At 64.2% G+C, this 41,006-nt stretch carries 38 protein-coding genes (1 of these 38 cut by a window edge); 25 read left to right on the plus strand and 13 right to left on the minus strand.

The genetic code is table 11. From position 1 onward, the window contains the following. Window positions 1-727, plus strand: partial view of a biotin synthase BioB gene (gene bioB, locus BG57_RS19095; RefSeq protein WP_035967164.1) — the 3' portion only. It extends 281 nt beyond the left edge of the window; the window shows 727 of its 1,008 coding nt (coding positions 282-1,008); its start codon lies off the left edge, out of view; the stop codon is at window positions 725-727. Between the two features lie 43 nt (window positions 728-770). Here bioB and BG57_RS19100 read toward each other — a convergent pair whose 3' ends face one another. Both BG57_RS19100 and BG57_RS19105 read right to left on the minus strand, forming a co-directional pair. After that, complete coding sequence (locus BG57_RS19100) at window positions 771-1,778, minus strand: sulfate ABC transporter substrate-binding protein (protein WP_035967165.1); 1,008 nt, start codon at window positions 1,776-1,778, stop codon at window positions 771-773. Between the two features lie 88 nt (window positions 1,779-1,866). Further along, window positions 1,867-2,469: an RBBP9/YdeN family alpha/beta hydrolase gene (locus BG57_RS19105; protein WP_035967235.1), complete on the minus strand. Its 603-nt coding sequence runs from the start codon at window positions 2,467-2,469 to the stop codon at window positions 1,867-1,869. A 149-nt stretch (window positions 2,470-2,618) separates the two neighbouring features. On the opposite strand from BG57_RS19105, the gene BG57_RS19110 reads away from it, so the two are divergent. From BG57_RS19110 to BG57_RS19135, 6 genes are read left to right on the plus strand one after another with little or no spacing between them, the layout of a single operon-like run. Next, on the plus strand, window positions 2,619-3,101 hold the full coding sequence (locus BG57_RS19110; RefSeq protein ID WP_052005889.1) for a VOC family protein: 483 nt from the start codon (window positions 2,619-2,621) through the stop codon (window positions 3,099-3,101). Window positions 3,102-3,106: 5 nt separating this feature from the next. Further along, window positions 3,107-4,048, plus strand: a complete 942-nt coding sequence (locus tag BG57_RS19115) for a 2-hydroxyacid dehydrogenase (protein ID WP_035967237.1) — start codon at window positions 3,107-3,109, stop codon at window positions 4,046-4,048. A gap of 32 nt (window positions 4,049-4,080) precedes the next feature. Continuing rightward, on the plus strand, window positions 4,081-5,001 hold the full coding sequence (locus BG57_RS19120) for a hydroxymethylglutaryl-CoA lyase (protein WP_035967168.1): 921 nt from the start codon (window positions 4,081-4,083) through the stop codon (window positions 4,999-5,001). 13 nt (window positions 5,002-5,014) lie between these two features. Further along, entirely contained in the window at window positions 5,015-5,527 is a 513-nt protein-coding gene (locus BG57_RS19125; protein WP_035967170.1) for a YbaK/EbsC family protein, read from the plus strand. Between the two features lie 35 nt (window positions 5,528-5,562). Beyond that, window positions 5,563-6,108: a DUF1289 domain-containing protein gene (locus BG57_RS19130; protein WP_229753846.1), complete on the plus strand. Its 546-nt coding sequence runs from the start codon at window positions 5,563-5,565 to the stop codon at window positions 6,106-6,108. Continuing rightward, window positions 6,105-7,016, plus strand: a complete 912-nt coding sequence (locus BG57_RS19135; RefSeq protein ID WP_035967171.1) for an MBL fold metallo-hydrolase — start codon at window positions 6,105-6,107, stop codon at window positions 7,014-7,016. Before BG57_RS19130 ends, BG57_RS19135 begins: the two co-directional genes overlap by 4 nt. Before the next feature lie 173 nt (window positions 7,017-7,189). Here the strand turns inward: BG57_RS19135 and BG57_RS19140 are convergent, their stop codons facing one another. Further along, complete coding sequence (locus BG57_RS19140; RefSeq protein WP_035967177.1) at window positions 7,190-8,086, minus strand: alpha/beta fold hydrolase; 897 nt, start codon at window positions 8,084-8,086, stop codon at window positions 7,190-7,192. 224 nt (window positions 8,087-8,310) lie between these two features. Between BG57_RS19140 and BG57_RS19145 the strand changes: the two genes are divergently transcribed. Further along, window positions 8,311-9,273 carry an NAD(P)H-dependent flavin oxidoreductase gene (locus tag BG57_RS19145; protein ID WP_035967178.1) on the plus strand — a complete coding sequence of 321 codons (963 nt, stop codon included), beginning with the start codon at window positions 8,311-8,313 and terminating at the stop codon, window positions 9,271-9,273. 69 nt (window positions 9,274-9,342) lie between these two features. Here BG57_RS19145 and BG57_RS19150 read toward each other — a convergent pair whose 3' ends face one another. Both BG57_RS19150 and BG57_RS19155 read right to left on the minus strand, forming a co-directional pair. Beyond that, window positions 9,343-10,449, minus strand: a complete 1,107-nt coding sequence (locus tag BG57_RS19150) for a porin (protein ID WP_035967179.1) — start codon at window positions 10,447-10,449, stop codon at window positions 9,343-9,345. 507 nt (window positions 10,450-10,956) lie between these two features. Beyond that, window positions 10,957-11,325, minus strand: coding sequence for a hypothetical protein (locus tag BG57_RS19155; protein WP_035967181.1), 369 nt, complete (start codon window positions 11,323-11,325; stop codon window positions 10,957-10,959). 489 nt (window positions 11,326-11,814) lie between these two features. On the opposite strand from BG57_RS19155, the gene BG57_RS19160 reads away from it, so the two are divergent. The 7 genes from BG57_RS19160 to BG57_RS19190 all read left to right on the plus strand — a co-directional run bounded on the left by BG57_RS19160 (window position 11,815) and on the right by BG57_RS19190 (window position 18,095). Then, the gene (locus tag BG57_RS19160) at window positions 11,815-12,834 is read left to right on the plus strand and encodes a bile acid:sodium symporter family protein (RefSeq protein ID WP_035967182.1); all 1,020 of its coding nucleotides are present in this window, start codon (window positions 11,815-11,817) and stop codon (window positions 12,832-12,834) included. A gap of 466 nt (window positions 12,835-13,300) precedes the next feature. Then, complete coding sequence (locus tag BG57_RS19165; RefSeq protein WP_035967185.1) at window positions 13,301-14,104, plus strand: PIG-L deacetylase family protein; 804 nt, start codon at window positions 13,301-13,303, stop codon at window positions 14,102-14,104. Between the two features lie 198 nt (window positions 14,105-14,302). Next, window positions 14,303-15,322 (plus strand): LacI family DNA-binding transcriptional regulator, encoded by a 1,020-nt coding sequence (locus tag BG57_RS19170; protein WP_035967186.1) that lies wholly within the window; start codon window positions 14,303-14,305, stop codon window positions 15,320-15,322. Then, on the plus strand, window positions 15,319-16,578 hold the full coding sequence (locus tag BG57_RS19175; protein ID WP_035967188.1) for an AGE family epimerase/isomerase: 1,260 nt from the start codon (window positions 15,319-15,321) through the stop codon (window positions 16,576-16,578). The genes BG57_RS19170 and BG57_RS19175 overlap by 4 nt, the downstream gene beginning before the upstream one ends. Window positions 16,579-16,583: 5 nt before the next feature. Next, complete coding sequence (locus tag BG57_RS19180; RefSeq protein ID WP_035967189.1) at window positions 16,584-17,498, plus strand: carbohydrate kinase family protein; 915 nt, start codon at window positions 16,584-16,586, stop codon at window positions 17,496-17,498. Between the two features lie 84 nt (window positions 17,499-17,582). Next, a complete protein-coding gene (locus BG57_RS19185; RefSeq protein ID WP_035967191.1) occupies window positions 17,583-17,804 on the plus strand; it encodes a hypothetical protein in 222 nt (73 codons plus the stop codon). A 45-nt stretch (window positions 17,805-17,849) separates the two neighbouring features. Next, the gene (locus BG57_RS19190) at window positions 17,850-18,095 is read left to right on the plus strand and encodes a hypothetical protein (RefSeq protein WP_035967193.1); all 246 of its coding nucleotides are present in this window, start codon (window positions 17,850-17,852) and stop codon (window positions 18,093-18,095) included. Here BG57_RS19190 and BG57_RS19195 read toward each other — a convergent pair. Beyond that, window positions 18,092-18,727 carry a glutathione S-transferase family protein gene (locus tag BG57_RS19195; protein ID WP_035967194.1) on the minus strand — a complete coding sequence of 212 codons (636 nt, stop codon included), beginning with the start codon at window positions 18,725-18,727 and terminating at the stop codon, window positions 18,092-18,094. The genes BG57_RS19190 and BG57_RS19195 overlap by 4 nt on opposite strands. A 243-nt stretch (window positions 18,728-18,970) precedes the next feature. Between BG57_RS19195 and BG57_RS19200 the strand changes: the two genes are divergently transcribed. After that, a complete protein-coding gene (locus BG57_RS19200; RefSeq protein WP_035967195.1) occupies window positions 18,971-22,549 on the plus strand; it encodes an indolepyruvate ferredoxin oxidoreductase family protein in 3,579 nt (1,192 codons plus the stop codon). Here the strand turns inward: BG57_RS19200 and BG57_RS19205 are convergent, their stop codons facing one another. Beyond that, window positions 22,550-23,863: an EAL domain-containing protein gene (locus tag BG57_RS19205; protein ID WP_035967239.1), complete on the minus strand. Its 1,314-nt coding sequence runs from the start codon at window positions 23,861-23,863 to the stop codon at window positions 22,550-22,552. Between the two features lie 352 nt (window positions 23,864-24,215). Here BG57_RS19205 and BG57_RS19210 point away from each other — a divergent pair, with 352 nt between their 5' ends. After that, window positions 24,216-25,883, plus strand: a complete 1,668-nt coding sequence (locus BG57_RS19210) for a Na+/H+ antiporter (protein WP_035967196.1) — start codon at window positions 24,216-24,218, stop codon at window positions 25,881-25,883. Window positions 25,884-25,928: 45 nt separating this feature from the next. On the opposite strand, the gene BG57_RS19215 is transcribed toward BG57_RS19210, so the two are convergent. The 4 genes from BG57_RS19215 to BG57_RS19230 all read right to left on the minus strand — a co-directional run bounded on the left by BG57_RS19215 (window position 25,929) and on the right by BG57_RS19230 (window position 29,883). After that, complete coding sequence (locus tag BG57_RS19215) at window positions 25,929-27,230, minus strand: solute carrier family 23 protein (protein ID WP_035967198.1); 1,302 nt, start codon at window positions 27,228-27,230, stop codon at window positions 25,929-25,931. A gap of 373 nt (window positions 27,231-27,603) precedes the next feature. Further along, window positions 27,604-28,146 carry a response regulator transcription factor gene (locus tag BG57_RS19220; RefSeq protein WP_035967201.1) on the minus strand — a complete coding sequence of 181 codons (543 nt, stop codon included), beginning with the start codon at window positions 28,144-28,146 and terminating at the stop codon, window positions 27,604-27,606. Window positions 28,147-28,226: 80 nt separating this feature from the next. Further along, window positions 28,227-29,525 (minus strand): ATP-binding protein, encoded by a 1,299-nt coding sequence (locus tag BG57_RS19225; RefSeq protein WP_035967202.1) that lies wholly within the window; start codon window positions 29,523-29,525, stop codon window positions 28,227-28,229. 133 nt (window positions 29,526-29,658) lie between these two features. Then, the gene (locus BG57_RS19230; protein ID WP_035967204.1) at window positions 29,659-29,883 is read right to left on the minus strand and encodes a cysteine-rich CWC family protein; all 225 of its coding nucleotides are present in this window, start codon (window positions 29,881-29,883) and stop codon (window positions 29,659-29,661) included. A 156-nt stretch (window positions 29,884-30,039) separates the two neighbouring features. Here BG57_RS19230 and argB point away from each other — a divergent pair, with 156 nt between their 5' ends. The 6 genes from argB (at window position 30,040) to BG57_RS19260 (ending at window position 36,060) form a co-directional block, all read left to right on the plus strand. Continuing rightward, complete coding sequence (gene argB, locus BG57_RS19235; protein WP_035967206.1) at window positions 30,040-30,939, plus strand: acetylglutamate kinase; 900 nt, start codon at window positions 30,040-30,042, stop codon at window positions 30,937-30,939. 70 nt (window positions 30,940-31,009) lie between these two features. Continuing rightward, a complete protein-coding gene (locus BG57_RS19240; RefSeq protein ID WP_035967208.1) occupies window positions 31,010-31,783 on the plus strand; it encodes a pyrimidine 5'-nucleotidase in 774 nt (257 codons plus the stop codon). A 262-nt stretch (window positions 31,784-32,045) separates the two neighbouring features. Then, a complete protein-coding gene (metX, locus tag BG57_RS19245) occupies window positions 32,046-33,191 on the plus strand; it encodes a homoserine O-succinyltransferase MetX (RefSeq protein ID WP_035967210.1) in 1,146 nt (381 codons plus the stop codon). After that, window positions 33,188-33,796 (plus strand): methionine biosynthesis protein MetW, encoded by a 609-nt coding sequence (gene metW, locus BG57_RS19250; RefSeq protein WP_035967212.1) that lies wholly within the window; start codon window positions 33,188-33,190, stop codon window positions 33,794-33,796. The genes metX and metW overlap by 4 nt, the downstream gene beginning before the upstream one ends. Window positions 33,797-33,841: 45 nt before the next feature. Next, the gene (locus BG57_RS19255; protein WP_035967213.1) at window positions 33,842-35,128 is read left to right on the plus strand and encodes an AmpG family muropeptide MFS transporter; all 1,287 of its coding nucleotides are present in this window, start codon (window positions 33,842-33,844) and stop codon (window positions 35,126-35,128) included. Continuing rightward, the gene (locus BG57_RS19260; RefSeq protein ID WP_035967215.1) at window positions 35,125-36,060 is read left to right on the plus strand and encodes a M48 family metallopeptidase; all 936 of its coding nucleotides are present in this window, start codon (window positions 35,125-35,127) and stop codon (window positions 36,058-36,060) included. Before BG57_RS19255 ends, BG57_RS19260 begins: the two co-directional genes overlap by 4 nt. Window positions 36,061-36,065: 5 nt before the next feature. On the opposite strand, the gene BG57_RS19265 is transcribed toward BG57_RS19260, so the two are convergent. Continuing rightward, window positions 36,066-36,848 (minus strand): exodeoxyribonuclease III, encoded by a 783-nt coding sequence (locus tag BG57_RS19265; RefSeq protein ID WP_035967216.1) that lies wholly within the window; start codon window positions 36,846-36,848, stop codon window positions 36,066-36,068. A 26-nt stretch (window positions 36,849-36,874) separates the two neighbouring features. Beyond that, window positions 36,875-37,714: a PPK2 family polyphosphate kinase gene (locus tag BG57_RS19270; RefSeq protein WP_035967217.1), complete on the minus strand. Its 840-nt coding sequence runs from the start codon at window positions 37,712-37,714 to the stop codon at window positions 36,875-36,877. A gap of 224 nt (window positions 37,715-37,938) precedes the next feature. Between BG57_RS19270 and BG57_RS19275 the strand changes: the two genes are divergently transcribed. Both BG57_RS19275 and BG57_RS19280 read left to right on the plus strand, forming a co-directional pair. After that, a complete protein-coding gene (locus BG57_RS19275; protein WP_035967219.1) occupies window positions 37,939-38,190 on the plus strand; it encodes a PAAR domain-containing protein in 252 nt (83 codons plus the stop codon). A 10-nt stretch (window positions 38,191-38,200) separates the two neighbouring features. Next, window positions 38,201-40,981: a type VI secretion system Vgr family protein gene (locus BG57_RS19280; protein ID WP_052005890.1), complete on the plus strand. Its 2,781-nt coding sequence runs from the start codon at window positions 38,201-38,203 to the stop codon at window positions 40,979-40,981. The last annotated feature ends 25 nt before the right edge of the window (window positions 40,982-41,006 follow it).

Here is a 41,006-nt window from a genome sequence, read left to right on the forward strand (position 1 = left end):
GGTGCTGAAGGCCGCCGAGACCGCGAAGGCCAACGGCGCGACGCGCTTTTGCATGGGCGCGGCATGGCGCAATCCGAAGGATCGGCATCTCGAGCCGATCAAGCAAATGATTCGCGGCGTCAAGGCGATGGGCATGGAAACGTGCGTGACGCTTGGCATGCTGGAGGCGCATCAGGCGCACAGCCTGCGCGATGCGGGGCTGGACTACTACAACCATAACCTCGATACGTCGCCGGAGTTTTACGGCCAGATCATTTCGACGCGCACGTATCAGGATCGGCTCGATACGCTCGAGCATGTGCGCGATGCGGGCATCAACGTGTGTTGCGGGGGGATCGTCGGGATGGGCGAATCGCGTCGCGAGCGCGCGGGGCTGATCTCGCAACTGGCGAACATGGAGCCGTATCCGGAGTCGGTGCCGATCAACAATCTCGTGCAGGTGGCGGGCACGCCGCTGACCGGCACGGAGGCGCTCGATCCGTTCGAATTCGTGCGGACGATCGCGGTCGCGCGTATCACGATGCCGAAGGCGATGGTGCGGCTGTCTGCAGGGCGCGAGCAGATGGACGAGGCGTTGCAGGCGCTTTGTTTTGCGGCGGGCGCGAATTCGATTTTCTATGGCGATCAGTTGCTCACGACCAGTAACCCGCAGGCAGAAGCGGACAGGAAGCTGATCGAGCGGCTCGGGATGCGGGCCGAGGCGGCGGGGAATGTGAGCGCCGGATAAGTGGTGTGCGGGGCTCGCATATCGGATGCGAGCCCCGCAAGGATCACTTCCGGTCCACCACCACCTGATCGAACGTCCCGCCATCGGCGAAATGCGTCTGCTGTGCCTTCTGCCAGCTCCCGAACATCTCATCGACGGTAAAGGTTTTCAGCGGCTTGAACTCGCTCGCATGCTTCGCGAGCACTTCCGCATTACGCGGACGCAAGTGATGCTGCGCGATGATCTCCTGAGCCTGCGGCGTATAGAGGAAGTCGAGGTAAGCCTGCGCCTCCTTGCGCGTGCCGCGCTTGTCCACCACCTTGTCGACGATGGAGACCGGCGGCTCCGCCAGCAAACTCGCCGACGGATACACCGCATCGAAATCCTTCGCGCCCGCGCCGCTTTCAATCAACCCGACTTCGTTCTCGAACGTCACCAGCACGTCGCCGATGCCGCGCTGTGTGAACGTCGTCGTCGCGCCGCGTCCGCCGGTATCGAGCACGGGCACGTTTCTGAAAACGGCCTTCTCGAAGTCCTGCGCCTGTGCATCGGTCGCGCCCTGCCGCTTCTTGTATCCCCACGCGGCGAGATACGTATAGCGGCCATTGCCCGATGTCTTCGGATTCGCGATGATCGCCTGCACGCCGGGCCGCGCCAGATCGCTCCAGTCCTTGATGTTCTTCGGGTTGCCCTTGCGCACGAGGAAGACCATCGTCGTCGTGTAGGGCGAGCTGCCGTTCGGCAGGCGCGTGCGCCAGTTCGCGGGCACGAGCTGGCCGCGCTCGGCGAGCAGATCGATATCGTTCGGCTGGTTCATCGTGACGACATCGGCCTGAAGGCCCTGCATCACCGATAACGCCTGCGCGCTCGATGCCCCGTGCGACTGCCGCACCGACACCGTCTCGCCCGTGCGCTTCTGGTAATCGGCGACGAAGGCCGCGTCGATATCCTTGTACAGCTCGCGCGTCACGTCGTAGGACACGTTGAGCAAGGTGGTCTCCGCATGCGCGATGCCCGCCGCCATGCACCATGCCGCGCCCGCCGCGAGCGCGAGCTTCCTGAATGCCGCCATGTGACTCCCCGAAAGAACGGTTGCAATAAAGACGCGAAAGGCCGCGCGAAGGCGGCCATCGAGTGTATCGGACGGTGGGCGGCGCACGTCATCCATACGCGTGTTCGCGCAGGAACAGGTCTTCTGCGCCGAATTCCGCAGGCGGCGCCCAGTGCGCGAGCGTATCGACGAGATACTTCGCGTGCGGCCACGGCCCATAGCCCGCCGACGTGTTGATATGCCCGGCATCGCCCAGATTGACGAACGCGCTGCCCAGCTGACGGGCGAGATCGCGTGCGTCGTCGAGCGGCATCCACGGATCGGTTTCGCTGCCGACGAGAATCGACGGCACCGCAAGCCGCATCGGCTCGAAGCGCCCGGCGAGGCGAAACTTCGCCGGGCTCGCGGGCGCGACAAACAGCACGCCGACGACCTTCGTCCCCAGGCTTCCACGCAGCAGCGCATGCGCCGTCGCGAGACAGCCGAAGCTGTGCGCGGCCAGCACGACAGGCCGGCGCATTTCATCGAGCCGCGCTTCGACGGCGCTCGCCCACGTGTCGAGATGCGGCGCGTCCCAATCCGCCTGCTCGACGCGCGCCGCCTCCACGTACTGCCGCTCCAGCCAGCTCTGCCAATGCGCGCCCTCGCTGCCATGCAGCCCCGGCACGGTGACGAGCATCGGCCGCCTGAAGGGTTCGTCGATCGTGTTCATGCGTGTTCCGCCCGCAGCGTTCTGTCCATGCGCCATTGTCCCGTGATGCATCCCATGCGCGAACGATTCAATCGTCATTTCCATATGCGCGATGCGAACGCCGCCTGTATCCGCACGTAGAATGTCCCAAAACATCACACGGAGGCCGTATGTCCGATCTGCCCGACGAATCCGCCGACCGCTTCGAGCACGCGGATCATTCGCGAACGCAGCGCACGCTGCAACCGTTCCATCTCGCCTTTCCCGTCACGAGTCTCGATAACGCGCGCGCGTTCTATGGCGAACTGCTCGGCTGCCCGGAAGGCCGCAGTTCGCCCGACTGGGTCGACTTCGACTTCTTCGGTCATCAACTGGTCGCGCATCTTTCGCCGGACGAGGCGCGGCCAGCCGCGCGGAACGCCGTCGATGGCGACGACGTTCCCGTGCGCCATTTCGGCGTCGTGCTCGCGATGAGCGACTGGCACGCGCTCGCCGAGCGTCTGAAGGGCGTGGGGACGAAGTTCATCATCGAGCCGCATGTCCGCTTCAAGGGCCAACCCGGCGAGCAGGCGACCATGTTCTTCCTGGACCCATGCGGCAACGCGCTGGAGTTCAAGGCATTCAACGACATCGGCCAGCTCTTCGCCAAATGAGCCGCATGAAAATCATCTTCTACGAACAGAACACCGACATCGACGCCTGGCTTCGCGGCTTCGCCCGCGAGTTGCCGGACGCCGACCTTCGCGCATGGGAACCGGGCGATACCGCGCCCGCCGACTACGCGATCGTCTGGCGCGCGCCGCGCGAGTTGTTCGCGAACCGGCCGGATCTCAAGGCCGTGTTCAATCTCGGCGCGGGCGTCGACGCGATCCTCGATGTCGAGCGCAAGGAACCCGGCACGCTGCCGCCCAACGCGATGCTCGTGCGTCTCGAAGACACGGGAATGGCGCAACAGATGGTGGAATACGCGACGTATACGGTGCTGCGCTACATGCGCCGCTTCGACGAGTACGAAGCGCTGCAACGCGAAGGCCGCTGGGAAAAGCTCAGGCAACATGCGCGCAAGGATTTCACGGTCGGCGTGCTAGGCCTCGGCGTGCTCGGCGCGGAAGTGGCGCAGGGTCTACGGCGGCTTGGCGTGCCCGTGCGAGGCTATAGCCGCACGCCGAAGGACATCGAAGGCGTCTCGGTGTACGCGGGCCGCGATCAGCTCGACGCGTTCCTCGACGGCACGCGCGTCATCATCAATCTGCTGCCGCATACGCCGGACACCGAAGGCATCCTGAACGCGCGCGCGTTCGGCAAGCTCGCGCGCGGCGCCTATCTGGTGAACGTGGCGCGCGGCCCGCATCTCGTCGATGCCGATCTCATCGATGCACTCGACAGCGGCCAGCTCGCCGGCGCGATGCTCGATGTGTTCCATGTCGAACCGCTGCCGAAGGAGCATCCGTTCTGGCGGCATCCGCGCATCGGCGTGACGCCGCACATAGCGGCGGAAACGCTGCGCGAAGAGAGCATCGTGCAGATTGCCGCGAAGATTCGAGCACTTGCACGTGGCGAGACGATTAGCGGCGTGGTGGATTTCAAGCGCGGCTATTGAGCGCGAGCCAGAAACATTCGAAGGAGACAAGCATGATTCCATCCAGAGTAAAAATCGTCGAAGTCGGGCCGCGCGATGGCCTGCAAAACGAGAAGACGTTCGTGCCCACCGAAACGAAAATCGAACTGGTGAACCGCCTCGCGCGCGCGGGCATCGTCAACGTGGAGTCGACCTCGTTCGTATCGCCCAAATGGGTGCCGCAAATGGCCGACGCGGCCGCGCTTCTCGCCGGCATCGAGCGCCGGCCGGGCACGATCTACTCCGTGCTCACGCCGAACATGCGCGGCTTCGAAGGCGCGCTCGAAGCGAAGGCCGACGAGATCGTGATCTTCGGCGCGGCGAGCGAAGCGTTCTCGCAGAAGAACATCAATTGCAGCATCGCGGAAAGCATCGCGCGGTTCGAGCCGGTCGCCAAAGCGGCGAAAGACGCGGGCATGCGCCTGCGGGCCAGCATTTCGTGCGCGCTCGGCTGCCCGTATCAGGGCGAAGTGAGCGTCGAATCCGTGGTCGATGTCGTCGAGCGCATGAAGGCGCTCGGCTGCGATGAAATCGACATCGCCGATACCATCGGCGTCGCCACGCCCACGCGCACGCGCGAAGTGATCGCGGCGGCGTCGAAGGTGTTTCCGCGCGAACGGCTCTCCGGGCATTTTCACGATACCTACGGCCAGGCCATCGGCAACATCTATGCGGCACTGCTGGAAGGCATCGAGATTTTTCATGCGTCGGTCGCGGGACTCGGCGGCTGTCCGTATGCAAAAGGCGCGACCGGCAATGTCGCGACCGAGGACGTCGTGTATCTGATGAACGGACTCGGGATCGAAACCGGCGTGAATCTGGACGAACTCGTGGACATCGGCGACTTCATTTCGCGAGCGATCGGCAAGCCGAGCGCTTCGCGTGCGGGCAAGGCGCTGCTCGCGAAGAAGGGCGGCGTGGAAGCATGTGCATGAAAGGACAACAACGATGATCGAACCGACAGAACTCGACGCCCTGCCCGATTCCGCGCGCCGCGTGGCGCTGCTGCTGAAGGAACGCGGCCATCCGCATCCGGTCGTGATGCTGCCGGAGACCGGCAAGACATCGGCGGAAGCGGCGGCCGGCCTCGGCTGCGCCATCGCGCAGATCGCCAAGTCCATTCTCTTTCGTCGCCGCGAGGACGACGCGCCCGTGCTGGTGATCGCGAGCGGCGCGAATCGTGTGGATGAGAAGAAGGTCGCCGCGCGCGTGGGCGCACTGGCCCGCGCGGACGCGAAGTTCGTGCGCGACAAAACGGGCTATGCAATCGGCGGCGTTTGCCCGATCGGTCACGCGGTCGAGCCGGTCACGCTGATCGACGAAGACCTTCTCGCGCTCGACAGTCTGTGGGCCGCAGCCGGCCATCCGCATGCGGTGTTCAATCTGTCGCCGCGCGAGCTGGTTGAACTGACGGGCGCGCCGGTCGTCGACGTCGCATTGCGCGAGACGGCGTCGTCATGAACGGCGTAGCGTCGCCTTGCGTCGATGTCTGCCGCATGAACGCGGAGACCGGCTTCTGCGATGGCTGCTTTCGCACCCTCGACGAGATAGCCGCGTGGTCCGCGTATGACGACGACGCAAAGCGCGCTGTGCTCGATCGCGTCGAAAGCCGCCGGCAGGGTGCGCGTGTCGTGATGATCGGCGAATCGTTCGAAGCGACGCTTTCGCTGCCGCCCGATTCGATCCGCCATTTCGCAACGCTCGTCGACGATCGTAACCCGTTGCATCACGACGAAGCCTACGCGCGGGCGAGTCGCTTCGGCGCGCTGATCGCATCGGGCACGCAGCCGACCGCGCATCTGATGGCGATGATCGCCACGCATTTCTCCCGATACGCGCAGCCGTTGGGGCTGGAATTCGGCATCAGGCTGACGCGCGCAGTGCAAGCGAACGATGTCATCACGATGCGCTGGCAGGTCATCGAAGCGAAGTGGAAAGCGAGCCTGCGCGGCGATCTCGTGAAGCTCGCGGGCGGTGCGACGAATCAGGCGGGCGACACGGTAATGAAGGCGACGGCGACCATCGTCGTGATGCCGGCATGAAAACGCTGCCCGACTCGATGACCGTTTTCGAGCGCGGCTGGCTCTCGTCGAACAACGTGCTGTTCATGAGCGACGACAGCACCGCGCTCGTCGATACGGGCTACGGCTCGCACGCGCCGCAAACCCTCGCGCTGGTGCAACGGAAGCTGGGCGCGCGCAAGCTCGATCTGATCGTGAACACGCATCTGCATTCGGATCACTGTGGCGGCAACGCGCTGCTTCAGGCGGCCTATAGCTGCGGCACGCTGATCCCATCGGGCGAAGCCGAAGCGGTTCGCGACTGGAACCGGGACGCGCTGACTTTCGACGCGACGGGGCAGAACTGCGAGCGCTTTGGCTTCACGGGCGTCATCGAAAACGGCGCGACGCTCGTGCTCGGCGGCCTGCCGTGGTCCGTGCTCGGCGCGCCCGGCCACGATCCGCATTCGCTGATGCTCTACTGCGCCGATGCGCGCGTGCTCATCAGCGCCGACGCATTGTGGGAAAACGGCTTCGGCGTGATCTTTCCGGAACTGGAAGGCGAAAGCGGCTTCGCGGAAGAACGCGCGGTGCTCGATCTGATCGCGCGGCTCGATATCGATGTCGTGATTCCCGGCCACGGCGCCCCGTTCAGCGATGTCGCGCGTGCGCTCGATGTCGCGTCGTCGCGGCTCGACTACCTGCAGGCCGATCCCGCGCGCAACGCAAAGAACGCGCTGAAGGTGCTGATCGTCTTCAAGCTGATGGAAGTGCGCGCGATGAGCTTCAACGCGCTTCTCGCGATGACCTCGAACGCCCGCGTCATGCGCGCCGCCGCGGATGCGCTCGCCGCGCCCAGCGAGCGGCGTGCGTTGATCGAGAAAGTCGTCGGGGAACTGGCGAAGGCGGGCGCGGTGACGGTCAGCGCCGGTATCGTATCGGCGAGTTGAAGCACAAAAAAAGAAAGCCGCTTGTCAGCTACGGCAAGCGGCGAACATAGACGTGATCAACGTCGAGACCATGCTAACCCGACGCTATTACACGTGCATCGGTGCTTTCCCTACAGAAGTTTAACGGTCAGCTAAAGACCGGATGACTGCCCGTCTTCTTTACCGGTTTCACCTCACGACGCGTCCGCTTTGAAGAACGCGAGCATCTCGTCGATCAGCATGTTGGGCTGTTCCTCGGGGATGTAATGGCCGCACGGCAACGCCTCGCCGCTCACATCGCGGGCGACGCGCCGCCATTCTTCGAGCGCGTCGAAGCATCGTTCGATCACGCCTTCCTTGCCCCACAAGACGCGCAGCGGACACGCGACCCTCGCGCCGCGTTCGAGGTCGGCGCGATCGTGCTCCAGGTCGATGCTCGCCGACGCACGATAGTCCTCGCACATCGCGTAGATGGCGCCGGGCTGCGCCAAGGCATCGCGATACGCCTGCAACGCATGCGGTGCGAACGGGGCGAGGCCGGCGTGACGATTGCCCATCACGCGATCGATATACGCGTTCGGATTGCCGCCGATCAGCAACTCCGGCAGCGGCGACGGCTGGATCAGCAAGAACCAGTGAAAGTAGGCGGTTGCGAACTCACGGTCGGTCGCTTCGTACATGGCGAGCGTCGGCGCGATGTCGAGCAGCATCAGGCGATCGACGGCATCGGGAAAGTCCATCGCCATGCGATGCGCGACTCTTGCGCCGCGATCGTGCGCGCAGACGAGAAATCGCTCGAAGCCGAAGTGACGCATCACCGCGATCTGATCGGCGGCCATTGCGCGCTTCGAATACGGCGTGTGATGCTCGTCGCTCTCGGGCTTTCCCGATGCGCCATAACCGCGCAGATCCGTCGCGATGACGGTGAAGTGGCGCGCGAGAACATCGGCGCACTTGTGCCAGATCTCGTGCGTTTGCGGGTGGCCGTGCAGCAGCAGAAGCGGCGGACCGTCGCCGCCCTTCACGCCTGCAATGACGACGCCCGCATCGGCGCCTTCGATCCGGAACGGCTCGTAATCGGCGAAAGGCATGGTGTGTTCTTGTTGTGAGGTTCGACTCATTGTAGGCGTGGCGTCAGAACTGCTTCACGTCGATCGTCGCCTTTGCCCCGAAACCGAAGAAGTCCTCGGAATTTGCGGATCGCTCCGAGACGTGTCGTGCCTATAATCGAACGATTGTTCTCAGGCGGCGTCCCGGTGCATGCTTATAAGCGCCGCTTCGAAGGCCGCAAGAACATCAATCTGGAGACTCGCGCATGGCACTTCCAGCCGTCCTGCAAAACCTCGCGTTGCCGGTCATCGGCTCGCCGATGTTCATCGTCAGTTATCCCGAACTCGTGCTTGCGCAATGCAAGGCGGGCATCGTCGGATCGTTTCCCGCGTTGAACGCGCGGCCGGCCGAATTGCTCGACGAATGGCTCACGCAGATTCAGGCGTCGCTCGCGGAATACCGGGCGGCGAATCCCGATGCCGTCATCGGGCCGGTCGCGGTGAATCAGATCGTGCATCAGTCGAACGCGCGGCTCGAACACGACATGCGCGTGTGCGTCGAACATAAGGTGCCGATCTTCATCACGAGCCTGCGTGCGCCCGTCAAGGAGATGATCGACGCGGTGCATTCCTACGGCGGGATCGTGCTGCACGACGTCATCAATCTGCGTCACGCGCAGAAGGCGCTGGAAGCCGGCGTCGACGGACTGATTCTCGTCGCGGCGGGCGCGGGCGGGCACGCGGGCACGACTTCGCCGTTTGCGCTCGTCGGCGAAGTGCGGCGCATGTTCGACGGGCCGATCGTGCTGTCGGGTTCCATCGCCAATGGCGGATCGATTCTCGCGGCTCAGGCGATGGGCGCGGACCTCGCCTATATGGGCACGCGCTTCATCGCGACCCGCGAGGCGCACGCACTCGAAAGCTACAAGCAGGCGATCGTCGATGCGAACGCGTCCGATATTGTCTATACGAACCTGTTCACGGGCGTGCACGGCAACTACATCCGCCAGAGCATCGTGAATGCGGGGCTGGACCCGGACGCGCTTCCCGAATCCGATAAAACCGCGATGAACTTCGGCGACGGTTCGAGCAAGACAAAAGCGTGGAAGGACATCTGGGGCGCGGGCCAGGGCGTCGGCCTGATGAACGACGTGCCGAGCGTGGCCGAACTGGTCGCGCGGCTCAAGCGCGAATACGACGACACGAAGGCGCGCCTCGCGATTCGCTGACGCGTTCGTCGTCCGGACAAAAAAACACCGCGTACTCGACGCGGTGTTTTCGTTTGTGCCCGGCGTGCTTCAGAACTTCGCGCGGACGCCGACGCCGAAGGTATCGCCCGACGAGATGCCCGAGTATTTGTCGTTCAGGTAGGCCGCATAGACATCGGTGCGCTTCGAGAGCGGATAGTCGTAACCGACGGCCCAGCTCTTGTGCGTCTGGTCGAGGCCGCCGTTGCTGCGCGAGTACGCGTACGACGCCATCACCGTACCCGGGCCGACCGGCACCGTCACACCGCCCTGCCCCGTGTTGACGTGGAACGAAGTCGGCTCGATGTCGTTCTTCGTGTACATGTACTGGGCGAAGAACTTGACGTACTTCATGTCGTACGACGCGCCCAGTTGCGCGACGCTCTGGCTCTTGAAGCCCGGCGTGACGAACGCATTCGACGTGGGCAGGTCGCCCGGCGTCGCATTGAAGTTGACGTACTGGTACACGCCGGTCGCCGCAAACGGGCCGTGGAAGTACAGGAACTGTGCGCTCCACTTCTTCGAGCGGCCATCGCCCGCGTTGTTGCCGAACGCGTACATCGCGCTGCCCGACAGGCCGTTGAAGTCCGGCGTCGTGTACTGGACGGCGTTGTTCCAGCCGGAATCGCCCGTCACGCCCTGATCCGTCGTGTAGGTCGGGAACGTGCCCTGGCCGAGGAACACGTGCGACACCATCGGCGAGAAGACGTACGAGTCGACGAACGGGTTGAAGAGAATCGTCGAGACGAAGAGCTGCGTAGTCAGGCGGCCCGCGGTGAACGTGCCGATCGGACCTTGAATGCCGACGTACGAGTTGCGGGCGAAGAACGTGTCGCCGTCGAAGCGGCCATAACGGCCGTTCTGCGCGCGGAAGAAGCTCTCGAGGGTGAAGATCGCCTTGTAGCCGCCGCCCAGGTCTTCCGCACCCTTCATGCCCCAGTACGACGTCGACATGCCGCCGCCGCTCACGTTCCAGGCGCGGTCGCTGCCCGGAAACTTCGTTGCGCCGACCCATTCGTCGACCTGGCCGTAGAGCGATACGCTCGACTGCGCGTGAGCGGCGCCTGCCGCGAAAAAGCCGATCATCGCTGCGACGACGGTCGCCTTGACCGTTGCTTTCACCGTTTTCTGCGTCGCACGGTTGACGGTTGGCTTCATGAACTCTCCTGTCTTTGTCAAAAATTAAAAGCGGGGCGAGCGAGGGACGTTAATCGCCATCGTCTGACCGGCGTGATGGGCTTCTGAGCGAGGGCGTCGCGTGGGGAGCGGCACCATCTTTACGGACCATTTATCCGGTCAAAAATGTTTCTGGTTATCGCGGGTATAGCGGTTTCATTACTCCGTGGCGCATTCGTCGATGACGCCGCCGGCTCGCATTCACAGTCACGCGTTACAGCGACGTGTTTTGCCGCACCGGAGCATTGAACCGGCGGGCCCGAGAACGCGATGAAAGGAGTTTGGAAACTACTGGATGCACGCAATCAGCCGAAGGCCGCATTGTCCGTGCGCGCAAAAAGGAGGGGAATGTCTGGGAGGAATTGTGACGCGTCACTGTGGCGAGATTACGTCACCGTGACACGCGCGCTGGACGCGCCAATAATTTTTGGATAACTGCGCTTGAGCCGTAATCGACGCATGGCGGCCATCGCCGCTATGCCGCCGCGATCAGTTACGGAAGTTGGAAGTGGCCGGGGCACGGCCATCGTCGGATGGGCGGCCCTGCGAGCGCGGCACGCTGCGCTCCTGGTTGTAGCGCGTGATGTCCGCGCGTATCGACCCTGCGGCGCGGAACGGCGCGGCCTGCTCGGCTTGAGGAACCGGGCGCACTTCGGCGCTGACTGGCGTGAGCCCGTCCTTCGCGGACACCGGTGTGTAGCGAAGCGACTGACGGTTGGCGGGCGTATCGGCATAGGTGGCCGGCGACACCCACTCGACGCGCGGTCCGGCGAGCGCGAACGAACCCGCAACCGCCAGCGCAGCGAGCGCGGAGGAAGCCAGAAGCCGAGTGGTTTTGCGAATGCCAGTGAGCGCCATGTCGAAACTGCCTGCATCCAACACGAGTCTTCGACCGCGCATCGGCCATGAAACACGATCCGATCACGCGGGACGCCGGCCGCCGTTGGAGCACGCGAGACACGCATCGAGCGATGCACGGTCTCGTCGACCGGAGTATCCACAATTTATTTCGCCCGGCCGTAGCCGTCGAGCCAAAAAGTGTTAGGCCGTCTCGATGGTTGTAACACCATGTTACGTCAGAGTTTTTTCACTTCGCCGTACTGAACGCTTTGCTTCTTTCTTAGGATGATACGACGCGACATCCGCGCCTCGACGGCCCGAATGTTGCTGACCACCGTTCGCACTGAATCTACGTCCAGGCGTTTCATGCGAAAACAGAATCAATCGATCGATGAAATGAATTTGCCAATTCAATCGACTGCGGGCCAAAATCATGGTTTTCCCGGACGCGACGCGGGTTACGGCTGCATGCGCCGCCCGGCGATCGCCCGAGTGTGAGAATTCCTGATGGCACGGCCAAAATATCTTCCTGACAATTTCACGCTGGCGCTGATCGGCACCGTCACGATCGCAAGCCTGCTGCCGTGCCGCGGCAGCGCCGCCGTTGCGTTCAACTGGATCACGAACGTCGCCATCGGGCTGCTGTTCTTCCTGCATGGCGCCAAGCTGTCGCGTGAAGCCATCGTCGCCGGCGCAATGCATTGGCGGCTTCACCTGATCGTGCTGCTCAGCACCTTCGTGATGTTCCCGCTGCTCGGTCTTGCGCTGCGGCCCGTGCTGAGTCCGCTCGTCACGCCCGCGCTGTATGGCGGCATCCTGTTCCTGTGCACCTTGCCGTCGACGGTGCAGTCGTCGATCGCTTTTACGTCGATGGCCAAGGGCAACGTGCCGGCCGCCGTGTGCAGCGCATCGGCGTCGAGCCTGCTCGGCATCTTCATCACGCCCGCGCTGGTCGGCCTGCTGGTGACCGATCACGGCGGGGCGACCGGTTCGCCGTGGCACACGGTGGGCAATATCGTGCTGCAACTGCTGGTGCCGTTCGTTGCCGGTCAATTGCTGCGCCCGGCCATCGGCAAATGGGTGGACCGCAACAAGGCCATGCTCAAGTTCGTCGATCAAGGATCGATTCTGCTCGTCGTCTATGTCGCGTTCAGCGAAGCGGTCAACGAAGGCATCTGGCATTCGATCCCGTTATCGGCGCTGGGCGGTCTCGTCGTGGTGAACATCGTGCTGCTCGCGGTCGCGCTGCTGATCACCGCGTTCGCCGCGAAGCGCCTGGGATTCAGCCGCGCCGATCAGATCACCATCATCTTCTGCGGCTCGAAAAAGAGCCTTGCCTCGGGCATTCCGATGGCGAAGGTCATCTTCGCCACGCACGCGGTCGGCGCCGTGGTCCTGCCGCTGATGCTGTTCCATCAGATTCAGTTGATGGTCTGCGCGGTGCTCGCGCAACGCTGGGGTTCCCGTAAAACAATGGCCGAACCGGGGCGCAACAGCAAGCAAGTCGGCGCGCCCGCGCGCCGCTGAACCAGGCAGCATTTCCCTTTCCTCCGCTCCAACGAGGCCGCCGTGTGCGGCCTTTTCTCATTTGAGCGCTTCGGTATTGCGCCGTCGATTCGGCCAAACGGCATAGGCAAAAAAACCTGCTTATCGGCAGCGGTCTGAGCGATCGCCTGACGCCGTCCGACGCTTTGGCTTATGTCTTCCGGCCGAATGTCGCTCGGGAACAACCCTTGCCACACTTGACTTCATCCACGCGGACGACCGCGCTCAATCGAACATAGCTCTGGAGGATGCCTCGCATCATGCCGATTGCCTCGTCGACCGAACATCGCGCGACATCATTCGCGCGGCGCGCCTTTGCCTGCGATCGCCCCGACCGGCGTCATCCAGGCAGGGACGCGGGCGATCGATCGTACTCGACGCTCATTGCGGCATCCCGCCTGGATTTGCCCGCCCCCACGCGTTCCGCCACCGCAGTCGGGAGGGCGCCATGCCACGCGTAACGACACGCCATTCGATCACGCGCCGCGCGGACGGCAGCGAAACGGAGCGCATCCTGTCCGGCAGCGGCACGCCCGAAGCGACGTGGCAAGGCTGGCCGCGTCTTGCCGCGCTGCCCGAAGTCGCGCCTGCGGAACTGGTGCCGTCCGGAGGACGAGCCGTGGTCATCGCACCGCACCCGGACTACGAAGTGCTCGGCATCGGCGGACTGCTTGCGCTTCTGTCCAAGCTCAGCCGAAGCGTGCTGATCGTCGCGGTCACGGACGGCACCGCGAGTCATCCGCATTCCACTCAATGGTCGCCGGAAAGGCTCGCCGCCGCGCGTCCGCTCGAAACGCGGGAGGCGCTGCAGCGGCTCAAGCTGCGGCAGGTTCAGGTCGCGCGGCTTGGCCTGCAAGACGGCGCCGCGGAACAGATCGAGCCGGGCTTGCTAGGCGGTCTCTCGAAGTGTCTTCAGTCCGATGACATCGTGTTCGCGCCCTGGCGCTGCGACGGCCATCCCGACCACGAAGCGGTGGGGCGCGCGGCCTGTCTCGCGGCGGATGCGCTCGGCCTGCCGTTCGTCGAAGTGCCGCTGTGCGCATGGCACTGGGCGTCGCCCGACGACGCGCGCGTGCCGTGGAGCCGCGCCCGCCGTATCGTGCTGGACGATGCGACGCACGCCCGCAAGCTGCTGGCGGTGCAGGCGTTCAGGAGCCAGCTCGAACCCGACGCGACGGCGGGGCGCGCGCCGGTACTCGAAGCGCATACATTGGCGCGCCTGACGCGACCGTTCGAAGTCGTGCTTATCTAGACCGCACGGCGCTGTTTCCCGCGTTTTACTAAACAAGACAGATTCTTTCAAAGCCAATTAGGACGGGCTTTTACTGGTTTTCTCTAGTCCACGGATAGCACGTTTTCGCGATCTTTTACTATACAATCCGGCGAATCGAGCGAATAGTTTTGCGTGCGATAAACAGCGCGCTTCGGCTCCAGGACAGAGAACACCACGATGGCCACTACCATCCGCGACGTCGCCCGCGCGGCAAGCGTTTCGATCGGGACGGTTTCGCGCGCGCTCAAGAATCAGCCGGGCTTGTCGGAGGCCACGCGCGTGCGCGTCGTCGAAGTGGCGCAGCGGCTCGGTTACGACTCCGCGCAACTGCGCACCCGCATTCGGCGCGTCATGTTTCTGCTGCATCGTCAGCACAATAATTTCGCGGTCAGCCCGTTCTTCTCGCAAGTGCTGCACGGCTTCGAGGAGGCGTGCCGCGAGCGTCGCCTCGTGCCGTCCGTGCTCACGGCCGGACCGACGCAGGATCTCGCGCAGCAAATGCGGCTGCACGCGCCCGACGCCATCGCGGTGGCGGGCTTCGTCGAGCCTGAACTGCTCGGGCATTTGCAGACGCTTGCGCGTCCCATCGTGCTGATCGACCTGTGCGCGCCGGGCTTCCGCTCGGTGAACATCGACAACGCGAAAGGCGCGTCGCTGGCGATGGCGCATCTCTTCGCGACGGGCCGCAGGCGCATCGCGTTCATCGGCGGATCGCTCGCCCATCACAGCATCGCGCAGCGCGCGCTCGGCTATCGCAAGGCGTATTTCGATGCCGGCCTGCTATTCGACCCGACGCTCGAAATCAACGCGCAAGCCGGGCTGCCCGCCGATCTCGCCGCCGCCGACGCCATGGAGCGCCTCATCGCCGACGCGCGCGCGCGATCGAATCCGTTGCCCGACGCCGTTTTCGCCTATAACGATGCAGCGGCCCTCGCCGCGATGCGCGTCTGTCTCGCGCACGGTCTGCGCGTGCCGGAAGACATCGCGTTCGTCGGTTTCGACGACATTCCCGCCGCCGCGCACAGCACGCCGCCGCTCTCGACGGTGGCCGTCGACAAGGAAGCGCTGGGGCGACGGGGCGTGGAGTTGCTGCTCGAAGATCATCCGAACCCGCTGGCCCAGACCGATTCGCTGATGAGCGTCGAATTCATCGCTCGCGCCAGTTCGCGCCAGAAAGAGGACATCCGCACGCCATGAACCTGACCGCCTCCCCCGCCATCGCCGCTGCAAGCGAGCCGGCAGCCGATCAGCGCATCGACTTCCGCAGCCGCGACTTCCTGCGCTCGCACGTGCGCGACACGCTCGCGTTCTACGCGCCCGTCGCCCGCGATCCGTCCGGCGGCTTCTTTCACTTCTTCAAGGACGACGGCACGGTCTACGACCGCACGACGCGCCACCTCGTCAGCAGCACGCGCTTCGTCTTCAACTACGCGATGGCGTACCGGCATTTCGGCGACGCCGCTTATCTGGACGACGCGCGCCACGCCTTGCGCTTCCTGCGCGACGCGCACTGGGACGCCGAACACGAAGGCTACGACTGGGAGATCGAGTGGCGCGACGGCCAGAAGCGCACGCTCGACGGCACGCGCCATTGCTACGGCCTGGCCTTCGTGCTGCTCGCGTGCGCGCATGCGGCAATGGCGGGCATCGACGAAGCCAGGCCGATGATCGACGAGACTTTCGCGCTGATGGAGCGCCGCTTCTGGGACGCGAGCGCGGGCCTCTACGCCGACGAAGCCACGCCCGACTGGCGGCTTTCGGACTATCGCGGTCAGAACGCGAACATGCACGCAACCGAAGCGCTGCTCGCCGCTTTCGAAGCGACCGGCCACGTGCTGTATCTGGATCGCGCGGAGAAGATCGCGGGCAACATCACGCTGCGGCAGGCGCGGCTGTCGAACGGGCTCGTGTGGGAGCATTTCCATCGCGACTGGTCCGTGGACTGGCATTACAACGAATCGGACAGTCCGAACATCTTTCGTCCGTGGGGTTTTCAGCCGGGGCACCAAACGGAGTGGGCCAAGCTGCTGCTGATCCTCGAGCGGCATCGCGCGCTGCCGTGGCTTGGCTCCCGCGCCATCGAACTGTTCGACGCGGGTTTTTCGCGCGCGTGGGACGACCGTCACGGCGGCCTTTACTACGGCTTCGGCCCCGACGACAGCATCTGCGATCACGACAAGTACTTCTGGGTCCAGGCCGAAAGTTTCGCGGCCGCCGCGCTGCTCGGCGCGCGCACCGGCAGCGAACGCTTCTGGGACTGTTACGACGAACTGTGGCGCTATAGCTGGGCGCACTTCGTCGATCATCGGTACGGCGCGTGGTATCGCATTCTCACGTGCGACAACCGCAAGTACAGCGACGAGAAAAGTCCCGCCGGCAAGACCGACTACCACACGATGGGCGCGTGCTACGAAGTGCTGAACGCGCTCGGCTCCCCGAACAACGCACGGTGACAACGATGCCGACCGATCAAACCACTTTCCCGCAATTCGTCTCCGCCGGCGACATCCTCACGGACATGATCCGCACGGGCGAATCGAGCTGGCTGTCGCGTCCGGGCGGCGCGGGCTGGAACGTCGCGCGCGCGGTCGCGCGGCTCGGCCTGCCGACCGCGTGCGCCGGATCGCTCGGCGTCGATAACTTCTCCGACGATCTTTGGCAAGCGAGCGCCGCCGCCGGGCTCGACATGCGCTTCATGCAGCGCGTCGAACGGCCGCCGCTCCTCGCCATTGTCCACAAGACGCAGCCGCCGACCTATTACTTCATGGGCGAGAACGGCGCGGACCTCGCCTTCGATCCTTCGAAGCTGCCACAAGGCTGGATGGAGCGCGTGAAGTGGGCGCATTTCGGCTGCATCAGTCTGGTGCGCCAGCCGCTCGGCCGCACGCTCGCGAGACTCGCCGCGCAACTGCGCGAGCACGGCGTGAAGATCAGTTTCGATCCGAACTACCGCAACCTGATGGAGCACGGCTACGAGCCGATTCTGCGCGAGATGGCGGCGCTGGCCGATCTCATCAAGGTATCCGACGAAGACCTGCACATGCTTTTTCGCGGCCTGTCCGAAAACGACGCGCTCGCCCGCATCCGCGCGATGAATCCGCAGGCGACCGTGCTCGTCACGCGCGGCTCCTCGGAAGCCACGCTCTATGCGGGCGATCAAAGCTACAGCGCCCGGCCGCCCGCCGTGGAAGTTGCCGACACTGTCGGCGCCGGCGATGCGTCCATCGGCGGTCTGCTTTACAGCCTGATGTCCCGCCACGGCGGCTGGCCGGATCACCTGAAATTCGCGCTCGCCGCGGGCGCGGCGGCGTGCCGTCACTCGGGCGCGCATTCGCCAACGCTTCCGGAAGTCGAGGAACTGCTGCAACGCTAGCGCCACGCGGCCGTCATACGCTTCGCATAACTGCGTGCTAGCATGAATTCGATAGTGACGTTCCGGCCTCGAGGCGAATCGATCATGGAAGACACCACGTACACGAAGGGCATCTATACGGCGACGATCGGCGTGCGCGCCATCGATGGCGGCAAGTTCCAGGGCCTCGTTTCGCTCGCCCGCGACGACGGCGAAGCGGCCGACGCGACGCTCTACGAAGTCGAAGCCGCATCGGAGAACGAACACGAGGCGCTCGACGAAGCGCGGGCGCTGGCGCATCGCATCCTCGGGGAAATCGAACTGTAGAACTGCACGGTCAGTGCTGCAGGCGGAAGGCATCGGAGGGGTATCATGGCGGAGCAGGTCTTCCTTTACGGCGTCTATTCGATTCACGTGAGACCCATCGAGCTACAGGGCCCGAAATGGGACGCCGAGTACGAGATTCGCCATCTGGACCACGCCGTGAAGGCGTGGACGACCGTCGGCGGCGACGATGGCCTTTTCAATCCCGCCGATGCCGTCAAGCTGGCGCACGAGCGCGCAATCGCCGACATCGAAGCCGGCGCGGGCATCCCGAAGCCTCGTGCGTTTCCCTAATCCGCCGCTTTCGCGTGCGGCTTGAGGCCCAGCCGCTCCGCCTCCAGCCGATCGATTTTCGCGGCGCGCTCGTAGCCGTCGCGGGCGATCGCCCGTTCGACGTAATCGAAGAGCACGCCTTGCGGCTCGATGATCCGCGCGAGGAAGCCAATCTGCAGCGTGCTCGCGAGAAGCAGGTCCGCCGCCGTGAACTGCTCGCCGAGCAGCCATTCCCCCTCTTCGAGCGCGCTTTCGATCGCATGCTCGACGCGCGCCAGATCGCCCCATCCGAAGCTCACCGTATTGCCCTGTGCGCCGGTCATGCGCTCGGCCATGGCGGGTTCGAGGCATGAGCCGGTGAAGAACATCCATTGCAGGAAACGGCCACGCGCCGGATCGGCGAGCGGCACGCCTAGCTGCGACTGCGGATAACGGTCCGCGAGATACAGCAGCACCGCGCCGGATTCCGCCACGCGCACGGCGCCGTCTTCGAGCGCGGGCAGCTTCGCCATCGGGTTGACGCGGCAGAACGCGCTGTCGTTCTGCGCGCCCGCGCGGATATTCACGCGCACGAGTTCATACGGCACGCGCATTTCTTCGAGCATCCACAGCGCGCGAAAGGCGCGCGTCTTCGGCCAGTAGAAGAGCTTCATCGCCGTCCTTTTCCGTCATCGGTCGAGCCAGTCAGGTTAGTCCCAAACGGTGCGGCCACGCATGGCAAACCGGCTCCGGGTTTACATGTAGCGCCGCCGTTTCGAGAAGAATTTCCTCGCTTATCTCGAAAATCATCTCGTTACGTTTCCATGCGGGCGAGATTGAAGCGAGTGCGCAAAAACATTTCGATATCGTCGGCCAAGAATGGCGTATCGCCTCTATCCCAAAAAAGAGACACGCCCATGAACGCACGCGTCCCCGCCGATGCTCTCTCCACGCCTCACGTCCCCGCGCTTTCCGACTACCAGCTGAGCGACAACCTGAGCGCCACGAGCGGGCGCATTTTTCTGACGGGAACGCAGGCGCTCGTGCGCCTCGTGCTGATGCAGCGCGCCCTCGACCGCGCCGCGAACCTCAACACGGCGGGTTTCGTCAGCGGTTATCGCGGCTCGCCGCTCGGCATGGTCGATCAGCAATTGTGGAAAGCAAAGAAACTGCTCGCGTCGCATGACGTGCGCTTCCTTCCCGCGATCAACGAGGAACTCGGCGGCACCGCCGTGCTCGGCACGCAGCGCGTCGAAAGCGATCCGGAACGCACGGTCGATGGCGTCTTCGCGATGTGGTACGGCAAGGGGCCGGGCGTCGACCGCGCCGGCGATGCGCTGAAGCACGGCAACGCGTACGGCTCGTCGCCGCATGGCGGCGTGCTCGTCGTCGCGGGCGATGACCACGGCTGCGTGTCGTCGTCGATGCCGCATCAAAGCGATCAGGCGATGATCGCGTGGCACATGCCGGTGGTGAATCCGTCGAACATCGCGGACATGCTCGAATTCGGGCTTTACGGCTGGGCGCTGTCGCGCTTCTCTGGCGCGTGGGTCGGCTTCAAGGCGATTTCGGAGACGGTCGAATCCGGCTCCACGGTCGATCTCGACGCAGTGCAGACCGTCTGGAAAGCGCCCGACGATTTCGCCGCGCCCGCCGGCGGCCTGCACAACCGCTGGCCCGACCTGCCGAGCCTGACCATCGAAGCGCGGCTGCACGCCAAGCTCGACGCGGTGCGCCATTTCGCGCGAACGAACAGCATCGACAAGTGGATCGCGCCGAGTCCGCGTGCGAACGTCGGCATCGTGACGTGCGGCAAGGCGCATCTCGATCTGATGGAAGCGCTGCGCCGCCTCGAACTCACCGTCGACGATCTCGATGCCGCCGGCGTGCGCATCTACAAGGTCGGGCTGTCGTTTCCGCTCGAGACGACGCGGCTCGACGCGTTTGTCGACGGGCTTTCGGAAGTGCTCGTGATCGAAGAGAAAGGCCCGGTCATCGAGCAGCAGATCAAGGATCACCTCTACAACCGCGCGTCGGGCGCGCGGCCTGCCGTCATCGGCAAGGCGACGCAGGACGGCGCGCCGCTGCTTTCCGCGCTCGGCGAATTGCGGCCGTCGCGCGTGCTGCCCGTCTTCGCGCAATGGCTCGCGCGCCACAAGCCCGCGCTCGATCGGCGCGAAAAAGTGGTCGATCTCGTCGCGCCGCAAATCCTCTCGAATATCGCCGATGCCGTGAAGCGCACGCCCTATTTCTGCTCGGGCTGCCCGCACAACACGTCGACGAAAGTGCCGGAAGGGTCGGTCGCGCAGGCGGGCATCGGCTGTCACTTCATGGCGTCGTGGATGGAGCGCGACACGACCGGCCTCATTCAGATGGGCGGCGAAGGCGTCGACTGGGCGTCGCACGCGATGTTCACGAAGACCCCGCACGTCTTCCAGAACCTCGGCGACGGCACCTATTTCCATTCGGGCATTCTCGCGATCCGTCAGGCCGTGGCTGCGAAAGCGAACATCACGTACAAGATTCTTTATAACGATGCCGTCGCGATGACGGGCGGCCAGCCGGTCGACGGCAGCATCTCCGTGCCGCAGATCGCGCGGCAAGTGGAAGCGGAAGGCATTGCGCTGCTCGTCGTGGTCAGCGACGAACCCGAGAAGTACGACGGTCATCACGATCAGTTTCCGAACGGCACGACGTTCCATCACCGCAGCGAACTGGATGCCGTCCAGCGCCGTCTTCGCGACACGCCCGGCGTGACCGTGCTCATCTACGATCAAACCTGCGCCGCCGAAAAGCGCCGCCGTCGCAAGAAAGGCGAGTTCCCCGATCCGGACAAGCGGCTCTTCATCAACGAAGCCGTCTGCGAAGGCTGCGGCGATTGCGGCGTGCAATCGAACTGTCTTTCCGTCGAACCGGTGGAGACGGAACTGGGCAGAAAGCGGCGCATCGATCAGTCGTCCTGCAACAAGGACTATTCCTGCGTGAACGGCTTTTGCCCGAGCTTCGTCACGCTCGAAGGCGCCAGGCTGAAGAAGGCCGAAGGCCATGCGTTCGATCCCGCCGAACTGGCTCGCCGCGTCGATGCGCTGCCGATGCCGCACGCCCATCTCGATCACGCGCCCTACGACATTCTGGTGACGGGCGTCGGCGGCACGGGCGTCGTGACGGTCGGCGCGCTGATCAGCATGGCGGCGCATCTGGAGGGTAAGAGCGCGTCCGTGCTCGACTTCATGGGCTTCGCGCAGAAAGGCGGATCGGTGCTGTCGTTCGTGCGCTTCGCCGCGACCGATGCGCTGCTGAATCAGGTTCGCATCGACACGCAGCAGGCCGACTTGCTGCTCGCCTGCGATATGGTCGTCGGCGCGAGCCCCGAAGCGTTGCAGACAGTGCGGCACGACCGCACGAAGATCGTCGTGAACACGCACGCGATCCCGAACGCGACCTTCGTGCAGAACCCCGACGCGAATCTTCACGCCGATGCGCTCATCGACAAGATGCGGCACGCCGCCGGACCCAACGCCGCCGACGCGCTGCGCACCTGCGATGCGCAATCGCTCGCGGCGCGCTTTCTCGGCGATACCATCGGCGCGAACATTCTGATGCTCGGCTTAGCGTGGCAACTCGGACTCGTGCCGGTGTCGCACGGCGCGTTGATGCGCGCGCTGGAGTTGAACAACGTCGCGGTATCGGCGAACAAGCTGGCGTTCGCGATCGGCCGGCTCGCGGCAGTGGACATGAACGCGCTCGATTCGCTGGCGGCGTCCGCGCAGCCGAAGCGCGTCGCGATGGACCGGATGCCGCTCGCGGACCTCATCCGCGATCGCGAGGAACGGCTGCTGGCGTATGGCGGGGCTAAGTACGTGAAGCGGTATCGTTCGTTGGTCGACAAGGCATCCGCGAATGAAGACGTGCAGCGCGCCGTCGCGATCACGTTCTACAAGCTGCTCGCGGTGAAGGACGAGTACGAAGTCGCGCGCCTGCACGCGGACCCAGCGTTCCGCGCCGCGCTCGCTGCGCAATTCGAAGGCACGGCCGGCGACGACTACACGGTGAAGTTCAACCTCGCGCCGCCGGTTCTGTCACGGGGCGGCGTGCCGAAGAAAAAGACCTTCGGCCAGTGGATGTGGCCCGTGTTCGGCGGATTGTCGAAGATGCGGGCGCTGCGCGGCACGGCGCTCGATCTGTTCGGCAAGACGCTGGAACGCCGCATGGAACGGCAGTTGGCGAACGACTACGAAGTCACGATGCAACGCGCGCTCGCGACATCCGACGCCCACGACGCGAAAGACCTGCAGGCACTTGCTGCGCTGTTCGAGCGCGTGCGCGGCTACGGTCACGTGAAACTCGCGAATCTCGCGATGGTCAAGCGCAGCGAGCGCGATATCGTCGCGCGCCTCGGCATCGAAGCGGCGACGGGCGATGCGGTGCGCGCCGCCATCGACACGATGAAGGGCGCATCGTCGCTGAAGGGGATTCCTGTTGTCGTCGCGAAGTGATCAGTCGTCCTCGGGCAGCCAGTCTATGTCGCCGCACAGGACGCAGCGCTTGCCGCCCGAGCGCGTTTCGACGGAAAGCGTGACGCACGGCATCGCTTCGTTGATCGACAGATACGGCTTCGTCACGTGCACGCGCTCGGGATCGCCGAGCGCCGCGCGAAAGTAAGGACGGCGCAGCCAGTTCGCGCCCTGCGCATCGACGAGCGGCAGAAAGCGCGCCTCGTGCGCCGCGCGGTCCGCGCGCAGCACGACGTTGCGGCCCGACTGCCGGCCGTTTTGATCGAGCAGGAAGCAGCGTGCGGCGTTATCGAGCGCCAGAAAATTCCAGCAGACTTCATCGAGTGGCTCGCCCGCCGCAAGCCGCTCCGCCGCGCGTTCGAATGCGCGGACGTAGGGCTGAAGCCGCGTCGCATCGCGCCGCTCGCGCGCTTCGGTTTGCAGGCGATACCGCTCGGTGAGATCGCTGATGATGGTCTGCGCGTGCGCGCCATCGGCGAGACCGGGATGCGGCCGCGCGAAGAAGAAGCCCTGAACGAAGTCCGCGCCGCTCGCGAGCGCAAGCTGCGCTTCGTGCTCGGTTTCGACGCCTTCGATCAGCACGAGCTTGCCCGCTTCGTGCAGCAGCGAGACGATGCCCGACAGCACCGCCTCCATGTTGCGCCGCTGTTTGACCGTGCGTTTGGAAAGCGGCGCGTGCACGTTGTGTCCGGCGTGCGAGAGCATCACGCGATCCAGCTTGACGATATCCGGATCGAGCTGCCAGATACGTTCGATGTTCGTATGACCCGCGCCGAAATCATCGAGTGCGATGAGAAAGCCGTGGTCGCGGAACTGCTGCACCGCCTGCGCGAGACGCTCGATATCCTCGGCGCTCTGCTCCAGCACTTCGAGCACGACGCGCCGCGGCTCGATATGCAGACGCTTCAGGTTCGCGAGCAGCGCGGCCGCGTGATACGGCTCGGTCAGCGCGCCGGGATGCACGTTGAGAAAGAGCCATTCGGTTTCCGCGCCGAGCATCTTGAAGTTTTCGAGATGCAGCGCCTGCGCAAGCCGGTCGATCTGCAACGCTTCGCCGACCCGCGCCGCCTGTCCGAAGACATCGACGGGCGATACCGGGCGATCCAGCGCATCGTGCGCGCGCAGCAGCCCTTCATAGCCGACCGCCCGCATGTGCGACAGGCTCAAGACCGGCTGGAACACGCTCGACAGTGTCCACTCGCCGTGCTCGACGGAATAGCGGTCGAGTCCCGACATTACGCCCAGCTCGAAGCTGCGCGGGGAGATCGTCGTCTTTTCGGGGTTGGCGATCACCATGTCGATGCCCCTGCCATAACCCGCGCAACCGCGATCCATCGCACTGGCCCCGCGCCAGTCCCGCTCGATGTGTCTTTCATGAACAGCCCTCGGTAATGAAGCCCGGAGTCTTAAGTAGCCCGGAGTCTTGGGGTCTGTCGATAAAGCAATGTCCATGCGCGCGACGCCATCGTATTTGTCGGCGTTTTTCGCTTCCCATGCACCGTCAGCAGGCGAATCCCGCACTTCGACGCACCGCACCGGTGCGCCTCGCAAAATGCCGTCGCCGGCGCGAACGGCTACACTTTTGCGTCACCCTGTCCTTTGAAAGGAAACCGGACGCCGCGCGCATCCGGCATTTCCCATTGCCTGCATGGAAATCGTCTTTACCGTCCTCATCCTGCTGATGATCGTCGCGCTGTCGGGCGTCGGTCTGTCGCTGCTGCCCGTCAAGCTGCCGCTTCCGCTGATTCAGATCGCCATCGGCGCGATGCTCGCGTGGCCCGGCTTTGGGCTGCACGTCACGTTCGATCCCGAGCTGTTCATGCTGCTGTTCATTCCGCCGCTGCTGTTCGCGGACGGCTGGCGCATCCCGAAGCGTGAGCTGTACCTGCAGCGCCGCGCGATCCTGATGCTCGCGCTCGGGCTCGTGTTCATCACCGTGGGCGCGCTCGGCTATTTCCTCCACTGGATGATTCCGGAGATGCCGCTGCCCGTCGCGTTTGCGCTCGCGGCCGTGCTCTCGCCAACCGATGCGGTTGCGCTGACGGGCATCGCCGGGCGCAATCGCATTCCGGCGAACCTGATGCATATCCTCGAAGGCGAAGCGTTGATGAACGACGCATCGGGTCTCGTCGCGCTGAAGTTCGCCATCGCCGCCGCGCTCACCGGCATGTTCTCGCTGCGCGAGGCGGCGGTGAGCTTCGTGTTGATCGCGGTGGGCGGGCTCGTGATCGGCGCGGCGATCAGCTATGCCGTCACCGAAATCCCGGCGCGCATCCTCAAGTTCTCCGACGATGACGACCCCGCCGCCGGCGTCATCCTCACCGTGCTGATCCCGTTCGCCGCCTATGTGATCGCCGAGCGCGCGGGCTGCTCGGGGATTCTCGCGGCGGTATCGGCGGGCATGATGATGAACATCCAGAGTCTGCGCGCCAGCATTCCGAGCGCGGTGCGCGTGCGCATGACGAGCACGTGGACGATGATCGAATTCGTCTTCAACGGCATGGTGTTCCTGCTGCTCGGGCTGCAGTTGCCGCACATCATCGGACAGGCGCTGGTCGAGGCGCATCACGACGGCAACGCACGCGTGGGGCTGCTGATCGGCTACGTGCTCGCGACCGTCATCGCGCTCTATGCGCTGCGCTTCCTGTGGGTGTATTGCCTGCGCTGGTTCGCGAGCCGCAGCGCGGCGAAGTCGGGACTCGAAAGCGCCGCGCCCGGCATCCGCACGCTCGGGATGACGACCATCGGCGGCGTGCGCGGCGCGGTGACGCTCGCGGGCGTGCTGTCCCTGCCCGTCACGCTCGATAACGGCGCACCGCTCGCCGGGCGCGATCTTGCGATTTTCATCGCGTCGTCGGTGATTCTGGTGTCGTTGCTGGTGGCGGTCGTCGGCTTGCCGGTCATGCTGCGCGGGACGAAGCGAGAGCGCAATCCGCACGCCGCCGAGGAACGCATGGCGCGCCTGCGCGCGGCGCAAGCGGCGATCCGCGCCATCGACAATACGCACGACGTGCTCATCGGAGAAATGGACGAAGCGGCGTCCGCCCGTTGCGCCGATACGACCGCGCGCGTGATGAGCATATACCGGCGCCGGCTGGCCTCGCTCGGCGACGACGAAGCGCCGCGCGCGGCGGCGAAACGAAGCGAAATGGTGGAAACGCGGCTCAAGATGGCGGCGCTGCGGGCCGAGCGCGCGGAACTGCTGCGTTTGCGCTCGGAACAGGCGATCAACGACGAAACGCTGAACAAGCTGATGCGGGAGCTCGATCTGTCCGAGACGGCGATCGTGAACCGCAAACGCGGAATGGCGGGGTGATTCGCCGGAAGCCCGAGCGGTTCGGGCTTCCTTGTCGTCGTCGGCTCAAACGACGCCCGAGCCGCGGCGGCGCAACAGCGCGTAGAAGATGATCGCGCCGAACGTGGCCGTCCCGATGCCGCCGAGCGCGAAGCCGCCCAGCTTGAGCGTGAAGTCGCCCGCGCCGAGCACGAGCGTGACAGCCGCGACGATCAGATTGCGGTTATCCGAGAAATCCACCTTGTTGACGACCCAGATGCGCGCGCCCGTCACCGCGATCAGCCCGAACACGACGATCGACACGCCGCCGAGCACCGGCCCCGGGATGGTCTGAATGACCGCGCCGAACTTCGGCGAGAAGCCGAGCACGATGGCGAACAGCGCCGCGATCACGAAAACGAGCGTCGAATAGATCTTCGTGACCGCCATCACGCCGATGTTCTCCGCGTAAGTCGTCACGCCCGTGCCGCCCGCGAAGCCGGACACGATGGTCGCGAGGCCATCGCCGATGAACGCGCGGCCGATGTACTTGTCGAGGCTGCGTCCGGTCATCGCGCCGACCGCCTTGATGTGGCCGAGATTTTCCGCAACCAGGATGATCGCGATGGGCGCGAGCAGGGTCATCGCTTGCGCATCGAAAACCGGCGCCGTGAAATGCGGCAGGCCGAACCAGGCGGCGTTGGAAACGATCGAGAAGTCGATCGGCTTGCCCATGCCCATGCCGTTCGTCAGCACCGCATAGACGATGTACGCGATCGCGAGGCCGATCAGAATCAGCAGCCGCTGCGCCATGCCCCGCGCGAACACTGCGACGCCGCCCACGCACAACACGGTGACGAGCGCCATCCACGAATCGAAGTTGCTGCCGCTCACGCCCTTGACCGCGATCGGCGCGAGATTCAGTCCGATCACGCAGACGATCGATCCGGTGACGACCGGCGGCATCAGCGTTTCGATCCATTTCGTGCCGACCGCCGCAACGATCAGCCCGATGATCGCGTAGGCCACGCCGCACGCGATGATCCCGCCGAGCGCGACCGCGATATTCATGTTCGGCCCGTGTCCGCCGTAGCCGGTAATCGCGATCACCAGACCGATGAACGCAAAACTCGAACCGAGATAACTCGGCACGCGCCCGCCGACGAGCACGAAAAACAGCAGCGTGCCGATGCCCGACATGAAGATGCACAGATTCGGATCGAAGCCCATGAGCAGCGGCGCGAGGACGGTCGAGCCGAACATTGCGACGACGTGCTGCACGCCCATCGCGATCATTTGCGGCCAGGGCAGCCGTTCGTCGGGCGCGACGACGCGGCCGCCTTGCGCATCCGGCTGGACCGGCCAGCGCGGGAAATATGAATCGGACATGGCAACGCTCCTTCTCGGCGATCTTGGACAGGCGCGAGTGTACGGAGTGGGTCGGGCAGTGGCAAGCGAAGCGAAATTACGCGCCGCTTACGGGACGATGGGGGATTTTGAGGTGGAATCGCCGGGGAGCGCGCGCTCTCGTTGCGAGCCGGCGCGCCATCTAGCTGACTAGGAGCAAGCAGTTAGGAACCGTCTTAGTTTTAGGAAAAGTCGTATGTAACGGTTCGAACGCGCCGCGTATGCTGACCGTGTGCGTATCCCCATGTATATGCACGAAGTCGTTGCAACTCTCCGATTACCGCCCTCGTTCCCCGGCTTGGGCGGTTTTTTTTTGCGCCGCGCTTTCTTGCGCGGCGCACGTCAGCAAAATCGCTTACTGACGCACCGGCTTCTTGGCCAGCTTGCGCTGCAACGTCCGCCGATGCATGTTGAGCGCGCGTGCCGTCGCTGAAATATTGCCGTTGTTCTCCGCGAGCGCCCGCTGAATGTGCTCCCATTCCAGCCGCGCGACCGACAGCAGCGTCGGATTCTCGATCGCTTCCTCGGCCGTCTGCTCGCTCGCTTCTTCATGCAGCGCCGCCAGAATCGATTCGACGTTTGCCGGCTTCGCGAGGTAATTGTCCGCGCCGTCCTTCACCGCCTGAACCGCTGTCGCGATGCTCGCATAACCCGTCAGCACGAGAATGCGCGCGTCCGGTTGCAGGTCGCGCAGCGGCGCGACGAGCCGCAGGCCGGAATCGTTGCCGAGATGAAGATCGACGGTGATCTGCCCGAACTTGTGCTGATTGGCGAGCTTCACCGCTTCGTCGGCGTTGTGCGCCTGATGCGGGGTGTAGCCGCGGCGCGTCAGACCGCGCGCCAGGATGCCCGCGAAAACCTCGTCGTCGTCGATGATCAGGAAGTTGGTGTCGCTCATTTTGGTTTCTCCTTGTTGACCGCAACCGGCGCTTCAGCGCTTGTGCGGTCCCTTGCAATGTTTCAATTTCCGCAAGCGGTTCAGGTCGCGCCGCTCGATTCCGTCCGCGCGGCCTGGCTCGATCCCGCGACCGCCCCGCGATCCGGCAGCCGCAGCACGGCGCGCGTGCCGCGCGGCTCGTCCGCGACCAGTTCGATCGATCCGTCGAGCCGCGCCGCCGCCGCAAACGCCAGATAGAGCCCGACGCCATGCCCGCCCTGCGTGCTGTCGACGGGGCCCGCGCCCAGCGAAGCGCGCAGCGCGGGCGGAATGCCGGGACCGCGATCGCACACTTCGAAGCGCACGACGCGCGCGCCGTCGTTCTTCTCGGCCACCGCTTGCAGCGACACGAACTCGTTGCTCGCACGCGCGGCGTTGTCGAGAAGAATGGTGAGAATCTGGCCGACGGCGACGGCATCGTCGATCGACACGCCCGCCGGCGTCTCGCCGACCTGTCTGAACTTCACGTGCGGATGACGCAGCCGCCATTGCTCGATGAAGCTCGCGAGCCATTCGTCGAGCGCCTGCCGGCTCGATGGCCCGCTCGCGCGGCTGCGCAGACGCGCGAGCGCCGACGTGCACAGCCCCATCTGCTGCTCGAGCAGTTCGAAATCGGCGGCATACGGAGCGAGGTTGCGGTCGTGCGCGGCGGCGTCGCGAAGTTCTTCGGAAAGCATCGCGATAGTGGAGAGCGGCGTGCCCATCTCATGCGCGACGGTCGCCGCCTGCACGCCGAGCGCGACCGCGCGTTCGTCGCGCAAATGGCGCTGCTGGGCATCGGCGAGCGCGGCGTCGCGCAGGCGCAATCCGCGTGACATGCGGGCCACGAACCAGCCGATCAGCCCGACGCTCACCATGAAGTTGACCCACAGGCCGGTGCGGAAATAATCGAAGAGATTGGCCGGATTCTCGATGTTGAGCGGCACGTAGTTGTAGCTCAGCAGCGCGTAACACGCGACGGCGAAGAGCGCGAGGCAGGTCATCATCGTCCACGGCAGGATGGCCGCGGCGATCGCGAGCGACGGCAAATACAGCGTCACGAACGGATTCGTTGCCCCGCCGGAGAGAAAGAGCAGCGCGGAGAGCGCGCCGAGATCCACGCACATCTGGCCGAACAACTCGAGATTCGTCTCGGGCCGCGCCCGCGTCACGCGCAGCCACGTCAGCCCGTTGAAAAGCATTTCGAGCATGATGACGAGCAGCATTGCGGGCAACGGGAGCTTCGCGCCGTAGAAAATCTGCACGACGGCGATGGTCGACAACTGGCCGATGATCGCGAGCGAGCGGAGCCAGAAAAGATGGCCCAGGTTGACGCGTCCGGTATTGGTTATGCGGTGCATGTTCCGTCGATTGCGTGCCGCTCAGCGCAAGCGCCTGCCGGCGTATCGTGTTCCATGCGGCATTATCCCGCTTGCGCGCACCCCGAAACCGCCGATGGCGCGATTTGTCGCACTTTGCGCGGCGCAGGCGCGGCTAATCGGAGTCGGCGGCGCGCGTCTTGTCGATCAGCGCAAGAAGGCACGCGCGGCACAGGCACGGCTCGCCGGGCAGCAGGCGATCGAGCGGCAGCGCGGGGAGCGCCGCGCACCAGCAGGCGGCGTCGCCCGCGAGCGAACCGCATCGGAACGGCGCGCCGCATCGTGCGCAGACGAGCGCGCCGTCGACAGCCGGTTCGCGTGTGGATTCCATGTTCGTCATGATGACGTGTTGATGACAGCCAGAAACATCACCGATGATTGCACGCCGGACGCCGTGCCGGAAAGCGTGGCGGCGTCGCGGGAAAACCATCCTGTTGCGCTGCGTCAGTCCTGTACAATTCGGCGTGTTTAAACGCTCTTCGCCTCGACTGCCGCCATGTCCGACCTTCCCGACCTCACGCAGATCGCGCCTACCCTGAAGGCTGAAATTCTGGCCGAGGCGCTGCCTTACATCCGTCAGTATCACGGCAAGACGGTCGTGATCAAATACGGCGGCAATGCAATGACCGAAGAGCGCCTGAAGCAAGGCTTCGCGCGCGACGTGATCCTGCTGAAACTGGTCGGCATCAATCCGGTCATCGTCCACGGCGGCGGCCCGCAAATCGACCAGGCGCTCAAGAAGATCGGCAAGCAAGGCACGTTCATCCAGGGCATGCGCGTCACCGACGAAGAGACGATGGAAGTCGTCGAATGGGTGCTCGGCGGCGAAGTGCAGCAGGACATCGTCACGCTCATCAATCATTTCGGCGGCCAGGCGGTCGGGCTGACCGGCAAGGACGGCGGCCTGATCCACGCGCGCAAGCTGATGATGCCGGACCGCGACAACCCCGGCCAGTTCATCGACATCGGGCAAGTGGGCGAAGTGGAATCGATCAATCCGGCTGTCGTGAAGGCGCTGCAGGACGACGCGTTCATCCCCGTCATCTCGCCGATCGGCTTCGGTGAAGACGGCCTGTCGTACAACATCAACGCGGATCTGGTCGCGGGCAAGCTGGCCGTCGTGCTGAACGCGGAAAAGCTCGTCATGATGACGAACATTCCCGGCGTGATGGACAAGGAAGGCAACCTGCTGACCGACCTCTCCGCGCGCGAAATCGACGCCCTCTTCGCCGACGGCACCATCTCCGGCGGCATGCTGCCGAAGATTTCGTCGGCGCTCGATGCCGCAAAGAGCGGCGTGCGTTCGGTGCACATCATCGACGGGCGCATCGAGCATTCGGTGCTGCTGGAGATTCTGACCGAGCAGCCGTTCGGCACGATGATCCGCTCGCACTGAGCCTCGCGCTTATTTATCGACGCTACCGACGCCCGCTGCCACGCGGGCGTTTCTTTTGACGCCACCGACAATGCGCCCCCATTCGCGCCGCCCGTCCCGCCGCCGTCCCGCCAAAACGCGCGGCCCCGTCTGGCTCTTCGACCTCGACAACACGCTGCATCACGCGTCGCATCAGGTCTTCCCGGCCATCAATCGCGCGATGACGCAGTACATCATCGATCGCGTCGGCGTGGATATCGACGAGGCGAACCGGCTGCGCGTCGGCTATACGGTGCGTTACGGCGCGGCGCTGCTCGGGCTCGTGAAGCATCACGGCGTCGATCCCGCCGACTTCCTGCACGTCGTCCATACGTTCTCCGATCTTCCGTCGATGCTGCGCGCCGAACGCGGCATCAAGCGCATGCTGCACGCATTGCCGGGCCGCAAGATCGTGCTGACCAACGGGCCGTCCGTGTATGCGCGGGCGGTGCTCGCGGAACTGGGCATCGAGAAGCTGTTCGAGCGCGTGATTGCCATCGAGGACATGCGTGAAGGCGACCGCTGGCGCGCCAAGCCCGATGCGCCGATGCTTCGCCGAGCGATGCGCCGCGCGCACGTGCGCCTGGCCGACGCCATTCTCGTCGAGGATACGCGCGGGCATCTCAAGAGCTATCGGCGGCTCGGCATTCGGACGGTCTGGATCGTCGGGCACCTGCCGGCGGCGCGAACGTCGAGCGGCGCGGTGTCCGTTCGCATGCCGGGCGCGGGGCGGCCGCATTACGTGGATCGCACGGTGCAGTCGGTTCGCGCGCTGGCGCTCGGCCTGCGCGGGCGGGCGCTCGGGCGGCCTGCTGCAAAGCCCTAAAGCGGGTGCCGGGGGCGCTTCATTCGAGGTCCGAACGGGCATCGCGCGTGCCGCCGCGATTGACGGCTTTATGACATTTTCCGCTATACTCACCGCTCATTTGAATTGAACAACGCGCCGATTTGCTGACTCGATTGCGGGCGCGCGAACCTAGGGCCAAGGCCCGGCGGTTCACTATAAATGCGGCTAAAGAGGTCGTCAGCCGCGCCCATGTTCCGCGCACAGCCGACACCGTTTAGCCGCTTCGTCAAAGGCGGAATGAATGGAATCGATCGGCATCGTCAGTCCCCAGTCCTTGCACTTCACCGAGCCGCTCGTCTTGCAGAGCGGCAGTTCGCTCGGCGACTACGAACTCGTCGTGGAAACGTATGGCGAGCTCAACGCCGCCCGCTCGAACGCGGTGCTCGTGTGCCACGCGCTCAACGCATCGCATCATGTTGCGGGCGTTTATGCGGACGATCCGAAGAACGTCGGCTGGTGGGACAACATGGTCGGCCCCGGCAAGCCGCTCGATACGAATCGCTTCTTCGTGATCGGCGTCAACAACTTCGGCTCATGTTTCGGCTCGACCGGTCCGATGAGCATCGACCGCACAACCGGCAAGCCCTACGGCAAGAGCTTTCCCGTCGTGACCGTCGAAGACTGGGTGCATGCGCAGGCGCGCGTGGCCGACCGCTTCGGCATCGAACGATTCGCCGCCGTCATGGGCGGCAGTCTCGGCGGCATGCAGGCGCTCGCTTGGAGCATCATGTATCCGGAGCGGCTCGGGCACTGCATCGTGATTGCATCGACGCCGAAGCTGTCGGCGCAGAACATCGCGTTCAACGAAACGGCGCGCTCGGCGATTCTCTCCGATCCCGACTTTCACGGCGGCGACTATTACGCGCATGGCGTGAAGCCGCGCCGCGGCCTGCGCGTCGCGCGGATGATCGGCCACATCACGTATCTCTCGGACGACGACATGGCCGTCAAGTTCGGCCGCGCGCTGCGCCGTGCCGAAGGCGCGCTCGATGCGTATAACTTCAACTTCGACGTGGAGTTCGAAGTGGAGTCGTATCTGCGCTATCAGGCCGACAAGTTCGCCGAATACTTCGACGCCAACACCTACTTGCTCATCACCCGCGCGCTCGATTACTTCGATCCCGCCAAGTCGCACGACGGCGATCTGACGCGAACGCTCGCCAGCACGAAGGCGAAGTATCTGATCGCGAGCTTCACGACCGACTGGCGTTTCGCGCCCGCGCGCTCGCGCGAGATCGTGAAGGCGCTGCTCGACAACAAGCGCACGGTCAGCTACGCGGAAATCGACGCGCCGCACGGCCACGACGCCTTCCTGCTCGACGACGCGCGTTATCACAACCTGATGCGCGCCTACTACGAACGCATTGGCACGGAGGTCGGCGCATGAACCAGAACACTCTCGATTCTCTCGCGCTGCGCTCGGACTTTCGCGCCATCGCGCGCTGGGTGGAGCCGCGCTCGACCGTGCTCGATCTCGGCTGCGGCGACGGCTCGCTGCTCTCGCTGCTCGGCGAAGAGCTGGAAGTGCATGGCTACGGCATCGAGATCAACGACGCCGGCGTGCTCGCGTGCGCACAGAAAGGCGTCAACGTGATCCAGCAGAATCTCGAGGACGGCTTGCGCCTCTTCGAAGACGACAGCTTCGATTTCGCGATCCTCTCGCAGACGCTGCAGACGATTCACCAGACCGCCGCGATCCTGCGGGAAACGGTGCGCGTCGGGCGCGAATGCATCGTCTCGTTTCCGAACTTCGGCTACTGGCCGCATCGGCTGGCGGTCATTCAGGGGCGCATGCCGGTGTCGAAAGCACTGCCGTATCAATGGCATAACACGCCGAACGTGCGCGTGCTGACCATCAAGGATTTCGAGGCGCTCGCGCCCGAAGTGGGCATCGAGATTCTGGATCGGGTGGTGCTGCACGGTGGGCAGTCCATCCGTTGGGGCGCGAACTGGCGTGGTAGTCTTGCGGTCTATCGCGTGAAGCGCCGGTGATTCGTCCCGGCTTCATCGCATCGACAACGCCTTTTCATCATCGACATGCCCGACACGCCACACGAGGCGCCCGCTCTTACCGCTCACGAAGATCATCCCGGCTGGCGCGCGTTCCTGAACACGCGCATTCTGATTTGCGTCGTTCTCGGTTTCACGTCCGGCCTGCCGCTCTTCACGCTCGTCAACCTGATCCAGGCGTGGCTCACGACCGAGCACATCAACGTCAAGCAGATCGGCCTGTTCGCCCTGATCGGACTTCCCTATACGTGGAAGTTCGTCTGGGCGCCGCTGATGGACCGCTACGTTCCGCATCTGCCGTTCTGGCGGCCGGGCCGGCGGCGCGGCTGGATGCTGTTCATGCAGGTGCTCGTGGCGCTCGCGATCGGCGCGTTCGGCTTCTTTTCGCCTGCGCAGAACCTCTGGACGGTGGCGGGCATCGCCCTGTTGCTCGCGATCTTCAGCGCGAGTCAGGATATTGCCATCGACGCGTACCGGCGCGAATTGCTCGCCGATACCGAGCAAGGTCTCGGCAACGCGGTCCACGTCAATGCGTACAAGGTCGCGGGCCTCGTGCCGGGCTCGCTGGCGCTGATTCTCGCGGGTTTCCTGCCGTGGAAAACGGTTTTCATCGTCACAGCGCTGTTCATGCTGCCCGGCATCATCATGACGTTGTGCATCAAGGAGCCGGAGATCCACGGCGCGCCGCCGAAGAATCTGCGCGACGCGATCATCGAGCCGTTCCATGAGTTCGTGACGCGCGATGGCTGGCGCAACGCGCTACTCGTGCTCAGCTTCATCTTCCTCTACAAGCTCGGCGACACCATGGCGACCGCGCTCGCCACGAAGTTCTTCCTCGATGTCGGCTTCACGATGAAGCAGATCGGCGTGATCGCGAAGACGGTCGCGTTCTGGACGAGCATCGCGGGCGGAATCGTCGGCGGCGTGTTTCTCGTCAAAATCGGCATCGCGCGCGGGCTGTGGATTTTCGGCGTGCTGCAGATCGTCGCGACCATCGGATTCGCATGGCTCGCGAAGATCGGGCCTTCGCCGCTCGCGCTCGGCGTGCTGTATGGCTTCGAGACGTTCGCGACGGGCCTGACGCTCGCGACTTTCACCGCCTATATCGCGAGCACGACCGATCCGCGCTACACCGCGACGCAGTTCGCGCTCTTTACGAGCCTCGCGGCGGTGCCGCGCACGGTGGCGGCGTCGGCGAGCGGGTTCATCGTCGCGCAGACGGGCTGGTTCGAGTACTTCCTCGTCTGCGTCGCGCTGTCGATTCCGGGCATGTTACTGTTGCCGTTGATCGCGCCCTGGAGATCAAAACGATGACGGTGCGGAGATTCGCCAATCGTGCGCTGACCGGCGCGCTGGCTGCGGCGTTCCTCACGTCGCTTGCGTCGTTGACACCGCTCGTCGCGCGGGCCCAGGACGAGGATCGCGCGCCGCCCGCCTACACCGCACCGAACAGCCAGGTCCGCTTCGGCGACACGGCGCTGTTTCGCAACCTGATTCCCCCCGCGACGCTCGAGTCGCAGTCCGCCGACGAATACGCGCAGATCATTCACGAGGCGGAGCGCAACAAGTTGCTGCTCGGCAATGACAACCCGCTCGCAAAGCGCGTGCACGATATCGTGAATCACGAGGTCCCGTTTGCCTTGAAGTGGAACGACCGCTCGAAGGCGTGGAAGTGGGAAACGCACGTCGTCAAGTCGAACGAGGTTCGGATGTACTGTCTGCCGGGCGGCAAGATCGTCGTGTATAGCGGATTGATCGAGAAGCTGCGCCTGAACGACAACGAAATCGGCATGATGATCGGCCACGAGATTGCTCACGCGCTGCGCGAACATGCGCGCGAGCGGCTCGGACGGCAGCAGGCCGCGCAACTCACCGCGGGCACGATGCCGCAGCTTTTCGGCTTCGCGGATGTCGGCTCGACGCCGCTCGGCATCGGCGATCAATTGCTCGCCATGCGCTACTCCCCCGCCGACGAAACCGAAGCCGATGTGATCGGCAGCGAGATCGCGTCGCGCGCAGGCTACGATCCGCGCGCCGCCGTCACGCTGTGGAACAAGGTCGATTCGGCCACGCGCCGCGCGGACAACGGCTTCATCTGGATGCATCCGTACGGCCCGGATCGCCGGCAGGATCTGCTGAAACGCATGCCCGACATGATGCCGCTCTACGCGAAGGCAATCGGCAAGAACATCGATCAGTTGCCGACTTATGCGGGCATGGGCCGGTTCAAGAAGACGGGCCGCTAGCGCGCTTATTTCTTCGCGAGTTTCCAGTCGTAATCGACGGTCAGCGGCGCGTGATCGCTGAACTTGATATCGCGGAACACGGAAGTGCTCTTTGCGCTGGCTGCGACTTCCTTCGTCGCGATCTGATAATCGATACGCCACCCGACGTTCTTCGCATACGCCTGACCGCGATTGCTCCACCACGTGTACTGCTCGGGGCGCGTGTCGAGCGTGCGGAAAACATCGACGTAGCCGACTTCATCGAATAGTTTCGTGAGCCATTCGCGCTCTTCGGGCAGGCAGCCGGAGTTCTTCTGGTTGCTCTTCCAGTTCTTGATGTCGATTTCCTTGTGCACGATGTTCACGTCGCCGCACACGATGACTTCGCGCTCCTTCGACAGTTCCGCCAGATGCGGCATGAACTCGTCCATGAAACGATACTTCGCCTGCTGACGCTCTTCACCGCTCGAACCAGATGGCACGTACACCGAAACAACGGACAGCTTGCCGAAGCGCGCTTCCACGTAGCGGCCTTCGGGATCGAATTCCTCGCTGCCGAAACCGATGATCACATCGTCCGGTTCATGGCGCGTATAGACGCCCGCGCCGCTGTAGCCCTTCTTGACCGCGTGCTGAAAGTAGCCCTGAAAGCCGTGCGGCGCGAGAAACTCCGGTGTCAGATCGTCTTGTGAGCATTTGATTTCCTGCACGCAGACGACATCCGATTTTTGCTCGCCGAACCAGTCGAAGAAGCCTTTCTTGGCGGCCGAACGAATGCCGTTCAGATTAGCGGTGATGACGCGAAACATACGCTTCCTTGTTATTGATGTCCTGATTATTCGACTTTGATGCCCTTCAGCGATTCCTTCGCCGGCGGGAATTCCAGCTTCATGCCCTGCATGGTGCGCAGAAGCAGTTCGGCAACCATCACGTTGCGATGCGTCTTTGAATTGCCGGGAATGACGTACCACGGCGCATAGTCCGTCGATGTCGCACCGAGCGCGACGGCATACGCGTGCTGGTAATGGTCCCAGAGCTTGCGCGCCTCCAGATCGGAGACATCGAATTTCCAGTGCTTCGTCGGATCGTCGATGCGTGCTTGCAGGCGCTCGCGCTGTTCGTCCTTCGAAATATGCAGGAAGCATTTGACGATGGTCGTGCCCGTGTCCGCCATCAGCGCCTCGAAATCGCGGATATGGCGATAGCGCCGCTCGCATTCGTCGGCGTCGATTTGCTTCAGCACGCGCGGCACGAGGACGTCTTCGTAGTGACTGCGATTGAAGATGGCGAATTCGCCGGCCATCGGCGCTTGCGCGTGGACACGCCAGAGGAAGTCGTGCGCGGCCTCGCGTTCGGACGGCGCGCGAAACGGCACGATGCGCAGGCCGAGCGGATCGACGTCGTGGAAAACCGCGCGGACCGTGCCGTCCTTGCCGCTCGTGTCCATGCCTTGGAGAACGAGCAGCACCCGTTGATGCCGCTGCGCGTGCAATCGCTCTTGCAGGTCGTCGAGTTGTGCGCCGATTTCGGCCAGACGCGCGCGGTCGCCGTCTTTGGTACCGGTGGAAAAGGGCTTCGCGGAGGGATCGACGGAGCTTAGATCGAATGGCTTGAGCTTCTTGCCGCCGTCGAAGAACGGGACGCGAAAGTCGTCGAGGTCGGTGTTTTTCGCCATGTCTCTGTTCGCCTTTTCAGTGGTATGGGATGGCCTGGCGTCGCAGAAAGCGCGCCAGGTTTCGCCCACGCACCTGAGCAAGCGTCCGCCGATAGTCGGAGGAAAGACGCATCCGCACCGGCGAAATTGTAGCAGTGACATTTTGTCGATGCTTGCGGGCAGCGCTTCGGCTTGTCGTAGCCTATCCGCCATTCCAATCCAGATAACGATAAGGATGGCAGACGATGAGGGATCTTACAGGGCGTGACGCAGCCCGCCTCGGCGACAAGACCGACCACGGCAGCACCATCATTCAGGCTGCGGCCGAACTCAAACATAGGGGCATCCCGACGGCGCTGGACGGGCACCTGACCGAGTGCCCGAGGTGCGGCGGGACCTATCCCATCATCGCAACGGGCGCACGCCGGCACAAGGGCGTGAAAGTCGCGCTGATCGGCGACAAGACCGCCTGCGGCGCGACGATCATTCCCGCTTGAGGGTTGCCGCATGATGGAACTAACGCAAGCCCGCACGCTCGGCTTTCGCTGCGCGGCCCTTCCCGCCGACGACTACTACGGCACGCCCTTTCTGGCACCAACGCGCCTGTACGGAACCGAGGCCATCGGCGAGATATTCGAGTACGCGGTCACCGCGAAGACGTTGAATAGTCGCTATTACTCGCACGACGAAGACGCCAATCTCGACCTCGACAAACTGCTGGGCAAAACCGCGACCGTCACCATCGAAGTGACCGGAAACGGAACGTTCATCCCCGGCCTGCCCGGCGATACCGGCGCGGGTCATGTCGGCGCTCACACGCGCGAGATCACCGGCATGATCACGGCGACGCGCTTCGTCGGCCGTGAAGGCCGCTCGATGGTGTACGAATTCACGCTGCGCCCGCCGCTTCATCTGGCAACGCTGAATCAGGAATCGCGCGCGTTCTTCGGCAAGGACGTCATCGCGATTTCGCGTGATGTGTTGAGCCGCTATCCGATGCAGGTCGATTACCGGCTGGGCGTCTGGGGTTTCTCCAATCGCGTCTTTCCGAAGCGCGACTATCAGCGCCAGGCGTGGGAAAGCGATTATCAGTTCCTGCGCAGGCTGTGGGAAGAATGGGGACTGTGGTTCTGGTTCGAGCATTCAGACGGCCACTGCCGGATGGTGCTCACTGACCTGATGAGCGCACACAAGTCGCACGGGCCCGCGCATAAGACGCTTCGCTATCACCCGTCGCGCGGCGAGCGGCTCGACGAGGAATACATCGATACGCTATCGATCCGCAACGTCCTCGGCACAGGACAGGTCACGCTGCGCGACTACGACTACACGAACCCGCACCTGGCGCGACCGGTGACGACGCCAGAAGGCACATCGGCACAGCCGCGCAATCTCAAGCATCCCCAACCTGAGCATTACGGCTGGGGCGATTTCGCGCAGCCGCTCGAAGACGGTCTGGATCGCGCGCCGAACGACAAGCGGGACGAGGCGCGGTATCTGTCGGACGTGCGCATGGGCGCATTGCGCTGTCAGACCCTGCGCGCGAAGGGCCACGGACACCTGACGGGCCTTCTGCCGGGCTATCGGTTCAGTCTGATCGAGTATCCGCAGCAGAAAGCCAACACGAACTACCTCGTGGTTTCCTGCACGCTCGATATTCGGGAAGTCGATGTCGAAGCAGCCGGCGCGCCGCCGTTTCGCTGCGACGCGGACTTCGAGATTCAGCCGGCGGGCGAGTATCACCGGCTCGAACAGAAGACGCCCAAGCCGCGCATCGGCGGACCTGAGAACGCGATCGTCGTCGGTTATGGCGACTATGAGCACTGGCTCGACGCGATGAACCGCGTGTTGATCCAGTTCGCGTGGGATCGCGAGGGCAAGTTCGACGGTGACCGGTGCGCTTGGGTGCGCGTGGCGATGCCGTGGCAAGGCTATGCGCGCGGGATGGCGCTGCCGCTGCGCGTCGGAGATGAAGTGATCGTCGAGCACGTCAATGGCGATCCCGATCTGCCGATCATCGTGGGCAGCGTCGTCAATCACGACAAGCCGCCTGCCTGGGATTTGCCGCGCAACCAAAGTCTGTCGGGCATCAGGAGCCTGTCGTTGGGCGACGGCCTGAAATCGAATCATCTTGCGCTGGACGATACCAAGGATCAATTGCAGGCTCAGCTTGCCAGTGACCAGAGTTCGTCGATTCTGAGCCTCGGCTTCATCCGCCGCATCTTCGGCAAGGAAGGCCGCAAGGAGGCGCGCGGCGAAGGGTTCGAACTGCGCACCGACGGGCATGGCGTAGCTCGGGCGGCCAAGGGATTGCTCGTAACCACCGAGGCTCGCACCGGCGCGCAAGCCCATGCGACGGACATGGGCGAGACGATCGGGCGGCTGACTCAGGCGCGCGACGTTCACGAGAGCATGGCCGAACTCGCGCAGCGGCACGGCGCGCAAACGGCGAGCGGCAATCAGTCGGACGTGGCCAAGTCCATTAAGACGACCAATGACGCGCTACGGGGCGTGGGCCAAGGCAATCCTCACTCAGGCGGCTTTCCAGAGTTCGCCGAGCCGCATCTGACGCTCGCCAGTCCGGCTGGCATACAGGCGACGACGGCGGGCAGCACGCACCTCGCAAGCGACAAAGACCTCGCGGTGACGACTGGTCGGCACATCAGCCTGGCGGCGGCGCGTTCGTTGTTTGCGAGTGCGCTGGAGTCGGTCGCGGTGTTTGCGCAGAAAGCGGGGATCGCGCTGACGGCGGCTGCGGGCAAGGTTCGCATCGAGGCTCAGAGCAATAGCGTGCAGGTCATCGCAAAAAAAGATGCTGAAGTCGTCAGCACCGATGGGTGGATCAATCTGACGGCTGCCAAGGGAGTGCGAATCAACGGCGGGGGAACCGTGCTGGAGATTAGTCCGAGCGGGCTCGTTGGCTTTACCAGCGGACAGTTTCTTGTTCACGCCGCGGATCATGGGACGGAGGGGCCGCAGTCTTTCCCGCCAGCGTTTCCCGTCCGATCGGTCAGCGAACAGCGTTCCTTGCAGCACCTATACCGCGACGACGAACCGGTCAACGCGGCGGAGTTTGAAATCGCCTACGACGATGGATCGACCTACAACGGCGTACTCGATGATGCCGGCAATGCCGATTTGAGCCACGCGCCCGTGGGCTCTGGACGCATCAAGTTCGGCCCTGATTCGCGCGATTGGCAGATCAAGGCTCTCGAGGACAACCGGGGTTATCGGTCCTCATGGTCCGACGACGATTTCCAGCGATCCGCTAACAGAAACAGTAATTGAAATATGGCAGGCGAAGTCATCAACA

The organism is Caballeronia grimmiae, assembly GCF_000698555.1.
In the GTDB taxonomy this organism is placed as follows: Bacteria; Pseudomonadota; Gammaproteobacteria; order Burkholderiales; family Burkholderiaceae; genus Caballeronia; species Caballeronia grimmiae.

Excerpts from the sequence above, each read along its gene's own strand:
- BG57_RS19100 (WP_035967165.1), bottom strand. The coding sequence starts at position 1,778 with ATGGCGGCATTCAGGAAGCTCGCGCTCGCGGCGGGCGCGGCATGGTGC.
- BG57_RS19105 (WP_035967235.1), bottom strand. The coding sequence starts at position 2,469 with ATGAACACGATCGACGAACCCTTCAGGCGGCCGATGCTCGTCACCGTG.
- BG57_RS19110 (WP_052005889.1), top strand. The coding sequence starts at position 2,619 with ATGTCCGATCTGCCCGACGAATCCGCCGACCGCTTCGAGCACGCGGAT.
- BG57_RS19115 (WP_035967237.1), top strand. The coding sequence starts at position 3,107 with ATGAAAATCATCTTCTACGAACAGAACACCGACATCGACGCCTGGCTT.
- BG57_RS19120 (WP_035967168.1), top strand. The coding sequence starts at position 4,081 with ATGATTCCATCCAGAGTAAAAATCGTCGAAGTCGGGCCGCGCGATGGC.
- BG57_RS19125 (WP_035967170.1), top strand. The coding sequence starts at position 5,015 with ATGATCGAACCGACAGAACTCGACGCCCTGCCCGATTCCGCGCGCCGC.
- BG57_RS19130 (WP_229753846.1), top strand. The coding sequence starts at position 5,563 with ATGAACGCGGAGACCGGCTTCTGCGATGGCTGCTTTCGCACCCTCGAC.
- BG57_RS19135 (WP_035967171.1), top strand. The coding sequence starts at position 6,105 with ATGAAAACGCTGCCCGACTCGATGACCGTTTTCGAGCGCGGCTGGCTC.
- BG57_RS19140 (WP_035967177.1), bottom strand. The coding sequence starts at position 8,086 with ATGCCTTTCGCCGATTACGAGCCGTTCCGGATCGAAGGCGCCGATGCG.
- BG57_RS19145 (WP_035967178.1), top strand. The coding sequence starts at position 8,311 with ATGGCACTTCCAGCCGTCCTGCAAAACCTCGCGTTGCCGGTCATCGGC.
- BG57_RS19150 (WP_035967179.1), bottom strand. The coding sequence starts at position 10,449 with ATGAAGCCAACCGTCAACCGTGCGACGCAGAAAACGGTGAAAGCAACG.
- BG57_RS19155 (WP_035967181.1), bottom strand. The coding sequence starts at position 11,325 with ATGGCGCTCACTGGCATTCGCAAAACCACTCGGCTTCTGGCTTCCTCC.
- BG57_RS19160 (WP_035967182.1), top strand. The coding sequence starts at position 11,815 with ATGGCACGGCCAAAATATCTTCCTGACAATTTCACGCTGGCGCTGATC.
- BG57_RS19165 (WP_035967185.1), top strand. The coding sequence starts at position 13,301 with ATGCCACGCGTAACGACACGCCATTCGATCACGCGCCGCGCGGACGGC.
- BG57_RS19170 (WP_035967186.1), top strand. The coding sequence starts at position 14,303 with ATGGCCACTACCATCCGCGACGTCGCCCGCGCGGCAAGCGTTTCGATC.
- BG57_RS19175 (WP_035967188.1), top strand. The coding sequence starts at position 15,319 with ATGAACCTGACCGCCTCCCCCGCCATCGCCGCTGCAAGCGAGCCGGCA.
- BG57_RS19180 (WP_035967189.1), top strand. The coding sequence starts at position 16,584 with ATGCCGACCGATCAAACCACTTTCCCGCAATTCGTCTCCGCCGGCGAC.
- BG57_RS19185 (WP_035967191.1), top strand. The coding sequence starts at position 17,583 with ATGGAAGACACCACGTACACGAAGGGCATCTATACGGCGACGATCGGC.
- BG57_RS19190 (WP_035967193.1), top strand. The coding sequence starts at position 17,850 with ATGGCGGAGCAGGTCTTCCTTTACGGCGTCTATTCGATTCACGTGAGA.
- BG57_RS19195 (WP_035967194.1), bottom strand. The coding sequence starts at position 18,727 with ATGAAGCTCTTCTACTGGCCGAAGACGCGCGCCTTTCGCGCGCTGTGG.
- BG57_RS19200 (WP_035967195.1), top strand. The coding sequence starts at position 18,971 with ATGAACGCACGCGTCCCCGCCGATGCTCTCTCCACGCCTCACGTCCCC.
- BG57_RS19205 (WP_035967239.1), bottom strand. The coding sequence starts at position 23,863 with ATGGTGATCGCCAACCCCGAAAAGACGACGATCTCCCCGCGCAGCTTC.
- BG57_RS19210 (WP_035967196.1), top strand. The coding sequence starts at position 24,216 with ATGGAAATCGTCTTTACCGTCCTCATCCTGCTGATGATCGTCGCGCTG.
- BG57_RS19215 (WP_035967198.1), bottom strand. The coding sequence starts at position 27,230 with ATGTCCGATTCATATTTCCCGCGCTGGCCGGTCCAGCCGGATGCGCAA.
- BG57_RS19220 (WP_035967201.1), bottom strand. The coding sequence starts at position 28,146 with ATGAGCGACACCAACTTCCTGATCATCGACGACGACGAGGTTTTCGCG.
- BG57_RS19225 (WP_035967202.1), bottom strand. The coding sequence starts at position 29,525 with ATGCACCGCATAACCAATACCGGACGCGTCAACCTGGGCCATCTTTTC.
- BG57_RS19230 (WP_035967204.1), bottom strand. The coding sequence starts at position 29,883 with ATGACGAACATGGAATCCACACGCGAACCGGCTGTCGACGGCGCGCTC.
- argB (WP_035967206.1), top strand. The coding sequence starts at position 30,040 with ATGTCCGACCTTCCCGACCTCACGCAGATCGCGCCTACCCTGAAGGCT.
- BG57_RS19240 (WP_035967208.1), top strand. The coding sequence starts at position 31,010 with ATGCGCCCCCATTCGCGCCGCCCGTCCCGCCGCCGTCCCGCCAAAACG.
- metX (WP_035967210.1), top strand. The coding sequence starts at position 32,046 with ATGGAATCGATCGGCATCGTCAGTCCCCAGTCCTTGCACTTCACCGAG.
- metW (WP_035967212.1), top strand. The coding sequence starts at position 33,188 with ATGAACCAGAACACTCTCGATTCTCTCGCGCTGCGCTCGGACTTTCGC.
- BG57_RS19255 (WP_035967213.1), top strand. The coding sequence starts at position 33,842 with ATGCCCGACACGCCACACGAGGCGCCCGCTCTTACCGCTCACGAAGAT.
- BG57_RS19260 (WP_035967215.1), top strand. The coding sequence starts at position 35,125 with ATGACGGTGCGGAGATTCGCCAATCGTGCGCTGACCGGCGCGCTGGCT.
- BG57_RS19265 (WP_035967216.1), bottom strand. The coding sequence starts at position 36,848 with ATGTTTCGCGTCATCACCGCTAATCTGAACGGCATTCGTTCGGCCGCC.
- BG57_RS19270 (WP_035967217.1), bottom strand. The coding sequence starts at position 37,714 with ATGGCGAAAAACACCGACCTCGACGACTTTCGCGTCCCGTTCTTCGAC.
- BG57_RS19275 (WP_035967219.1), top strand. The coding sequence starts at position 37,939 with ATGAGGGATCTTACAGGGCGTGACGCAGCCCGCCTCGGCGACAAGACC.
- BG57_RS19280 (WP_052005890.1), top strand. The coding sequence starts at position 38,201 with ATGATGGAACTAACGCAAGCCCGCACGCTCGGCTTTCGCTGCGCGGCC.